This is a genomic window from Hoeflea sp., from assembly GCF_039975035.1.
GTDB lineage: Bacteria > Pseudomonadota > Alphaproteobacteria > Rhizobiales > Rhizobiaceae > Hoeflea.
On record NZ_JBDWHW010000188.1, the window covers coordinates 1 to 48,034 of the forward strand.

46 protein-coding genes and 1 pseudogene are annotated in these 48,034 nt (G+C 60.5%); 18 read left to right on the forward strand and 29 right to left on the reverse strand.

The features are described 5' to 3' along the window. The 9 genes from hflX to dusB form a co-directional block, all read right to left on the reverse strand. Positions 1 to 920, reverse strand: a 920-nt coding sequence (gene hflX, locus ABJN75_RS16695) for a GTPase HflX (RefSeq protein ID WP_348440710.1), incomplete at its 3' end; no start/stop codon positions are given. Further along, complete coding sequence (gene hfq / locus ABJN75_RS16700; protein WP_348440711.1) at positions 895 to 1,143, reverse strand: RNA chaperone Hfq; 249 nt, start codon at positions 1,141 to 1,143, stop codon at positions 895 to 897. The genes hflX and hfq, both read right to left, overlap by 26 nt. 284 nt (positions 1,144 to 1,427) lie before the next feature. After that, on the reverse strand, positions 1,428 to 2,897 hold the full coding sequence (locus ABJN75_RS16705) for a hypothetical protein (RefSeq protein WP_348440712.1): 1,470 nt from the start codon (positions 2,895 to 2,897) through the stop codon (positions 1,428 to 1,430). A 4-nt stretch (positions 2,898 to 2,901) separates the two neighbouring features. Next, complete coding sequence (gene trkA / locus ABJN75_RS16710) at positions 2,902 to 4,278, reverse strand: Trk system potassium transporter TrkA (RefSeq protein ID WP_348440713.1); 1,377 nt, start codon at positions 4,276 to 4,278, stop codon at positions 2,902 to 2,904. Between the two features lie 66 nt (positions 4,279 to 4,344). After that, the gene (locus ABJN75_RS16715) at positions 4,345 to 5,709 is read right to left on the reverse strand and encodes a sigma-54 dependent transcriptional regulator (RefSeq protein WP_348440714.1); all 1,365 of its coding nucleotides are present in this window, start codon (positions 5,707 to 5,709) and stop codon (positions 4,345 to 4,347) included. Further along, a complete protein-coding gene (locus tag ABJN75_RS16720) occupies positions 5,699 to 7,936 on the reverse strand; it encodes a PAS domain-containing sensor histidine kinase (protein WP_348440752.1) in 2,238 nt (745 codons plus the stop codon). Before ABJN75_RS16720 ends, ABJN75_RS16715 begins: the two co-directional genes overlap by 11 nt. Positions 7,937 to 8,230: 294 nt before the next feature. Next, positions 8,231 to 9,682, reverse strand: coding sequence for a nitrogen regulation protein NR(I) (gene ntrC / locus ABJN75_RS16725; RefSeq protein WP_348440753.1), 1,452 nt, complete (start codon positions 9,680 to 9,682; stop codon positions 8,231 to 8,233). Between the two features lie 4 nt (positions 9,683 to 9,686). Beyond that, entirely contained in the window at positions 9,687 to 10,796 is a 1,110-nt protein-coding gene (locus ABJN75_RS16730; protein WP_348440754.1) for a nitrogen regulation protein NR(II), read from the reverse strand. Between the two features lie 50 nt (positions 10,797 to 10,846). Beyond that, positions 10,847 to 11,863, reverse strand: coding sequence for a tRNA dihydrouridine synthase DusB (dusB, locus tag ABJN75_RS16735; protein ID WP_348440715.1), 1,017 nt, complete (start codon positions 11,861 to 11,863; stop codon positions 10,847 to 10,849). Between the two features lie 161 nt (positions 11,864 to 12,024). Between dusB and ABJN75_RS16740 the strand changes: the two genes are divergently transcribed. Both ABJN75_RS16740 and ABJN75_RS16745 read left to right on the forward strand, forming a co-directional pair. After that, positions 12,025 to 13,227: a bifunctional 2-C-methyl-D-erythritol 4-phosphate cytidylyltransferase/2-C-methyl-D-erythritol 2,4-cyclodiphosphate synthase gene (locus ABJN75_RS16740; RefSeq protein WP_348440716.1), complete on the forward strand. Its 1,203-nt coding sequence runs from the start codon at positions 12,025 to 12,027 to the stop codon at positions 13,225 to 13,227. Continuing rightward, complete coding sequence (locus ABJN75_RS16745; RefSeq protein ID WP_348440717.1) at positions 13,224 to 13,748, forward strand: CinA family protein; 525 nt, start codon at positions 13,224 to 13,226, stop codon at positions 13,746 to 13,748. Before ABJN75_RS16740 ends, ABJN75_RS16745 begins: the two co-directional genes overlap by 4 nt. Positions 13,749 to 13,757: 9 nt before the next feature. Here the strand turns inward: ABJN75_RS16745 and ABJN75_RS16750 are convergent, their stop codons facing one another. Next, positions 13,758 to 14,219, reverse strand: coding sequence for a type II toxin-antitoxin system RatA family toxin (locus tag ABJN75_RS16750; RefSeq protein WP_348440718.1), 462 nt, complete (start codon positions 14,217 to 14,219; stop codon positions 13,758 to 13,760). 289 nt (positions 14,220 to 14,508) lie between these two features. Here ABJN75_RS16750 and ABJN75_RS16755 point away from each other — a divergent pair, with 289 nt between their 5' ends. Further along, entirely contained in the window at positions 14,509 to 14,868 is a 360-nt protein-coding gene (locus ABJN75_RS16755; RefSeq protein WP_348440720.1) for a hypothetical protein, read from the forward strand. A 30-nt stretch (positions 14,869 to 14,898) separates the two neighbouring features. Here the strand turns inward: ABJN75_RS16755 and ABJN75_RS16760 are convergent, their stop codons facing one another. Continuing rightward, positions 14,899 to 15,693: a creatininase family protein gene (locus tag ABJN75_RS16760; RefSeq protein ID WP_348440721.1), complete on the reverse strand. Its 795-nt coding sequence runs from the start codon at positions 15,691 to 15,693 to the stop codon at positions 14,899 to 14,901. Continuing rightward, positions 15,668 to 16,117, reverse strand: coding sequence for a RidA family protein (locus tag ABJN75_RS16765; RefSeq protein WP_348440722.1), 450 nt, complete (start codon positions 16,115 to 16,117; stop codon positions 15,668 to 15,670). The genes ABJN75_RS16760 and ABJN75_RS16765 overlap by 26 nt, the downstream gene beginning before the upstream one ends. 267 nt (positions 16,118 to 16,384) lie before the next feature. Here ABJN75_RS16765 and ABJN75_RS16770 point away from each other — a divergent pair, with 267 nt between their 5' ends. From ABJN75_RS16770 to ABJN75_RS16800, 7 genes are all read left to right on the forward strand, one after another. Continuing rightward, positions 16,385 to 17,395, forward strand: a complete 1,011-nt coding sequence (locus tag ABJN75_RS16770; protein WP_348440723.1) for an ABC transporter substrate-binding protein — start codon at positions 16,385 to 16,387, stop codon at positions 17,393 to 17,395. Positions 17,396 to 17,465: 70 nt separating this feature from the next. Next, positions 17,466 to 18,251, forward strand: coding sequence for an ABC transporter ATP-binding protein (locus tag ABJN75_RS16775; protein ID WP_348440724.1), 786 nt, complete (start codon positions 17,466 to 17,468; stop codon positions 18,249 to 18,251). Further along, complete coding sequence (locus tag ABJN75_RS16780) at positions 18,238 to 19,089, forward strand: ABC transporter permease (RefSeq protein WP_348440725.1); 852 nt, start codon at positions 18,238 to 18,240, stop codon at positions 19,087 to 19,089. The genes ABJN75_RS16775 and ABJN75_RS16780 overlap by 14 nt, the downstream gene beginning before the upstream one ends. Before the next feature lie 3 nt (positions 19,090 to 19,092). After that, a complete protein-coding gene (locus ABJN75_RS16785) occupies positions 19,093 to 20,412 on the forward strand; it encodes a cytosine deaminase (RefSeq protein WP_348440726.1) in 1,320 nt (439 codons plus the stop codon). Positions 20,413 to 20,415: 3 nt separating this feature from the next. Continuing rightward, the gene (locus tag ABJN75_RS16790) at positions 20,416 to 21,813 is read left to right on the forward strand and encodes an FAD-binding oxidoreductase (RefSeq protein ID WP_348440727.1); all 1,398 of its coding nucleotides are present in this window, start codon (positions 20,416 to 20,418) and stop codon (positions 21,811 to 21,813) included. A 10-nt stretch (positions 21,814 to 21,823) separates the two neighbouring features. Further along, on the forward strand, positions 21,824 to 22,405 hold the full coding sequence (locus ABJN75_RS16795) for an NAD(P)H-dependent oxidoreductase (RefSeq protein ID WP_348440728.1): 582 nt from the start codon (positions 21,824 to 21,826) through the stop codon (positions 22,403 to 22,405). Further along, positions 22,405 to 22,992, forward strand: coding sequence for an NAD(P)H-dependent oxidoreductase (locus ABJN75_RS16800; RefSeq protein ID WP_348440729.1), 588 nt, complete (start codon positions 22,405 to 22,407; stop codon positions 22,990 to 22,992). The genes ABJN75_RS16795 and ABJN75_RS16800 overlap by 1 nt, the downstream gene beginning before the upstream one ends. Positions 22,993 to 22,998: 6 nt before the next feature. Here ABJN75_RS16800 and maiA read toward each other — a convergent pair whose 3' ends face one another. The 4 genes and pseudogenes from maiA to ABJN75_RS16820 all read right to left on the reverse strand — a co-directional run. Next, a complete protein-coding gene (gene maiA, locus ABJN75_RS16805; RefSeq protein ID WP_348440730.1) occupies positions 22,999 to 23,634 on the reverse strand; it encodes a maleylacetoacetate isomerase in 636 nt (211 codons plus the stop codon). A gap of 9 nt (positions 23,635 to 23,643) precedes the next feature. After that, the gene (locus tag ABJN75_RS16810; RefSeq protein ID WP_348440731.1) at positions 23,644 to 24,654 is read right to left on the reverse strand and encodes a fumarylacetoacetate hydrolase family protein; all 1,011 of its coding nucleotides are present in this window, start codon (positions 24,652 to 24,654) and stop codon (positions 23,644 to 23,646) included. Next, positions 24,651 to 25,535, reverse strand: coding sequence for an MBL fold metallo-hydrolase (locus ABJN75_RS16815; RefSeq protein ID WP_348440732.1), 885 nt, complete (start codon positions 25,533 to 25,535; stop codon positions 24,651 to 24,653). Before ABJN75_RS16815 ends, ABJN75_RS16810 begins: the two co-directional genes overlap by 4 nt. A 25-nt stretch (positions 25,536 to 25,560) precedes the next feature. Further along, positions 25,561 to 25,866, reverse strand: a pseudogene (locus tag ABJN75_RS16820) (homogentisate 1,2-dioxygenase domain-containing protein); the annotation flags it as partial. Between the two features lie 456 nt (positions 25,867 to 26,322). On the opposite strand from ABJN75_RS16820, the gene ABJN75_RS16825 reads away from it, so the two are divergent. Next, positions 26,323 to 28,638 carry a methyl-accepting chemotaxis protein gene (locus ABJN75_RS16825; protein ID WP_348440733.1) on the forward strand — a complete coding sequence of 772 codons (2,316 nt, stop codon included), beginning with the start codon at positions 26,323 to 26,325 and terminating at the stop codon, positions 28,636 to 28,638. A 72-nt stretch (positions 28,639 to 28,710) separates the two neighbouring features. Here the strand turns inward: ABJN75_RS16825 and mmsB are convergent, their stop codons facing one another. The 7 genes from mmsB to ABJN75_RS16860 all read right to left on the reverse strand — a co-directional run bounded on the left by mmsB (position 28,711) and on the right by ABJN75_RS16860 (position 36,085). After that, positions 28,711 to 29,565, reverse strand: a complete 855-nt coding sequence (gene mmsB, locus ABJN75_RS16830) for a 3-hydroxyisobutyrate dehydrogenase (protein WP_348440734.1) — start codon at positions 29,563 to 29,565, stop codon at positions 28,711 to 28,713. Between the two features lie 45 nt (positions 29,566 to 29,610). Beyond that, positions 29,611 to 30,633, reverse strand: coding sequence for an enoyl-CoA hydratase/isomerase family protein (locus ABJN75_RS16835; RefSeq protein ID WP_348440735.1), 1,023 nt, complete (start codon positions 30,631 to 30,633; stop codon positions 29,611 to 29,613). Further along, a complete protein-coding gene (locus ABJN75_RS16840) occupies positions 30,630 to 31,778 on the reverse strand; it encodes an acyl-CoA dehydrogenase family protein (protein ID WP_348440736.1) in 1,149 nt (382 codons plus the stop codon). The genes ABJN75_RS16835 and ABJN75_RS16840 overlap by 4 nt, the downstream gene beginning before the upstream one ends. A 62-nt stretch (positions 31,779 to 31,840) precedes the next feature. Then, positions 31,841 to 33,340 carry a CoA-acylating methylmalonate-semialdehyde dehydrogenase gene (locus tag ABJN75_RS16845; RefSeq protein WP_348440737.1) on the reverse strand — a complete coding sequence of 500 codons (1,500 nt, stop codon included), beginning with the start codon at positions 33,338 to 33,340 and terminating at the stop codon, positions 31,841 to 31,843. Between the two features lie 104 nt (positions 33,341 to 33,444). Then, the gene (locus ABJN75_RS16850; RefSeq protein WP_348440738.1) at positions 33,445 to 34,221 is read right to left on the reverse strand and encodes an SDR family NAD(P)-dependent oxidoreductase; all 777 of its coding nucleotides are present in this window, start codon (positions 34,219 to 34,221) and stop codon (positions 33,445 to 33,447) included. A 3-nt stretch (positions 34,222 to 34,224) separates the two neighbouring features. Beyond that, a complete protein-coding gene (locus ABJN75_RS16855; protein WP_348440739.1) occupies positions 34,225 to 35,250 on the reverse strand; it encodes a phosphotransferase in 1,026 nt (341 codons plus the stop codon). A gap of 1 nt (position 35,251) precedes the next feature. Next, positions 35,252 to 36,085: an SDR family oxidoreductase gene (locus ABJN75_RS16860; protein WP_348440740.1), complete on the reverse strand. Its 834-nt coding sequence runs from the start codon at positions 36,083 to 36,085 to the stop codon at positions 35,252 to 35,254. Positions 36,086 to 36,369: 284 nt separating this feature from the next. On the opposite strand from ABJN75_RS16860, the gene ABJN75_RS16865 reads away from it, so the two are divergent. From ABJN75_RS16865 to greA, 6 genes are all read left to right on the forward strand, one after another. Continuing rightward, on the forward strand, positions 36,370 to 37,056 hold the full coding sequence (locus tag ABJN75_RS16865) for a TetR/AcrR family transcriptional regulator (protein WP_348440741.1): 687 nt from the start codon (positions 36,370 to 36,372) through the stop codon (positions 37,054 to 37,056). Positions 37,057 to 37,070: 14 nt separating this feature from the next. Next, the gene (locus ABJN75_RS16870) at positions 37,071 to 38,297 is read left to right on the forward strand and encodes an acyl-CoA dehydrogenase family protein (RefSeq protein WP_348440755.1); all 1,227 of its coding nucleotides are present in this window, start codon (positions 37,071 to 37,073) and stop codon (positions 38,295 to 38,297) included. Between the two features lie 5 nt (positions 38,298 to 38,302). Next, positions 38,303 to 39,268 (forward strand): NADPH:quinone oxidoreductase family protein, encoded by a 966-nt coding sequence (locus tag ABJN75_RS16875; protein WP_348440756.1) that lies wholly within the window; start codon positions 38,303 to 38,305, stop codon positions 39,266 to 39,268. Between the two features lie 66 nt (positions 39,269 to 39,334). Next, positions 39,335 to 40,372 carry a zinc-binding dehydrogenase gene (locus ABJN75_RS16880; protein WP_348440742.1) on the forward strand — a complete coding sequence of 346 codons (1,038 nt, stop codon included), beginning with the start codon at positions 39,335 to 39,337 and terminating at the stop codon, positions 40,370 to 40,372. Positions 40,373 to 40,541: 169 nt separating this feature from the next. Beyond that, positions 40,542 to 40,973 (forward strand): DUF4864 domain-containing protein, encoded by a 432-nt coding sequence (locus ABJN75_RS16885; RefSeq protein ID WP_348440743.1) that lies wholly within the window; start codon positions 40,542 to 40,544, stop codon positions 40,971 to 40,973. 205 nt (positions 40,974 to 41,178) lie between these two features. Next, entirely contained in the window at positions 41,179 to 41,661 is a 483-nt protein-coding gene (greA, locus tag ABJN75_RS16890) for a transcription elongation factor GreA (RefSeq protein ID WP_348440744.1), read from the forward strand. Between the two features lie 787 nt (positions 41,662 to 42,448). Here greA and ABJN75_RS16895 read toward each other — a convergent pair. Together ABJN75_RS16895 and ABJN75_RS16900 are read right to left on the reverse strand one after the other, a co-directional pair. Then, on the reverse strand, positions 42,449 to 42,640 hold the full coding sequence (locus tag ABJN75_RS16895) for a hypothetical protein (RefSeq protein WP_348440745.1): 192 nt from the start codon (positions 42,638 to 42,640) through the stop codon (positions 42,449 to 42,451). Between the two features lie 209 nt (positions 42,641 to 42,849). Then, positions 42,850 to 43,641 (reverse strand): hypothetical protein, encoded by a 792-nt coding sequence (locus ABJN75_RS16900; RefSeq protein ID WP_348440746.1) that lies wholly within the window; start codon positions 43,639 to 43,641, stop codon positions 42,850 to 42,852. 513 nt (positions 43,642 to 44,154) lie between these two features. Here ABJN75_RS16900 and ABJN75_RS16905 point away from each other — a divergent pair. Beyond that, the gene (locus ABJN75_RS16905) at positions 44,155 to 44,496 is read left to right on the forward strand and encodes a hypothetical protein (protein ID WP_348440747.1); all 342 of its coding nucleotides are present in this window, start codon (positions 44,155 to 44,157) and stop codon (positions 44,494 to 44,496) included. 15 nt (positions 44,497 to 44,511) lie between these two features. On the opposite strand, the gene tgt is transcribed toward ABJN75_RS16905, so the two are convergent. From tgt to ABJN75_RS16925, 4 genes are all read right to left on the reverse strand, one after another. After that, entirely contained in the window at positions 44,512 to 45,645 is a 1,134-nt protein-coding gene (gene tgt / locus ABJN75_RS16910; protein ID WP_348440748.1) for a tRNA guanosine(34) transglycosylase Tgt, read from the reverse strand. Then, a complete protein-coding gene (locus tag ABJN75_RS16915; RefSeq protein WP_348440749.1) occupies positions 45,642 to 46,241 on the reverse strand; it encodes a histidine phosphatase family protein in 600 nt (199 codons plus the stop codon). Before ABJN75_RS16915 ends, tgt begins: the two co-directional genes overlap by 4 nt. Beyond that, complete coding sequence (gene queA, locus ABJN75_RS16920) at positions 46,238 to 47,320, reverse strand: tRNA preQ1(34) S-adenosylmethionine ribosyltransferase-isomerase QueA (RefSeq protein ID WP_348440750.1); 1,083 nt, start codon at positions 47,318 to 47,320, stop codon at positions 46,238 to 46,240. The genes ABJN75_RS16915 and queA overlap by 4 nt, the downstream gene beginning before the upstream one ends. Positions 47,321 to 47,392: 72 nt before the next feature. Next, a complete protein-coding gene (locus ABJN75_RS16925; RefSeq protein WP_348440751.1) occupies positions 47,393 to 47,908 on the reverse strand; it encodes a peptidylprolyl isomerase in 516 nt (171 codons plus the stop codon). Between the last annotated feature and the right edge of the window lie 126 nt (positions 47,909 to 48,034).

A 48,034-nucleotide genomic window follows, 5' to 3' on the forward strand; every position in this document is an offset into this window, starting at 1 on the left:
GCGGCGACCAGATGGGTCGGCAGATCGGAAATGAATCCCACCGTATCCGACAGGATCACGGTGCTGCCATGCGGCAGCTTCATGCGCCGCAATGTCGGGTCCAGGGTGGCAAACAGCATGTCTTCGGCCAGCACCTCGGCACCGGTGACCCGGTTGAACAGCGTCGATTTTCCGGCATTGGTGTAGCCCACAAGTGCCACAATCGGATGCGGTACCTTCTTGCGCTTGGCGCGATGCAGCTGCCGGGTGCGGCGCACCTGGTCGAGTTCGCGCTCAAGCTTGATGATGCGGTCCTGCAGCAGCCGCCGGTCGGCCTCTATCTGGGTTTCACCGGGGCCGCCCATGAAGCCGCCACCACCGCGCTGACGTTCAAGGTGGGTCCAGCTGCGAACCAGCCGTCCCTTCTGGTAATTGAGATGCGCCAGTTCGACCTGCAGCACGCCTTCCTTGGTGGAAGCGCGGCGGCCGAATATTTCCAGGATCAGGCCGGTGCGGTCGATCACCTTGACCTTCCACTCCGTTTCCAGATTGCGCTGCTGTACCGGCGTGAGCGGATGGTCAACAATGACCAGTTCCGAGCCAGACGAGTCGATCAGCGCCTTGATCTCGAGCATCTTGCCCTTGCCGAACAGGGTCGAAGGCCTCGGAGCGGAGATCGGGATGATCAGCGCTTCGGCGACCTGGAGCTCAATGGCGCCTGCCAGGCCGATGGCTTCTTCCATGCGGTGGGTATCGGGGCGCTTGGCCACGTGACCGCCTTCGGGGCCGCTGCCGGGCGCCGGATTACGGGTCCGCAATGCCGGGATGAGCACGATTGCGCGCGTGACTCCGGACTTGCCGTCCGGGTCGATGAAATTTCCAGTATTATCAACTGTTTCGATGTGAGTTGTCCTGTCAGGCGCCGTCGCCGGCGTCCTCATTCTCGAACATCTGGACCGGCTGGCTCGGCATAATGGTGGATATCGCGTGCTTGTAGACAAGCTGCGAATGACCATCACGTCTTAGCAGAACACAGAAATTATCGAAAGATGTCACCACGCCGGTCAGTTTCACTCCGTTGATCAAAAAGATCGTCAGGGAGATTTTCTGCTTCCGAACCGTGTTGAGAAAAAGATCCTGCAGGTTTTGTGAACGCTCCGCCATTGCGCCTATTTATCCGTCTTTTTCTTGCCCGCGCAGCCGCAGGTCGTTATCGCAATCGTTCGGTTCCCAACAAAAATTGCCTTTTCAAGGCAATCCGGTATGTGCCTCGCGGCCTTCCGTAACGTCAAGTTCCCAACACTTTTGTTCCCTCTGACAGACAGATTTTGTTGGCTTGCCGCTGACAGAATTTCGCTCGTCCGAACGTAAAGCAGAAGATCATTGTTATGAGCGTTTGTAAACACTTGATTTTGATGTGCGGGCAAGGTTTTGCCGGGCATCGAACGCTAACGATTGATCCAGTACCGTAGGTTCAGAACGGCAAAAACCACCATCACTTCAAGGCGTCCCAAAGTCATCACCGCGATCGCCGCAAGCTTTGCCGATGCCGGCATCGCGGCCAGTTGCGGCCAGGCCTGGTTCACCGGGACGGTCGCATATGAAGGCGGAATCAAGGCCTCGTAAACCGGCCCGGCATTGGCGAAAAACGCGATGGTCATGGTGATTCCACCCTCGAAATTCGTGGCGCTCAAGGTGAACCCGATCGCCGCAAAAGCTATAATCAACAGCGACAGCACGAAATAGGTCCAGATCGCGCGCATGCTCTCCTCGTCGATCGTCGTCTTGCCGAACCGAAGGCTGGTCACGCTGCTGGGATAGATCAGAAGGTTGAGTTCGCGGGCGGAATGAATTGCCATCGCCGCGATCCGGTAGACCTTGACCCCGCCGGTCGTCGAATAGATACCACCGCCGATGAGAACAATCACCAGAACAATGATATCCGGCCAGAGCGCGATGACGCCTGGCCGGCTCTCTATGCCGCTGGTGGCAATCAGCGAAGAAGACGTCAGCAGGCTTTCCGCCAGAATCGGTCCCAGATCCGCACCTCCCGAAACAGTTGAAATCCGAACAGCAAACAGCAGTGCGACCAGCAGGATGGCCATGGTGATGATGGCAGTTTCCGGATTGACCCTGAAAAAGTGTTTGGGCGAGCGCAACAATCGCCGGCGCCAGAACACGCTGACGGTCCCCAGTGCCAGGCCCGCCGCCAACACCAGTTGCGCCAGAGGGCCGGCATGATTTTCAAGCGCCCCGTCGAAGGGAAGAAACCCACCGGTTGCGATCGCCATCATCGCCATCATCGCGGCAAATGGTCCATCGACGCCAGTCAGCATCAGTCCGACGAACACGATGAATGTCATCAGGATATATTGACCCAGCACCTCGCGGAATTCGGCAAGATCGACCGTCATGTCGCTGGCATAGCCGGTAATGATGCGGCGATCCCCGGCGGGAAGACCGCCAAAACCGCCTGGCGCCAGAACATGGATGATCGACACAAGCGTCAGGAAGCCGCCATACCATTCGATCGATGAGCGCCAGAACAGGATCGCCTGGGGCGCGGTTTCACGGGTCAGCAAGGACGATCCTGATGTGGTAAGTGCCGCAACTGCCTCAAACCATGAATCAATCCAACTCAACCCGGCAAGCGTCTTGAACGACACCGCCGCGAAAACCGGCAGCAGAACCCAAACCGCCACAAGCGCCAGATAGCCGGATGCCCGTCCCAGTCTGCGTTCAAATCCGGAAATGGCCGCGAGCACCATCAGGGCCGCGAACACGCCGAGCGCGCCGACCAGCAGCATGGAGAGCGCCAGATCCCGCATGCCATCTGCGATGGCGAACAAAACCGCCGGCACCACCAGTGCACAAAGCCCTGCGGATGCAACTGCCAGTACGTGCAGGACACCTAGCATGAGATCAGAAGAACTCTAGGCTTACGCGGAACATCTGCTCGACATGGCGCACGGATTCCAGAGCCGCAAACATCACCACCCGATCCTTGGCCTTGATCTTGAGCGAACCGTCGGGCCGCAGCACCTGCTTGTCGCGGTAGATCGCGCCGATCCGCACGCCGTCAGGCAAGTCAAGGCTTCGCAATGGTTTTCCAACCAGCGGAGAAGTCTCCAGCGCTTCGGCCTCGATCACTTCCGCCGCCCCCTTCTGCACCGAATACACCGCGCGGATACGTCCCCGTCTGACATGCTGGAGAATTCGCGAAATGGTCACCGCGCGCGGGTTGATATGGGCATCGATTCCCATGGTCTTGGTGAAAGACTGGTAGGACGGATTGTTGATCAGGGCGAGATTGGCCTTGCAACCCAGCCGTTTGGCCATCACCGAGGCTAGTATGTTGACCTGATCGTCATTGGTCAGCGCAACCATCAGGTCGGCATTCTGGATGTCGGCCTCCACCAGAATGTCCTGATCCAGCGAAGACCCGTTGAGCACTACGGTGCGCGACAGCGAATCCGCGATCGACACGGCGCGGCTGCGGTCGGCCTCGATAATCTTGACCCTGGTTTTGGGCTGCCGCTCCTCGATCGCCGCGGCGACGTAATAGCCGATATTGCCGCCGCCGGCGATGACGATACGCCCGGCTTCCTGCTCCTCGTGGCCGAACAGGCCCAGCGTGCGGCGCACATGATCGCGGTCGCAGACGACATATGCCAGGTCTCCGGTTTCGAGTTGGTCGCTCGAATGCGGCACGAAGAGTTTCTCGTTACGCCAGACCCCGACCACGGTGGCAAGCAGGTCGGGAAACAATTCGCTCAACTGCACCAGCGGCGTGTTGACCACCGGACAATCCTCAAGGCACTCGATGGCCACCATCGCCACCTTGTCATCGGCGAACCTGACTGCATCGGTGGCGCCCGGCAGCGCGATCCGGCGCAGCACCATCTGGCCGACCTCGACTTCCGGCGAGATAATCACATCAATCGGCATGTGGTCGCGCGAAAACAGATCCGCCCAATGCGATTTGAGATAGGATTGGGCCCGGATACGGGCAATCTTGGTCGGCACATTGAACAGTGAATGCGCCACCTGACAGGCGACCATGTTGATCTCGTCATACAGCGTGACGGCAATGATCATGTCGGCCTGGTCTGCGCCTGCCTGGGCAAGTACATCGGGGTGCGCGCCGTGACCGACATAGCTGCGCACATCGAGCGTGTCGCGAATCGCCTGGACAAGTGTGGCTGACGTGTCGATCACCGAGACGTCATTGTCCTCGGCGGCCAGGCGTTCGGCGATGCCGTACCCTACCCGTCCCGCACCGCAAATGATGACTTTCATTGCGCTCCCCTTGCCTGCGTTGTCAGGCGGAATTGAAATGTGGCGACCGTGGCCGCTTCGCGCTGCTTATACGCCAAGCGATTTCAATTTGCGATGCAGTGCGGACCGCTCCATCCCGACAAATTCGGCGGTTCTGGAAATATTGCCGCCGAACCGGTTGATCTGGGCGATCAGGTAATCACGTTCGAACAGTTCGCGCGCCTCGCGCAGCGGCAGCGTCATGATGTGGTTTGAACCCGCCGCTGACGTCTTGGGCAGCATGTCGGAGACATCATCGGGCAGCATGTCGGCGCTGATCACCGTGTCCGGACCGTCGGATCGGGCCAAGATCATCAGCCGTTCCATATAATTGCGCAATTGCCTGATATTGCCTGGCCAGGTGTGGGCCTGGATCACGGCCAGCGCATCCTCGCCGATGCGGCGGTTCCTGATGCCGGCCTGTTCGGATACCTGCCGCATGAACATGTCGACCAGAAAGGGAATGTCCTCGCGCCGCTCGCTGAGCGAGGGCACCTTGATCGGAACCACGGCGAGGCGGTGGTAAAGATCTTCGCGAAACTCACCCGCGGCGATCAATTCCTCGAGATTGCGCGCCGTCGAGGAAATGATGCGCACATCCACCTTGACCCGCTTGGTACCGCCAACCCGCTCGAACTGCTGATCGACCAGCACCCGCAATATCTTGTTTTGGGTGCCGCGCGGCATATCAGCCACTTCATCGAGGTAAAGAATGCCGCCATGCGCCTCCTCCAGCGCGCCGACCTTGCGTTCATGGCTGGCCGCGCTCTCGGTGCCGAACAGCGCCACTTCCATGCGCTCGGGCGTAATGGCTGCTGCATTGAGAACGACAAAGGGTCCGCCCGCGCGGGAGGATTTCCGGTGAATAAGACGCGCCACCAGTTCCTTGCCGGTCCCCGAAGAGCCCAGAATCATCACACGGCTGTTGGTCGGTGCGATCTTGTCGATGCTTTGCTTGAGTTGCGAAACTGCAACCGATGTTCCGATCAGTTCAACCGGATCTCCGGAGCGTTTCTTGAGTTCGGAAACCTCGCGCTTGAGTTTCGAGGTTTCAATCGCCCGGGAGGCCACCAGCACCAGCCGGTCAGCCTTGAATGGCTTTTCAATGAAATCATAGGCGCCGCGCTTGATCGCCGACACCGCGGTTTCGATATTGCCGTGACCCGAGATCATCACAACCGGAAGGTCGGGATATCGGGCCTTGATTTCATCGAGCAAGGCCAGTCCGTCCAGACGGCTTCCCTGCAGCCAGATATCGAGAAAAATCAATCGCGGCACCCGGTCGGAAATCGCTGCAAGCGCCGAATCGCTGTCGGCCGCCATCCGGGTTTCGTGCCCCTCGTCGTCCAGAATACCCGATACGATCTCGCGAATATCCGCCTCGTCATCAACGACCAGAATGTCAGACGCCATCTGCCGGTTCCTTTGCATGTTCGTCTTCTTCGGCGGGCGCAGGCGCATCCACCGGAAGGCGGACTGAAATCATTGCGCCCTTGCCTCCGTCGACCTCCGCCGGCGCGTCGCGCAACTGGATCTCGCCACCGTGGTCATCTATGATTTTCTTGACAATAGCTAGGCCAAGACCCGTGCCCTTGTCGCGCATCGTCGTATAGGGTTCGAGCAGCCGGTGCCTGTTTTCACCCGGCAGACCGCGGCCACTGTCGATGATATCGACAATGTATTCGCGCCCATCGGCAGAACGTTCGGCCCGCACGATGATGGTCTTGCCGGTGCGTTCATCATCTGGCGGAACCGCATCGATTGCCTCGGTGGCGTTCTTTATCAGGTTGCCGAAAGCCTGGCCAAGCATCCGCGGATCAAATTCGCCCTCAAGCGGTTCCTCAGGGATTTCTCTGATGAATTCAATGTCATTCCGGCTGACTTCACGCAGGAATACCGCATCCTTGAGGATGTCGCGCAGATCTGCCCGGGCCTTTGAGGGTTTGGGCATGCGCGCAAAGGAGGAAAACTCATCGACCATCCGGCCAATGTCCTCGACCTGGCGCACGATCGTGTCGGTGCATTGATCAAAGATGGCCCGGTCATCATCGGGAATTTGCTTTCCGTAGCGGCGGCGGATGCGTTCGGCGGAAAGCTGTATCGGCGTCAGCGGGTTCTTGATTTCGTGGGCGATGCGGCGGGCAACATCGGCCCAGGCGGTCGAGCGCTGCGCGATCACCAGGTCGGTGATATCATCCAGGGTAACGACGAAGGATTCGAGCTGATCGTGGGTTTCTTCCCGGGTGACCTTGACGTTGAGCGTACGTTCCTTGCCGCCGCGGTGCAACGTTATCTGAGCCCGGGCATCGGCTCTCGGCCGCATCGCTGCCTCTGCCATTACGGTCTCGAATTCCGGTGCGACTTCGGTAAACCTGTTGCCGATCACTTCGGTGCCGTTGCTGCCCAGGATATCGCGCGCCGACCGGTTGGCGATGGTTATCGCGCCCTGGTGATCGACGCCCACCACACCGGCGGAAACGCCCGACAGCACGGCTTCGGTAAAGCGGCGGCGATCGTCGATCTGGTCTTTCGCCGACAGAATCTGGTCACGCTGGGTGCGGATCTGAACGATCATGTTGTTGAAAGTCTGCGCGAGCGAACCGACATCGCCATCTGAAGCATGCACCGGCACCGAAATGTCGAGATTGCCATTTGCCACATCGTCGGACGCGCCGATCAGGATCCTGATCGGACGAACCAGCCGGTCGGCGACGGCAATCGCGGTCCAGATTGCCGACAGCAGCACGATCAACGCAAATCCGAGATACAGGATGCCAAAGGCCAGTTGCAACGATGTCCGGCCCTGCTCGAGCGTCTGATATTCCTGGGTGGCCTCTTCCATCAGGCGCATGGAGCGCATGACTTCCGGATCCACCACACGGACCGTATACAACAGCGTGTTGTCGATCTGCTGAAGCGGTATCAATGCACCGACCAGATTGGTCACCCCTGGCGGGATCAGGGTCGGCTGGCCCTTGACCGCGTCCTTGAGCGCCTCTTGCGGCACCGCGGGAAGCGGGCGTTCGGTCTCGATGTCGGCTTGCGAAATGACACTGCCATCCTGACGCACCAGGAACGCACCCAGAAGCCCGCGGCCGACCGCCTGACGCGTCATGAATTGCTCGAATCCGACGCGGTCAAGCGTGTAAAGCGAACGCGCATTGTCGAGATCGTTCGCCATCGAGACTGTCTGTCCCTGCAGAAACCGCGCATTCTCGAGCACATAGGCTTGCGCCACGGAGAGCGACGAATTGACGATCGACTTGGTTCTGAGCGAAAACCAACGGTCTAATCCGACATCCAGCGTGATCGAAGCGACGATGGCGACCATAATCGCGGGAAGAATCGCCACGATGGAAAACAGCCCCACAATGCGAATGTGAAGCCGCGCCGCAGCCTTGCCCCGTCGCCGCGCCTTGAGCAGCGTCCGGATCTCCAGCAAGACCAGCGTAACCAGCCCGATGACGAAGATCAGGTTGATCACCAGCGCAGCGAGCACAACCTGGTCGACCGGTTCAATCGGTGTCAGTCCGAGCAGGATCGAGAAGGAGATCAAGGCGCTCAGGAAGGCCGAACCGACCAGTGCAATACCGGGAAGGGTAAACAGGTTCCGGCGCTGCCGGGCTTCCTGTCCGGCAATCGCCGTTTCAGTGAAAGCCGGTTCAGTTTCCGCTGGGTCCGGAGCTGTATCGATCGCCGTCAATTCCTTGCTGCTCCAATTTCGCCAGGATTGCATCGTTGCGAACAAGCAACACAATGTGGCGAAAATGCAACTTTCTCGCAAAGCCTGTCAAGCCGGACCAGGCTTTACGTGAACCACATTGATGTCAAATGCATGTCGTTTTCACGCGGTCCGCGTTTGGTCGACCACGTACAGACGAAAATCCACGGTGTCGGGGTTCCTCGCGCAACTTGCCGGAGCCAGCGCTGCAGGTCAGGCAAGCCGCGGCGAACGGTAGACCGTGACCCCGAGTTCGCGGATCTTCTTGCGCAAGGTGTTGCGGTTCAGCCCCAGCAGATCCGCCGCCTTGATCTGATTTCCCCGTGTCGCCGTCAGGGCCGCCAGTATCAGCGGATACTCGACCTCCTCAAGCACCCGTTGATACAGTCCTGAAGGCGGCAACCCCTCGCCGAATCCGGCGAAATAACGCCGCATGTTTTCCTCCACCGATTGGGCAATGGTTGTCGGCCCGATCGAGGAAGATCCCTGCGGCGATGCAGGTTCGGGGGATTCGATCCTGAGTTCATTGTCGATGATTTCGCGGGTGATGACATCCTGGGGATAAAGCGCCATGACCCGGCGCACCACGTTTTCCAGTTCCCGCACATTGCCCGGCCAGGCATAGGTCTTGAGCAATTCAAGCGCTTCGCCGTCAAACCGCTTGGCGTCGAGCCCCTCGCCAACGGCCTGGCGAACAAAATGGCGCACCAGGTCCGGCACATCCTCGGCCCGGTCCCTCAGAGATGGCAAACGCAGCGGCACCACGTTAAGACGGTAAAACAGATCCTCGCGAAACAGGCCCTGATTGATCAGGATCTTGAGATCCTTGTTGGTCGCAGCGACGATCCGGACATCGGTCCTGATCGGGGTGCGGCCGCCCACGGTGGTGTACTCGCCCTGCTGCAACACCCTGAGCAGCCGGGTCTGCGCCTCCATCGGCATGTCACCGATTTCATCAAGAAACAGGGTTCCGCCCTCGGCCTGCTCAAACCGGCCGGTGGATTTGTTCTGCGCGCCGGTAAAGGCGCCCTTTTCGTGGCCGAAAAGCTCTGATTCGATCAGGTCACGCGGAATCGCGGCCATGTTGATGGCGACAAACGGACCGTTTCGGCGCTTGCCGTAATCATGCAGCGCGCGGGCCACGAGCTCCTTGCCGGTTCCCGATTCGCCGGTGATCATCAGCGTCAGATCGGTTTGCATCAGGCGGGCCAGAACCCGGTAGATCTCCTGCATCGCGGTGGAACGTCCCACCAGCGGCATGCCCTCGCTGGATTCCTCGGGCTGGGCTGCAAGCTTGCGCGGCTCGGACAGCGCGCGTCCGATGGTGCCGATCATCTCGGTGAGATCGAAGGGCTTGGGCAGATAGTCATAGGCGCCGCACTCGGACGCCTTGATAGCGGTCATGAAGGTATTTTGCGCACTCATCACCAGCACCGGCAGATCCGGGCGCGCCCGGCGGATTCGCGGCAGCAGATCAAAGGCGTTCTCATCGGGCATCACCACATCGGTGATCACCAGATCGCCGTCCCCGGCCGAAACCCAGCGCCACAGTGTGGCGGCGTTCGAGGTGATGCGGACTTCATAGCCGGCGCGGCTGAGCGCCTGATTGAGGACCGTGCGGATCGCTGCGTCATCGTCGGCGACAAGTATGGTTGCTTTGCCCATCATATCAGTCCTTTTGGCCGGTTGCCTTGCTCTTGGAAGACGGCAACTGCTCGATTGGCCGGCCGTCGGGCGAGACCGGCATGAGAATGCGGAATGTGGTTTTGCGGCTCTGGCTATCGCATTCGACGATCCCGCCATGGCCGCCGACGATCTTGGCGACGAGCGCCAGTCCCAGCCCCGAGCCGTTGGTCTTGGTGGTGATGAACGGATCAAACAGATGCTGGATCAGATCCGCCGGTACGCCGGGCCCATTGTCCTGGACGCAAAATTCGAGCGGCAACGAGACCTTTTCGCGGGTTCCCGCAACAGAGAGCCGAATGCCCGGACGATAGGCTGTGGTCAGCACGATCTCTCCATCGGGATCGTCGCCAATCGCTTCCGCCGCGTTCTTGACCAGGTTGAGGAACACCTGCACCAGCTGATCGCGATTGGCGTTTACGGCCGGAAGCGAGGGATCGTAAAGCTCGACGAACTTGATCCGGCGCGCAAATCCCGCCTTGGCCACGGCCTTCACATGATCGAGTACCGAGTGAATGTTGACCGGCACCCGGTCCACCGGACGTTCGTCGGAAAAGATCTCCATCCGGTCGACCAGCGAAACAATGCGGTCGGTTTCATCGCGGATCAACCGGGCAAGTACGCGATCTTCATCACCCACCGACGTTTCCAGCAGTTGCGCGGCGCCACGGATGCCCGACAGCGGATTCTTGATTTCGTGCGCCAGCATCGAGGCCAGTCCGGTAACCGAACGGGCAGCCGCGCGATGGGTCAGTTGCCGGTCGATCTTGTCGGCCATCGAGCGTTCCTGAAACACCACGACGACATTGCCGGGCAGGCCAGCCACCGGCGCGACATAGAGATCGACCAGCTTGTCATTGCCAAGGCGGGGCGAACTGAGATCCACACGGTATTCGTTCACGGCGGCGCGGCGGTCCCGCACCTGTTCGATGAGTTCGAGCAAAGGACTTCCGAACGGAATGAAGGCATCGAGCTTGTGGCGGCCGAGATGGCTGGCGCTGGCGGCGAAAAACGACTCCGCTTCCCAATTGGCGAAACACACCAAGCTCTCGCCATCCACCATGATCACGGGATGCTGGATGGCGTTGAGCACCATGCCGGCGGTTTGCGCATCGGCGGCGGCAATCTGATCGTCGAGTTTTTCGGTCACGCAGCACCCTCCATCAACGAGGCGGACACAGTGTCGCCGCCAAGCGCCTCGGCGAACATGGTCAGCACTTCGTCGGGATTGCGCGACGTCATCATCGCCCCTTTCAGCGCGATCGGAGCCAACGGCGCAAGCGTGTCCAGATACCAGCCGATATGCTTGCGGGCATGGCGTACGCCGACATCCTCGCCGTAATGGTCAATCATCATCCGGTAATGCGCGAGCGCCACCTCCGCGCGCTCGGCACCGGCTGCGGGTACGCTGCCAGAACCGGCCAGTTCTCCGCAAATCCACGGCTGACCGCGAGAGGCCCGCCCGACCATGACAGCATCGGCGCCCGAACGGCGCAGGCACTCGGCGATGGCGGAGAGCGAATCCACATCGCCATTGGCGATCAACGGCACGGTGACGGCATCCCGGACACGGGCGATGGCGTCCCAATTGGCCACGCCCTCGTAAAACTGCATGCGGGTGCGGCCGTGGACCGTGATCATCTGAACGCCGGCGGCTTCCGCCCGCGCCGCAATCAGGGCCGCATTGTGACTGTCATCGTCCCAGCCAAGCCGCATCTTCAGCGTTACCGGTACGCAAACCGCCTTGATTGTCGCCTCGATCAGCCCCAGCGCATGATCGGGGTCGCGCATCAGCGCCGAGCCGGAATATCCGCCTGTCACCTTCTTGGCCGGGCACCCCATATTGATGTCGATCATCGACGCGCCTTCGGCCTCGGCAATGCGGGCCGCCTCGCCCATCCACCAGGCTTCACGGCCAGCAAGCTGCACCACATGCGGATCGATGCCGTCGCCACGCAAACGGACCTGCGATTCGCGCCGCTCCGTGACCAGTTCCCGGCTTGCCACCATCTCGGTGAAAACCAGCCCCGCGCCATGTTTCCACGCCAATTGCCGGAACGGCAGGTCGGAGATGCCAGACAGCGGCGCCAGGAACACCCGGTTCCGCGCCCTGACAGATCCGATCTGAAGCGGCTGACCTAAAATGGTGCTGATATTTTGCATACGTATCGCGCAACTTTCTTCGTTGCCCTTTTTTTAGACAATTACTGGGGTGTTGCCAAGCTGTAATCGGCCGGTTGCCGAGAAAAAAGCGAAAGAGCTTTTTTCCGCGCGACACAAGCTCTAAACACCTGCGGAGTTAGGGTCGCGGGATCTGGATGTAAATGAACAATGCACAAAAATTCGGCCTGGTAATTGTTGCCGCAGGCCGCGGTGAGCGCGCCGGTTCGCCGGAAAACGGGCCGAAACAGTACCGTCGGATTGGCGGACGCCCGGTGATTGCCCGAACACTTTCGGCCTTCCTGTCGCATCCCGATTGCGCCGAAGTCGTGGTCGTCATTCATGCCGATGATCAAGCCCTTTATGCCGCGGCCACCGCTGGGCTTTCCGGCATGGCCAGCGTCCGCACGGTTTTCGGCGGCGCCGACCGGCAGGCCTCGGTTCGCGCAGGCCTTCAGGCGCTGTCAGCATCTCCGCCACGCCATGTGTTGATTCACGACGCGGTTCGACCGTTCGTGACCCATGAGATTATTGATGGCGTGCTTGAGGCGCTGAACGCCGGCTCCATGGCCGCCCTGCCCGCTGTCGCAGTGGCCGACACGCTCAAGCGCTGCGACGCCAATGGCCAGGTTGCAGGCACCGTTTCGCGCTCAGGCCTGTTCGCCGCCCAGACACCGCAGGGCTTTGATTTCAAGATGATTTCCACTGCCCACGCCAACGCCGCGGCTGAGACTGCTATCGGGTTCACCGATGATTGCGCAATTGCGGAATGGGCAGGACTGGGCGTACGTTTGACGCCGGCGCATCCTTCCAACATCAAGCTCACCACCGCCGAGGATATTGCCATGGCCGACGAGGCTCTTTCGCCATCACGGTTGCCCGATGTTCGCACCGGAAACGGTTATGATGTGCACCAATTGGTGCCGGGCGACTTTGTTACACTGTGCGGGGTGGAAATACCGCATGATCAGCGGCTTGACGGACATTCCGACGCCGATGTCGGCCTGCATGCGCTGACGGACGCGCTGCTGGCCACCTGTGCCGCCGGTGATATCGGCGATCATTTTCCGCCATCCGACCCGCAATGGCGCGGCGCCGCATCGGACATCTTTCTCGCTCACGCCGCCCGGATAGTCCGGGACGCCGGCGGCGTGATCATGAACGCCGATGTTTCGCTGATCGCCGAGGCGCCGAAGATCGGACCGCACAGGCAGGCGATGCGCGCCGAACTGGCCCGGATCCTCGACATTTCGATCGACCGCTGTTCGGTCAAGGCTACAACCAATGAAAAACTTGGCTTTGCCGGTCGCCGCGAAGGCATCGCCGCCATCGCCACAGCCACGGTTGTGTTTGGACACCAGCAATGACCGAGGCTGACATGCTCGCCGAAATCCGTGCCGACAGTCGCCTGCTGGCGCAGGAAATCCTTGAGACATTTTCTGAAATCGGCGCGATGGTGGCGACGGCTGAATCCTGCACCGGCGGGCTGATCGCCGGCGCCATCACCGATATCGCCGGGTCCTCAGTGGTGTTCGACCGCGGTTTCGTCACCTACACAAACCAGGCCAAGCAGGACATGCTGGGGGTTCGCGCCTCGACGCTCGAGAGCTTCGGTGCGGTCTCGGCTCAGGTCGCCACGGAAATGGCGCTCGGCGCACGGCGACGCTCACAGGCGGGGTTTACCGTATCGGTGACCGGCGTCGCCGGCCCCGGCGGCGGTACAGAGCTCAAGCCGGTTGGTCTGGTCTGGATGGGGCTGTCCGGTCCTGATGATCTGACCAGCGCCGTCGAGTTGCGCTGGGATCCGTCCTGGAGTCGCGACATGATCCGCGCGGCGACTGTGCGCGCAGCACTGGAAGCCCTGATCAACCGCGCGAAATCGGCGTAACTGATTGTATCAGGAGACGCCGGGGGCGCCGTAAATGGCTCCGGCACGTTTCTCGAAGGCTTCGGCGAACATCCGGAAGGCGCGGTCGAACATCGTGCCCATCAGCATGCCCAGCATCCTGCTCTTGAACTCGTAATCAATGAAGAACCTGATCTCGCATCCGGCCTCATCGTGCGGCTCAAAATTCCATTTGTTGTCGAGATACTTGAATGGACCATCAAGATATTTGACGTCGATGGCAAGTTCATCGGGCTTCAGCAGCACCTGGCTGGTGAAGGTCTCGCGGATCGCCTTGTAGCCCACCGTCATATCTGCAATCAGCAGCGTCTTGCCATCGCGTTGCTTTCGCGAGCGAACGTTCAGCGCCTCGCACAGCGGCAGGAATTCCGGATATCGCTCGACATCGCCAACCAGATCAAACATCTGGCGCGGAGAATGCGGAACAAGGCGGGTGGTCTCGAAACTGGGCATGAGTCACAAACTGAAGATAGTGGGCGTCAAACTCAAGCCCGCGCTGCGCCGGCAAGCCGTATTTCATAATTAAAGCGTTGATAAACAGCCCTATTCGGTCGGGCTCGCCCTGCAAGTTGAACCTGTGCAAACGGAGGAACCATCGATTGGCCCGCCCGCACGGGTCCGGTGTGCACTCAAACCGGATCACGGTTGACCTGTCATAATTCGACCAATCCGTAAACAATTCATTAGCTTCGGCATGCCAGTCTCAAGCCAAGTATTCTGCGGCTATGTGAGGACGAAAACCATGGAGCCGAAAAATCATGCGCTGACCCGCCTGGGCAATCTGAAGGACCGAGAGGCGGTCTATTTGCGCCGCGACGCCAATTGTCCGGTGATAACCCACGTCCGAAGACGTGACGGCGACGAGCACATCGCCGTACCGTCCTGGCTGGTCAATCTTAGTGAGGATGGCTGCCTCATCACCTCTGACTATTTTCCGAAAAAGGCCGAGGATGTGTACATCATCATTCCCGGCCTGGGGTCCAAGGTGCATGGCAAAGCCAGAAGCCAGGGCAATTACACCCTCAATATCAAGTTCACGACACTTTTGACGTCCGAGATTGTCGGCAAAATTGCCCGCATCAAGACCATTCCGAAGTCCTGACGCTGCGCCGCAATCAGCGCCGTGGCGCCTTCACGCCAGCCAATCGTCGAGTTTGGCGGCACGGACATCCTTCATCAGATCGAGAAAGCCTTTTGCCTGATGAAGTGCCGTCGCTTCACCCTTGGTTGGCGTCGCCAGGGCCGCCTCGCCGACCGCGCCGGATGCATTCAGGTCGCTGGCAATCCAGGCGAATGCATGCGGACCGGTATGCCGCAGCAGGCTGAACTCCTTTTCGGCCAGCGTCACCGAAGAGACAAAATTCTCCGCCTTGTCCATTGTCACAAGCTCAGGCCGGAAATGCAGCATCAGCGATGTTTCGACATCGCCGCCGTGAATGCCGTAGGACGTTTCTGACTTGCTGAACATTCCGTCCGGCAAGCCAAACCGCATCCAGGACGTCTTCACCGCCAGCATTCTGGCGCGCACCCTGAGTTCTCGGGCCACGATGCCCATTACCTCTTCATTGCCGCCATGCGAATTGACCAGCACCACCTTGCGGATCCCCGCGCGGGCGATCGAATGGCCAAGCTCGACCCAATGATCAATCAGCGTGGCGGCGGGAATGGTCAGGGTTCCCCGTGCGTGCTGATGCTCGTTGGACTTGCCCACGCACTGCACCGGCAGGATGCGGATATCCAGATCGTCCGGCGCATGCGCGATGACAGTCTCCAGCATGCCCTTCATGATGGAACTGTCGGTGGAAACAGGAAGATGCGGCCCGTGCTGCTCGATTGCCGCGATTGGAAGCACGGCAATTGTCCTGTCCGGATCGAGGTCATCGAATTCGCGCGTGGTGAAATCACCCCACCAGATTTTCCGTATCATCTTCATTCTCCTTCATACCCCAGTCCTGTTCCGGCGCGGCGGCAATGACTTCGATCTCGACCTTGAAAGCCTCACGCGCGAAACCAGAGACGATCATCAGTGTCGAGGCCGGCGCCGGATCCGCAAACAGCCGGTCACGCACTTTCATGTAACCGGGCAAATGAGCCCGATCCGTGACATAGGCATTTATCCTGACGATATTGGCCAATTCCAATCCGGCCGAGTTCAGCACAGCCGCGATATTGTCAAAGCAAAGCTCGGTCTGCGCTTCCGCCGATTCCGGAATATGATCATCCACGGTAATCGACAACTGCCCTGAACAAAACACAAGGCGGTGTCCTGGCGGCACTTCCACGGCGTGGCTGTACCGGGCGAATGGAGCGCGGATCGAGGGTGGAGTGTGGTGTTTCATCTCGCCAGTCATGTGCAAGGACTCCGTCAAGTCTTGAAAGGTTTTCTTAGTCTATCCCATGCCGGCTTGGAATGGGCGAGCTTCTCGGCGTAACGCCAATTGCAGATGAAAAATTAGGCGGTATGCTTACGTAAGACGCGATCAGACAAAACACCTGGGCAGTTTGGGGTATGCGATCTCGACAGACCCGTGTTCACAGCTCATGGCATGCGGTTTGCTAGATACCCGTGTAGTCCGAAATACGGAATTCGATATGGAATTCCGTTCATATGAAAAGGGATGGTGTACATGACGCTTCTTCTTCGTTCCTCGGCCGCACTGGCGGTCACCCTGGCTTTGAGCGCGCAGGCGTCTGCCGCTGAAAATGTCACTTTTGGCACAAACTGGCTGGCGCAGCCGGAACATGGCGGTTTCTATCAGTCTGTCGCCGATGGCACTTACGCGGCCTGCGGACTTGATGTCACCATCGCGCAGGGCGGGCCCCAGGTGAACAACCGCGCCCTTTTGCTGGCAGGCAAGATCGAGTTCCACATGGGCGGCAACATGCTGGAAGCTTTCTCCGCGGTGGAACAGAATATCCCGGTCAAGGTTGTCGCCGCCACTTTTCAGAAGGAACCGCAGGTTATCATGACCCATCCCGGTCAGGGCCTTGATACCTGGGAAGAGCTGAAAAACGCCGAACAGTTCATTTTGGGCGATGCTGGTTTCCAGAGCTATTATCAATACATGATCACCGAGTTTGGCTTCGACGCCTCCAAACGTGTGCCCTACACCTTCAACCCGGCGCCTTTCATCGCCAACCCGAAATCCGCGCAGCAGGGCTACATCACTTCCGAGCCTTTCGCGGTCGAGCGCGAAGGCGGCTTCAAACCCAATCTGTTCCTCGTTGCCGATTACGGCTTCGACACCTATTCGACCACGATCGAAGTCATGCAGAACACGATTGATACGAAGCCGGAAGTGGTCAAATGCTTCGTCGATGGCTCGATCAAGGGCTGGTACAATTATCTCTACGGCGACAATGCCGCCGCCAACGCCATGATCCAGAAAGACAATCCGGACATGACGGACGAGCAGATCGCCTTCTCGATCGACAAGCTCAAGGAATATGGCATCGTTGATTCCGGCGACACAGAAACCATGGGTATCGGCGCCATGACCGATGCGCGCATGGAGAGCTTCTATGCCAAGATGGTCAAGGCCGGCGTGGTCAAGGACGATATCGACATCAAGGCGTCCTACACGCTCGATTACGTCGGCAATGGTGTCGGCCTCGATTTGAAGAAGTAACGGATCGGCCCGCCCGGATAACATCATCCGGGCGGGCTTTGCCTTCCGCAAGCCCACATTCTGGACACCTATGCCCGACCGGACACATCCTTTCCTGATCCTGCAATCCATCGGCAAGACATTCGCTTCCGGCGTCACCGCGCTCGACAAGGTCAACCTGACCGTCAACGACGGTGACTTCATGAGCCTGCTCGGGCCCTCGGGCTGCGGCAAGTCGACCGCGCTGAGGATCATTGCCGGATTGTCTGCGCCAACCCAGGGCGTCGTCGACTGGCGCGGACCGCCGCTCGATCAGAACGACATCGGATTTGTCTTTCAGGAACCGACATTGCTGCCGTGGGCCAGCGTCTATGACAATGTCTGGCTGCCCCTGCGCCTGCGCGGCATGTCCCGCAACCAGGCCGAACCACAGATCAAGGAGGTCCTCGAAAGGGTGCATCTGACCGGATTTGAAAATGCCGTGCCCAGGGAACTGTCCGGTGGCATGAAAATGCGCGTTTCCATCGCCCGCGGTCTGGTGACCAAGCCGCGCATATTGCTGATGGACGAACCCTTCGCGGCACTGGACGAGATCACCCGCTTCAAGCTCAACAATGATCTGCTGGAGTTGTGGCAGGAGCGACGGTTTACCGTCATTTTCGTCACCCACTCGGTGTTCGAGAGCGTTTTTCTGTCCAACCGCATTACCGTCATGGCCGCCGATCCGGGCCGGGTGTTTGAAGAACTCGTTGTCGAGGTGCCTTACCCGCGCGATGCGCAGTTCAGAACCTCCACGCACTATGCCGAATTGTGCCGCAATGCATCCGACGCCCTGTCGCGCGCCATGGGCAAGGAGGCTGCCGATGCCGTCCATTGAGAATGCAGCAGTCGTCATTGACGCCGAAGAAGCCCGCCGCGAACGTAACCGCCGCATGGAACGCACCGGACGCTGGCTGTTGCCGCTGATCATCATGGCCGCTGCCGTGTATTTCTGGGACCGCATCTGTGTCTGGAACGAGATTCCGCAATACATCCTGCCGCGCCCCGGCGTGGTGCTCAACACTCTGATCGAAGACGCCGGATTGTTGTTTTCCTCGCTTCTGGTGACGCTGCGCATCACCGTTTTGTCACTGGCGCTCGCTGTCTTCGGCGGGGTCGGACTATCGGTTCTGTTCACCCAGTCGCGCTGGATCGAGATGAGCCTGTTTCCATTTGCCATTGTTTTGCAGGTGACTCCGATCGTGGCGATCTTCCCGCTGATCAACATCTATATCGACGATCAGACGACAAAATTGCTGCTTTGCGCCTGGATCGTTGCGTTCTTCCCGATCCTGTCCAACACCACGCTTGGCCTCAATTCGGTCGACCGCAACCTGATTGACTACTTCAAGCTCAACGGCGCCACCCGCTGGCAGACGCTGTGGCACCTCCGGTTGCCCGCCGCCATGCCCTATTTCCTCGGCGGATTGAAAATCGCCGGCGGACTGGCGCTGATCGGGGCTGTGGTTGCCGAATTTGTCGCCGGAACCGCCGGTCAGTCCTCGGGCCTTGCCTCGCGCATCATCGAAGCCGGTTACCGGCTCAACGCACCACGGCTGTTTGCCGCCCTCATCCTGATTTCCCTGACCGGGATCGTGATCTTTCTCACCCTGTCATGGATTTCCCATCTCGTGCTGCATCGCTGGCACGAGAGCGCGCTCAAGCAGGAGCAGTAAGCGATGACGTCCACCGTCACCCTGCCCGCGTCCGGGGTCTTCACACTGACCAATCTGCGGCTGCACCGGTCCCACGTCTCAGGCGTCGAAGGGCTGGTGTTTGATGCCGATGGGTTCGCCCTGAGCAGGATCGATGTCGCCGGCGGAAACATCATCGCCATTGGCGACGGCAATGCACAATCAGGGGATGGCAGCGGCATTGATTGCCGGGGAGCCATTGCCTTTCCCGCCCTTGTCGATTGCCACACCCACATCGACAAGGGCCACATCTGGGCTCGCAAACCCAATCCGGACGGCAGTTTTGCCGGTGCGCTGACGGCTGTCGCCGAAGATCGCGCAGCCCGCTGGACAGCCGAGGACGTCGAGCGGCGCATGGAGTTTTCGCTGGCCTGCGCCTATGCCCATGGCACCAAGGCGCTGCGCACCCATCTCGATTCCGTGCCGCCGCAGGAAGATATCTCCTGGCCCGTCTTCGAGACCGTTCGCGAGCGCTGGAAAGGCCGGATCGAGCTTCAGGCAGCCTGCCTTTTCGGTATTGATACCGCCCGCGACGAGGCCTGGTTCAACCGGCTGGCCGATATCGTCGCGCGCCATCGCGGCGTCCTCGGCGCCGTCACCTATATGGTTCCTGATCTCGATGTTTTGCTCGATCGCATGTTCCGCAAAGCCATCGATCTCGGACTTGATCTCGATTTTCATGCCGATGAGACCGACGATGTCGAGGCCGTCTCGCTCGACCGCATTGCCGACGCCGCTTTGCGCCATGGTTTTGAGGGCAAGATCCTGGTCGGCCATTGCTGCTCGCTCGCCCGCCAACCCGATGCCAGGATCAGTGCGACGCTCGACAAGGTCGCCCGCGCAGACCTGTCCGTCGTCTCGCTGCCTATGTGCAACATGTATCTGCAGGATCGCCGCGCGAATGCCACCACGCCGCGCTGGCGCGGGGTGACGCTGCTGCACGAGATGGCCGCGCGCGGCATCAATGTCTGCATCGCTTCCGACAACACCCGCGATCCGTTTTACGCCTATGGCGATCTCGATGTGCTGGAAGTCTACCGCGAAGCCACACGGATCCTGCATTTCGACCACCCTGTCGGCAACTGGCCGGCGACGATTGGCGCCAATCCGGCCCGTGCCATGGGTCTTGCCGATGCAGGAGCCCTCAGGCCGGGCGCCGGAGCAGATCTCGTTCTGTTTCGCGGGCGAAGCCTGACTGAACTACTCTCCCGACCCGAAAGCCGCCGAACACTTATCCGAGAAGGTAAGCTCATTGACGCGACTGTCCCCGACTACCAGGACCTTGACGACTTGATGGAGCTTTGAGCCATGGACATGACCGCACTGATTGCCGACCTTGACGGCATTCGAATCGAGCACAACGACAAGATCGTTCAGCAGAAAAGCCGTGATTTCTACTGGTATTCCCCGGTTCTCAAGCGTCAGCTCGACCATGTCACCGGTGATATCGTGGTTTCGCCCGGCAACGAGGAGGAGCTGATCCGCGTTCTCAAGGCCTGTTACCGTCATGAGGTTCCGGTGACTCCGCGCGGCACCGGCACCGGCAATTACGGCCAGGCCATGCCGTTGTCCGGCGGTGTGGTGTTGAGCCTTGCAGACCTCAACGACATCCGCGACATCAGACCCGGCAGCGTGGTCTGCGGACCGGGGGTGGTTTGCTCCGACCTCGACAAGGCGGTTCGCGAAGCCTCCGGGCAGGAGTTGCGCATGCATCCCTCCACCGCGCACACTGCGACCATCGGCGGTTTCATCGCCGGCGGCTCCGGCGGCGTCGGCTCCATCTCCTGGGGCGGGTTGCGCGATTTCGGCAACATCATCCGCCTGCGTGTCGTCACCATGGAACAACAGCCGCGTGTGCTCAACCTCACCGGCGAGGATCTGCACAAGGTCACCCACGCCTACGGCACCAACGGCATCATCACCGAAATCGAAATGCCGCTGGCGCCTGCCTATGACTGGGTCGATGCCATTGTCGGTTTTGACAGCTTCGATGCAGCGGCGATTTACGCCAACGCGCTGGCCCGTCAGGACGGCATTCTCACCAAACTGATTTCAGTTGTCGCAGCACCCTGCCCGTTTGACTATTTCAAGCGCCATCAGAAATTCCTCACCCAAGGCCAGAGCGTGGTTCTGGTGATGGTGGCGCCGCAGAGCCACGACGCCTTCAAGGCGTTCACGGCGAGAAACTCCGGCGAGATCGTGTTCGACGCCACCACCGCGGGCGATCTCAAAGGGTTGCCGCCGGTGTTCGAACTGGCCTGGAATCACACCACCTTGCGCGCACTGCGTGTCGATCCGGCCTGGACCTATCTGCAGACGCTTTATCCCTTCCCCAACCAGCTCGATCTTGCCGCGAAGATGGACCGGATGTTCCCGGGCGAGATGATTTCTCACCTCGAATTCGTCCGTTTCGATGGCGACATCACCTGTTTCGGATTGCCGCTCATTCGTTTCACCACCGAAGAGCGGCTCGACGAGATCGTCGATCTGCACAACGCCAGCGGCTGCCCGGTGTTCAATCCGCATCGCTTCACGCTTGAGGAAGGCGGGATGAAGCAGACCGACGAGATCCAGCTCGACTTCAAGCGGCAGGCCGATCCCAAGGGCCTGCTCAATCCGGGCAAGATGATTGCCTGGGATGATCCGGATTATGATTTCGGTTCCGGAGAGGTCTGGTTGTTCAAAGGCTTGAAACAGGCGAGTTGAGGCAATCGAGATGCGAGTTCTTCTGGTCCATGCCCACCCGGTGGCATCAAGCTTCAATGCCGGCCTGTTCCGCCTGACCGCCGACCGGCTGTTGCAGAACGGTCACGAGGTCGATGTCATCGACCTGTACAAGGACGGCTTCAATCCGGTCATGAGCGAGGCCGAGCGGCTGGACTATCATGACCTGACCAAAAACCGGAAACCGGTCGAATCCCATGTCGACCGGTTGCTCGCCGCCCAGGCCCTCGTGCTGGTGTATCCGGTGTGGAATTACGGCTTTCCGGCCATCCTCAAGGGCTGGTTCGACCGGGTGTTTCTTCCCGGCGTGTCGTTTGGTCTGGTCAACGGCAAGGTTCAGCCGACCCTGCACAACATCGAAAAGATCCTGGTCGTGACCTCCTATGGCGGCTCGCGATTCCGCTCATGGCTGATGGGCGACCCGCCGCGCAAGATCGCCAACCGCATGCTGCGCGCCACGGTCAGGCCCGGCGCCCCTGTCACCTATCTCGCCCATTACGAAATGAACCTTTCCACCGACAAGACCCGCCAGGCCTTCATGACGCGCGTGGGAAGCGCCGTGGACAAAATCTGATGCGCATTCTCCTCGTCTATTGCCATCCGGTTCCTGAAAGCTTTTGCGCTTCAGTCCGCGATGCCGCCATCCGCGGACTTGAAAAAGCCGGGCACGACGTCGACCTGCTCGATCTTTATGCCGAAGGCTTCGATCCGGTAATGCCCGCCGATGAGCGCCGCCGATACAATGACATGAAACTGGCCGATCACCCGTTTCCCGATCACGCCCGCCGGCTCAAGGCTGCCGAAGCGCTGATATTTGTCTATCCGACCTGGTGGTACGGCCTGCCCGCGATGCTCAAGGGTTGGCTCGACCGGGTCTGGACGTCGGATCTGACATTTGCAATTCCTGATGGCCCCGGCCCGATCAAGCCGCTGATGACCCATGTCCGCCTCTTGGGCGTGATCACCACCTGCGGCGCGCCGCGCTGGTGGTCCTATGCGGTTGGCCATCCCGGCAAGCGCACCATCCTGCGCGGCATGCGGGCCTTGTGCGCCAAGACCTGCCGCCGGGTGTTCATGGCACACTACATGATGGACAAATCGACACAGGAAAGCCGCGCAAAATATCTTGCAGCAGTTGAAAAGCGCCTTGCAAGCCTATGAATTCGGCTAATTATTTGCCCTGTCCGGGTGCGCATTGATGAAGGCCGGCAACTGATCGCAGACCGCCCGGATCGCCTGGATGCGCTTCAGCCCGGAAATATCCGCGCCCCAACGTTCGGCATTGTAGATCTGCGGGATCAGGCAGAGATCGGCAAGTCCCGGCGTTTCACCATGGCAGAACTTTCCGGTCGCCGGATGATCGAGAAGCACCTCGAAGGCGCCCAGCCCCTGACCGATGAAGCGCTGCATCCAGGCCACCCGCATGGCGTCGTCGCCTCCGGCCAGTTCGAGCACGTGTGCGACGACCGACGTGTTGCAGACCGGATGGATATCCATGGCGATCGCGTCGGCCAGCGCCCTGATCCGCGCCCGGCCGGCCGCATCATCCGGCAACAGCGGAACGCCGCGGGTTTCGATGATATACTCGATCATTGCCAGCGACTGGGTCAGCATCAGTCCGTCGATTTCGAGCGCCGGCACCAGCCCCTGCGGATTTCGCGCTAGATGGGCAGACGCCTTGTGCGCCTGCCCCAGCAGATCGACCACCTCTGTCTTGTACGCGATGCCCGCCAGATTGAGCGCGATGCGGACGCGGTAGCTCGCCGACGAGCGCCAGTAGTCATACAGGATCGGCATGTCCATGGATTGCCCCTAAGATTTCTCGACCGTTTGCTCGATAGCACCGAAGATCGACTGGCCATCTCCATCCTTCATTTCGATGCGGACGGTATCGCCGAACCGCATGAACGGGGTTTTGGGTGCGCCCGACGTAATGGTCTCGATCATCCGGATCTCGGCGATGCAGGAATAGCCGGCGCCGCCCTCGCTCACCGGCTTGCCCGGATCGCCCTCCGGCCCCTTGTTGGAAACGGTTCCCGAGCCGATGACCGTGCCAGCGCACAAGTCCCGCGTCTTCGCCGCATGGGCGATCAATTTCGGGAAGTCGAATGTCATGTCGACGCCGGCATTGGCGCGCCCGAAAGCCTCTCCGTTGAGATCAACCTCAAGCGGCAGATGCAGCTTGCCGCCATCCCAGGCTTCTCCCAACGCTTCCGGCGTCACCGCAACCGGCGAGAACGCCGAGGATGGCTTGGACTGGAAGAACCCGAACCCGTTTGCAAGTTCCGCAGGGATCAATCCGCGAAGGCTGACATCATTGACCAGCATGACCAGCTTGATCGCCTCACGGCAGGTGTCGATGTCCGCGCCCATCGGCACATCGCCGACAATCACCGCCACTTCGCCCTCGCAATCGATGCCCCAGGCTTCATCCGCCATCCGGATCGCTCCGCGCGGCGCCAGAAAGCTGTCTGACCCGCCCTGGTACATCAGCGGAACGTCCCAGAAGCTCGCCGGCATTTCCGCGCCGCGCGCCTTGCGCACCAGTTCGACATGGTTGACGTAAGCCGAGCCATCGGCCCACTGGTAGGCTCGCGGCAAGGGCGACAGCGCATCGCGCTCGTGAAACCGTTCGGTCGGCTCCGCGCCGGATTCCAGCATCTCGGCCACATCCTTGAGCCGCGGCGCCACATGTTTCCAGTCATCCAGCGCTGCCTGGAGCGTGCGCGCGATATGCGGCACGCCGGACGCGCGGGTCAGATCACGCGAGACGACAACCAGACGGCCATCACGGCTTCCGTCACGGAGTGTGGCAAGTTTCATGCGGATTTCCTTTGTTGTTGATTTGAGTTGGGCAACGGCAATTCCAGCCCATCGTGACTGATGGTCAGCTGCCCGTCCCATGTCGTGCGGACCTGCTCGGTCCAGTGGATTTCGGCAATGGCCGGATCATCTGCAGGCACCAAATGATTGAGCACCAGTTGGCCCACACCCGCATCCGTGGCTATACGTCCGACATCGGCCGCCATGGTGTGGCTGGCGAGCAGATGGGCTTTCAGCCGCTCGCCGTTTCCGGTTCGCGCCACCAGCCTGTCGACGCCATCGGGATGCATGGCCTCATGCACCAGAATATCGGCGTCGCGGGCAAATCCGGACAGGGGCTGAAAATAGGCGGTATCAGCAGAGAACACGACGACGCGGCCCTGGTGGCTGACCCTGAGCGCGTAGCACTCGGTGACCGGCGGGTGCTCGACCCGCAACGCCTCGATCTTAAGCCCGCCTTCCTTGATCACCACGCCCTCGCCGATTTCCGAGATCGTCACAAGGTCGCGGATGTCGGGTCGCCCCTCGTCGTCGATCCTGAGATCGATGTCATAGCTCAGTGAAGCAACAAATCCGTCCCAGACCGCTTTCGTGCCAACCGGACCGAACACCACAACCGGTGCATTCAGGCCGGAAGTCCATGCCGTATGCAGCAGCGGCCCCAGTTCAAGCACATGATCGGAATGCAGGTGCGTGATCAGAATTATGTCGAGCTGGTTCAGCGCCATTCCGGCCTCGACCAGCCCGCGCGAGACCCCCAGGCCGCAATCGATCACAATCCGGCGTCCGCCGATCTCGATCAGCGACGATGTCGGCGATGGACCACCCGGACGGATCGCCGGACCACCCTTTGACCCCAGAATAACCAGCCGTTCGCTCATCTCGCTCTCCCATGGCGGCAGCTTCCGGCGTGCCGTCAAATTTCCGCTCAAGTCCTTCCCGGCAATTCACGCAGCTCGCCTGCAGCATATCAAGCTCAGCGGCATAGCGGGTGACCATCCGCGGGAATCGGGTTCCAAACTTAAACGTCCTCCTATCCGACAGCTTGACCGGTTTCAGCTCCACCGTCGAGGCCTTTTCAAAGGCACCATGATCAGGCCCGTGTGGCATCACCATATTGTGCAGACCCAGGCCGCCGGGCAGAAGTCCTTCTTCCTTGGCGTCATCGGGGCGCTCCGAATGCTGTTGGAATCAGATGCCCATAAAATCAGTTGTAAACGCAACCATCAACCTTCCTGTTAAGCCGTGATGCCACCGGTTTTCAGCCGCTGTTGTCTGCGTCGTTGTCGGTTGCCGGGTGATGGAATTCAGGAAACCAAACATGTGAACCGCAGCTTCACAAAGCGCTTGTCTACCAGAATCACAGACCGGGACTGCACTAAACAATCCCTGGCAGCCTGCATCGAAACCGTGCCGCCCTCGATAGGCGGGCCACAAAAATCCCATAAATATAATGGGGTTGCATGCGGCAAATTCACCTATCGTAGCGACGTGGAGTGCGGATTCACAATTCAGAAACCAACAGCCCCACATAAGAATTTTCGAGGCCAAAAAAGGTGCGGAATGTAATCGCGACCGGGCCCGCGGCGACCATGATGGTTCCTCCCCCTTTTTCTCCGTCCTGCACGCTGCTTTTGGCAGGTGCTCATTATTCAAGGAATAAGTCGCATGCTCGGCTTCTTAAAAAAATCACTCGCCACAAAGCTCATTGTAGTGGCAGGTGCCACTGTCGCTTCTGTGCTTGTCATCTCCAATTTTGTCCTTATCTCCAACACCCGCGAGCGCGTTGAAGCGCTGGTGTTTGAACAAGCCCAGGTCGAAGCCAAAGCCATCTCCGCCGACATTGCCGGCGAGATCGGTGGCTTGACCACGGCCACCGCAACAGTTGCCGCCATTACCGGCCGCGCTCACGCAGAAGGCGACCTCGACCGCAAGGGCATCATGAACATGCTCAAGGCCACAATGCAGACCCACGATCTGGCTTTCGGCAGTTGGTTCGCAGAAGCTGAAAACGCATTTGACGGTCGTCAGGCAGACTACATCGACAACAAGGAAATGGCAGGCAATTCGAAGGGTACGTTCAGCCCTTACTGGTCAAAGACCAGCAGCGGCGATATTCACTTCTCCACCTTCGAAATCAGTCCGGCCGATTCCTGGTATGCACTATCCGCCAACAGCGGCAAAGGCGCCATCACTCCGCCTTACATGGCGCAGGAATCTGAAGTTCCCACCACATTGACCTCGATCACCTTCCCGGTAAATTCCGGTGGCAAGCTGATCGGTGTTTCAGGCATCGATGTTTCACTCGCCTCGCTATCAGACAAACTGTCGAAAATGCGGCCGTTTGAAACCGGTCGGGTCATGTTGGTCTCGCAAGACAGCAAATGGCTGGTCGGTCCGACGCCGGAAGCCATGATGACTGACTTCGACGCCGACGGACAATCTGAAGTCCAGGCGGCCCTTGGCCGTGGCGCATCAAGCACGGTGCGTGATCTTGCCGGTCAAGACGGATCTGTTGTCCATCGCCTTGTCTATCCTTTTGAGCTTCCAGGCGTGAATGCAAGCTGGGTCGTTCTTGTCGATGTCCCCGATGCGGCCATTTCCGGACCGGTCATGCAGCAGACCCTCATGATGGTCATTGGCGGCCTGATCGTTCTCGGCGCTGTGCTGATCGGCATTTTTGTCGCGAGCCATCGTCTGGTCAAGCGGCCACTCGACAGCCTGGTCGCAGATGTTCAGACTCTCAGCAACGGGCAGTATGACAAACCGATCAGCGGCCAGAGCAGCTCGGACGAAACCGGAGCTGTCGCGCGCGCGCTTGAAGGATTCCGCCACCGCCTGGCAGAGTCCGACCAACTCGAATCCCAGGCTTCGCGGGATCGCAAGAGTGCCGAGAGCGCACGCGAAACCACCGAAACCGAACGGGCCAACGCCGCGGCGCTGCAAAAACAGATCGTCACCCGCCTGGGGGCTGGCCTGTCCCGGCTCTCCGCCGGCGACATGACGCATCGTATCACCGAGGAATTCCCCGGCGAATACGCCCAGCTCCGCAATGATTTCAACTCGGCCATGCAGAGCCTTGAGCAGACCATCACGACAGTCAACGCTTCTGTTTCCAATATCACCGCCGGTACCGGCGAGATGAGTTCCGCCACCAACGACCTGTCGATGCGCACCGAAAAGCAGGCGGCAAGTCTTGAAGAAACCGCGGCGGCTTTGGAACAGCTGACCTCTCAGGTCAACGCCAGCGCGGAAAATGCAAAGACTGCCGCTCATACGGTGGAAAACACCAATAGGAGCACCAGCGAGTCAGGCGAAATCGTTGAAAAGGCCGTCGATGCCATGACCGGGATCGAACAATCTTCCCGCGAAGTCAGCCGCATCATTGGCGTGATTGACGAAATCGCCTTCCAGACCAATCTGCTGGCCCTGAATGCGGGTGTTGAAGCAGCGCGTGCCGGTGAAGCCGGCCGCGGTTTTGCCGTCGTTGCCCAGGAAGTCCGCGAACTTGCCCAGAGGTCGGCGTCTGCGGCCAAGGAGATTGCCACTCTGATCAAGGTGTCAGCCGGTCACGTTGACCAGGGCGTCGAATATGTCGGCCAGACCGGCACGGCACTCAAGGATATTTCCGCCCAGGTGGACAGGATCAACAGCCTGATCCGTGAAATCTCCCAATCGGCATCCGAGCAGGCTGTCGGCATCAAAGAGATCAACCAGGCTATCAACCAGATGGATCAGGTCACCCAGCAAAACGCTGCCATGGTGGAGGAAACCACTGCCGCCAGCCTGACGCTCAACAATGAAGCGCAGGTGCTCGGCAAACTGGTCGCCAATTTTCAGGTTACAAAAAACGCCTCGTCACAGGAACTCGGAGCCATGGCTACAAGGATGCGGAGCAAGCAGCCTCATCCCACTCAGGCGCCGGCCAATACCCGGCCCAGGGGCAATGCCGCAGTGGTAGGCGCAGACTGGAGCGAGTTCTGAGCAACATCGCTTCAACCAGGTAAACTCAAGCAGCAAAAAGGGGCCCAACGGCCCCTTTTTCTCGTTCATGTTTCACTTCAGCTTTTCGATCATCGCCGAGAAATCCATGCCCTTGCCCTCACCTGCAACAAACGCGTCATAGAGTTCCGTGGCGCGCGCTCCCATCGGCGTTTGCGCGGATACACTTGAGGCTGCCTGTTGCGACAATTTGAGATCCTTGAGCATCAATTCGGCCGCGAAGCCGGGCTTGTAGCCATTGTCCGCCGGGCTTTTCGGGCCGACGCCAGGCACCGGGCAATAGGTGTTGACCGACCAGCACGAACCCGACGAGGTCGAGACCACATCGAACAAGCTCTGCGCCGAAAGCCCCAGCTTTTCAGCCAGAGCGAAGGCCTCGCAGGTCCCGATCATCGAGATGCCGAGCAGCATGTTGTTGCAGATCTTGGCCGATTGCCCGGCGCCGGCTTCGCCGCAATGCACCGCCTTCTGGCCCATGATCTCAAACAACGGTGCGGCGCGGCCAAAGGCCTCGTCGCTGCCGCCGGCCATGAAGGTCAGCGTGCCTCCGGCAGCACCACCGACGCCACCGGAAACCGGCGCATCCACTGAAAGCAAACCATTCGCTGATGCCAGTTCATGCGCAGCCTTGGCGCTGTCGACGTCAACCGTCGAGCAATCTATGAAGGCCGAGCCCTTGGCGCCCGCCGGGACAATCTCGGCATAGACCGACCGCAGGATGTCGCCATTGGGCAGCATGGTGATCACCGCGTCCTGGCCCGATGCCGCATCCGCGGCCGATTTCGCCGTGGCCACTCCCTCAACGGTGACACCCGCCACGTCAAATCCGGTGACCTGATGTCCGGCCTTGACCAGATTGGCCGCCATCGGTGCGCCCATGTTGCCCAGTCCGATAAATCCGATTTTCATGCCATCCTCCCAACAAACCCTTCGAAAGCGGCGACCATCGCCGCGCTAAAGCTCGATATCGCCGCCCGGCGCTTGCGACAGCATGGCTGTCACCATTTGAGCCGTCACATCCTCCACCCGGCCGTGACGCCAGTGCGGATTTCTGTCCTTGTCGATAATCGCGGCACGAATGCCCTCGACGAAATCGCCTTCCGACGCGCTGCGCGAAGTGAAGCGGTATTCCTGTTGAAGCGCCGAACGGATATCGTTGCTTTCACGCGCCCGACGTACAAGTTCAATGGTGCAATTTGTCGACAGAGGCGAGCCGGCGCGAATGGATTTGGCTGTCGCCGCACCCCAGTCATCATCAGGCAAGGACGCGAGGATTTCGGCAAGCGTATCCTCGCCGAAATGCGCATCGACCTGCTCCCTCAAGGCAAGCAAAGGACCATCTTCGGGGTCGCGCGCCAGCGCTGCAACCGCCGACCAGTCACCGGTCTCGATCAGTGCTTCGGTCAGGCCGGACCATTCTGTCTCGGGAATGAAATAGTCGGCAAAGCCGGCCAGGATCGCGTCAGACGCGTTCATGCGGTAGCCGGTCACGCCGAGATACTCACCCAGCCGCCCAGGCGCCCGCGCCAGCAACAATGTTCCGCCAACATCGGGAACCAACCCCACCGCGCATTCAGGCATGGCAATCTTCGATGTTTCGCCCACCACCCGGTGCGAGCCGTGCAGCGACACGCCAACGCCGCCGCCCATGGTAAATCCCTGGCACAGCGCAATGTAGGGCTTGGGGTAAGCGGCGATCTTGGCATTGAGCCGGTATTCGTCGCGCCAGAATGTCCGGCCGGCCTCGAAATCGCCGTTGGAGGCGGTGTCATGCATGAATTGAAGATCGCCGCCGGCGGAGAATGCCTTGTGCCCTTCCGCATCGATCAGCACGCAGGCCACGCGCTCATCGTCGCGCCAGCCGTCAAGGGCTGATTCAATGGCCAGCACCATCTCGTAGGTCACGGCATTGAGCGCTTCGGGCCGCTGCAGCGTAATCTGGCCGATGCGGCCGATCTTGCGGATGCGGATGCTCATGCGGCGCGCTCCGAAAGCAACGCGCGTGAAATGATCACCCGCATGATCTCGTTGGTGCCCTCAAGGATCTGGTGCACCCGCAGATCGCGAACGATCTTCTCAACGCCATAATCCGCAAGGTAGCCATAACCGCCGTGCAGCTGCAGCGCGTCATTGGCAACATTGAAGGCGATGTCGGTGACAAACCGCTTGGCCATGGCGCAGTATTTGGTGGCGTCCGGCGTCTTGCGGTCGAGCTTGCTGGCTGCCTGGCGCAGGAAAATTCGCGCCGCCTGCATTTCCGTTTCCATGTCGGCGAGCCGGAACTGCAGCGCCTGGAACTGGTCAATGGATTTGCCGAAGGCTTGCCGCTCGCCCATATAGGCAAGCGTCTTGTCGGGCGCCGATTGCGCGCCGCCCAGCGCGGACGCCGCGATATTGAGCCGTCCGCCATCAAGCCCGCTCATGGCATAGCGGAAACCAGCGCCTTCCTCTCCGAGCAGGTTGTCCGCCGGGATGACGCAATCATCAAACTGCACTTCAGACGTCGGCTGCGAGCGCCAGCCCATCTTGTCTTCCGGCGCGCCGAAGGAAAGGCCCTTGGTCCCGTCCTCGACCACAACGGCGGAGATGCCTTTCGGGCCGTCAACGCCAGTGCGGGTCATCACCAGATAGAGGTCGGAAAATCCGCCGCCGGAAATGAACGCCTTGGTGCCATTGAGCTTGAAGCCCTCATTGGTCCGCTCCGCGCGGGTTCTCAGCGCCGAGGCGTCAGATCCCGATCCCGGTTCGGTCAGGCAGTAGGAGGCAATCTTGTTCATGGTGACAAGGTCGGGCAGCAATCGCGCCTTCATCTCGTCTGATCCATATGTCGAAATCATCCACGTGCACATGTTGTGGATCGAGATAAACGAGGCAACCGAGGGACAGGCCATCGACAACGCCTCGAACACCAGCGTCGCGTCGAGTCGGCTCAGGCCCGAGCCGCCGTCGGCTTCGGGCACGTAGATTGCTGCCAGCCCGAGCGAGGCTGCTTCTTCAAGCACCTCGCGCGGGATGGCTTCCTGCTTTTCCCACTTGGCGGCGAAAGGGGCGATCTTCTCGGCGCCAAACTCGCGCGCCATGTCGAAAATCGCCTGTTGTTCCTCGTTCAGTTCAAAGTCCATGGCTGTTAACCTCCCCGTCTCTGAATTGATGTCGCCGCCCGTGTTTTAAGCCCGCCGTGTCTTCATCCCATTGTCGGGATGTTGAAGTCGGCACCGTCCTTGATACCCGAAGGCCAGCGCGCGGTCACCGTCTTGGTGCGGGTGTAGAAGCGGAATGAATCCGGGCCGTGCTGGTTAAGGTCGCCGAAGCCGGATTTCTTCCAGCCGCCGAAGGTGTGGTAAGCCAGCGGCACCGGGATCGGCACGTTGATGCCGACCATGCCGATATTGATCCGGCTGGCAAAATCACGCGCCGCATCGCCATCGCGGGTGTAGATCGCGGTGCCGTTGCCATATTCATGTTCCATCGGATAACGCAGCGCTTCCTCATAATTCGGCGCACGCACCACCGAGAGCACCGGCCCGAAGATTTCCTGGGTGTAGATGTCCATGTCGCGGGTGACGTTGTCGAACAGGCAGCCGCCCATGAAGTTGCCGTTCTCGTAGCCCTGCAGCTTGAAGTCGCGGCCGTCGACCACCAGCTTGGCGCCCTGCTCCACGCCGGAATTGACCAGGCCGAGGACCCGGTCGCGGGCTTCGCGGGTGACCAGCGGTCCGAAATCGACATCATTGCCGGCAGTGTAAGGCCCGATCTTCAGGGATTCGACGCGCGGCGTCAGCTTTTCGATCAACCGGTTTGCCGTCTCTTCACCGACTGGCACAGCGACAGAAATCGCCATGCAGCGTTCACCGGCAGCGCCGTACCCCGCACCGATCAGCGCGTCCACGGCCTGATCCATATCGGCATCGGGCATGATAATCATGTGGTTCTTGGCGCCACCAAAACACTGGACGCGCTTGCCGTTGGCGCAACCACGCGCATAGATATACTGCGCAATCGGCGTCGAGCCGACGAAACCGATGGCCATGATGTCCGGATGATCGAGGATCGCATCGACCGCTTCCTTGTCGCCGTTGACGACATTGAGGATGCCGTCCGGCAAGCCCGCTTCGCTCATCAGTTCGGCCAGCATGATCGGCACCGACGGATCGCGCTCGGATGGCTTGAGAATGAAGGCGTTGCCTGCGGCAATCGCCGGGCAGAATTTCCACATCGGGATCATCGCCGGGAAGTTGAACGGCGTGATGCCGGCGACCACGCCGAGTGGCTGGCGGATCGAGTACATGTCGATGCCGGGACCGGCGCCCTCGGTAAATTCGCCCTTGAGCAGATGCGGCGCGCCAAACGAGAACTCAGCCACTTCAAGGCCGCGCATCACGTCACCCTTGGCGTCGGGAATGGTCTTGCCGTGTTCGCGTGACAGCGCTTCGGCGAGTTTGTCCATGTCGCGATGCAGCAGTTCGACGAACTTCATCATCACCCGGGCGCGCTTTTGCGGATTGGTCGCCGCCCAGCCGATTTGCGCCCTGGCAGCGACAGCCACAGCTTCCGCCAGTTCCTCGTTCGAAGCCAACGGCACTCTGGCCTGAACTTCTCCCGTCGCCGGGTTCATCACGTCGGCAAAGCGGCCTGATGTGCCCTTGACGTGCTTGCCGCCGATAAAGTGAGTGAGTTCGTGCATGATCGTGCCTCCCGAAAGTGAATGTGTGAACCCACTGTGCACTGACCGGTCTTGATGTACAACGCGCGCGATTGTGCAACCGTTGTGCGTATTTTAAAGCCCGGTCACGCCGCCGACAGGCCTCCGTCGATTTGCAGGGTCTGACCGGTGACAAAACTCGAAGCCGGATCCGCCAGAAAAACCAGCCCGGCAATCACCTCATCGACCTCCGCCAGCCGGCGCATCGGAATTGCCTGCACCAGCGCCGCTTCCGCTGCATCCCGGTCCTTGTCGGCTTTTTCGAGAAACTCGGTGGCCATCGGCGTGCGTGCGAAAGATGGACACAGCGCGTTCACCCGCACGCCCCGGCGCGCATATTCGATTGCGGCCGATTTGGTCAGTCCCACCACGCCGTGCTTGGCAGCGGCATAGACCGAAAGCATCGGCGCACCCACGACCCCTGCCACGGAAGCGACATTGACGATCGCAGCGGTCTCGCCGGTGTCGCGAAAGCGCTGCTCCATAGCTGGCAGCTGCGCCCGCATCGCGTAAAACACACCCAGCAGGTCGACATCGATGATTTGCCGCGCGACCTTGACCGGTGTCTCGGGCAACCGCGCCAAGTCATGGACGATGCCGGCATTGTTGACGGCAATGTCCAGACGGCCGAATCCGGACATCGCGGCCTCGACCAGCCGTTCCGACAATTCCGGCTCGCTGATATCTCCGGCGATTGCCCTGGCCTTGCCGCCAAGCTCCTCCGCCAACTCTCCCAGCGGATCCGGATGAAGATCGCTGAGCACCAGGCTGGCGCCGGCGTTTGAGAAATATCGCGCCGCAGCCCGCCCGAAGCCGCCCGTTGCACCGGTCAGGATCACCGTCCGGCCTGAAAAATCCGCCATCGCTCAGGCCTTTCCCGTCATGACTTCGTTGGCCATCGCTGCCAGAAGCGGCACCGCCTTGCCGATTTCTCTCGCGCGCTCCGGATTGGAGGCGTTGCCATCGAGTGACCGCTTGTAAACGCCCTGCAGAATGGCTGCGAGCCGGAAGAAGGAGAACGCCAGGCAGAACGGCCAGTTGGCGACCTCGATACCGCTGCGTTCCGAATAGAGCGCCACATATTCCGGTTCGCTCGGGATTCCGAGGTCCGCCCGGTCAAGCCCACCCAACCCCCTAAACCCGCTGGCATGCGGCAACCGCCATTGCATGCACTGATAGGAAAGATCGGCGAGTGGATGCCCGAGCGTCGACAATTCCCAGTCGATCAGCGCCAACACCTCTTCGCCATGCGCTGAGAATATCATGTTGTCGAGACGGAAATCACCGTGAACCACCCTGACCAGCCCATCGTCATCGGGCAGGTTTTCCCACAGCCAGTCCATCAACCGGTCCATGTCGGGCAGTTCATCGGTCTTGCTGGCCAGGTACTGCTCGCTCCAGCGCCGTATCTGCCGGGCGAAATAATTGCCCGAGCGCCCGAAATCGGCCAGTCCCGCGGCTTCGGGATCGACCCGGTGCAACCGCGCCAGAACGTCGTTCATGCCATTATAGACGGCTGAACGCTCCGGCACGCTCATTTCCGGCAGCGCCGGATCCCAGAAGATCCGCCCCTCGACCATTTCCATGACGAAATACATCCGGCCGATCGCGCTGTGCTCACCCGACAGGGCGTAGACCTTGGGCACCGGCACGTTGTTTTGGCTAAGCGCCTTCATCACCCGGTATTCACGATCCACCTGGTGGGCGGATTTGAGCAGGGTCCCCGGAGGCTTGGCGCGCAACACATAGCGCCCGCTGTCGGCCTCCACCCGGTAGGTGGGGTTTGATTGACCGGTGTTGAATTTCTCGATGGCGTGCAGGCCGGAAAAGCCCGGAACCAGTTCATGCAACTCATCCGCCAGGGCTTCCAGGTCAAAAGGCTCGGTGTCCATCTCAGGCATCCTTGAACAGGCGTATGTCGTGCTGGACCGACAATCCGCCATCAATGGGAAGAATTGCGCCGGTGATATAGGACCCGGCGCGGCTGCAAAGATAGATCGCGGCGCCCGCCACATCGTCGGGACCGCCTATGCGGCCCAGCGGAACACCGGCCCCGACTTTCTCGACCTGCTCATCGTGTGAGGTCGCGAAGGCGGTCATCCGGCTCTGGAACGGCCCCGGTGCGAAGGCGTTGACCGTGATGTGGCTGGCGGCAAGCTCTTCAGCCAGGATTCTGGTCAGATGATGCACTGCCGCTTTCGAGGCGGAATAGGAATAAGCTCCATCGGCGGCGGGTTGGGTTCCCATCACCGAGCCGAGATTGATGACACGTGCGGGATCGGCGTCAGTGGCGGAGTTGATCAGCAACGGCGTGAGATCGCGCGTCAGCGTAAACAGTCCGGCGACGTTGACCGACATCACTTTGGCCCAGGCCGCATGCGGAAAATCTGCATAGGGCGCGCCCCAGGTCACGCCCGCGTTGTTGACAAGAATGTTGAGCCGCCCGGTCCGGCTGCGGACTTCGCCCGCCAGTGCCGCCACGCCTGCCTCGGTTCCGACATCGCCGGCGAACCCCTCCGCCGAGCCGGACGCGCCCAGGCCATTGATCTCTTCGGCTACCTGGATGCAGTCCTCGCCCTTGCGCGAGGCAATCAGCACGCAGGCGCCGGCCTGAACCAGCCCGGTCGCGATCATCCGGCCAATTCCCGTGGCGCCGCCGGTGACCAGCGCGGTTTTTCCGCTGACGCCAAAAAGCTCGCCAAGGTAACCGTCACACGCTTCACTCATCGATTATCTCCCCCGCATTTACCCGGCATCCGTATCGCAATTCCTGTTTCGATATGCCAGCGCCACACATCCGGTTGATGCACAAAGATCGCTGCAACACTATGAGGTCGTGCACGGATGTTATCGTTTAACTGAATCAATTTGAAGGCGATCAGAGCTGTCTCGCCGATTGACAACATACTCTGCAGTATGTTGATATCCTGCCGAACTGCAAGACGGCTCGACGAATTTCTTTGCACCTCCCGGCGCAAGAGCCGACTGACCGGACATGGGCAGACCCACGCATGACAACCGCCGCCCGATCCAACCGATACCGGCGCCAGAGCGACAATGACCTGTCCCGCATGGAGATCATGGAAGGGGCTGCGCTTTGCTTCGAGGCGCACGGGTTTTCGGCCACCAGCATCGATGAAGTGGCGGCACGGATCGGTTCGACCAAGGGCCGCATTTATCACCATTACGCCTCCAAGGCCGAATTGTTCCTTGATGTCTATCGCACCGGCATGACCATGAACTTCCAGGCCATCGAGCCGTTTCTTGGCGCGGACCTGCCGGCGATTGCCAAACTCAGGGCAGTGCTCAAAGCCCATATCCTGTGCGTCATTCGAACCAAACCGTTTCAAAACGTGGTCAGCCAAGGGGTCGATATGCTCCGCCAGGGGACCATGCCGGCCAAGGAACACGCCGAACTTTTGCAACTGGCGCAGATGCGCGACGCCTATTCCGAGCACTTCCGCAAGGTGTTCGAGGACGCCAGAGCGGACGGCGAAATCGACTACATGAACATCAAGATCGCGCTCAACTCGGTCTTCATGTGCATCAATGGACCGATTGTCTGGTTCACGCCGCGGCCAAACCAGACCGAGGCAGAAATTGAAGCCCTCGCCGATGAATGTGTGCTCTATGCAGTCCGGCTTCTGGGCTACACGGGCAACCGCCCCGGCCAAACAGTTGAAGGAGCAATCACATGACCCTTGCAAAGCCCATGGATCTGGGCATTACCGCGCATCTTGAGCCGATCCTGGAAGCGGTTCGCGACATGGTGCGCAATGAGATCATTCCGCTCGACGAGGAATTTCTCGCCGAAGTCGGCTCCCGCGGCGACCGCTGGAGCTACACCGCCCGCCAGACCGAGATCCTCGAAGGGCTCAAGGCCAAGGCCAGGCAACGCGGATTGTGGAACCTGTGGCGGACCCAGGCTGAAGACGGCCTGACGACTGTCGAATACGCCTATCTTGCCGAGGAAATGGGCAAGGCCCACCTGGGTGCGGAAACCTTCAACTGCTCGGCACCCGACACCGGCAACATGGAGGTGCTCGACCGTTACGGAACGCCCGAGCACAAGAAGAAATGGCTCGAGCCACTGCTCAACGGTGAAATCCGCTCCGCCTATTTGATGACCGAACCCGATGTCGCCTCGTCGGATGCGACCAATATTGCGATGTCGTGTGTACGCGACGGTGATCAGTATGTGCTCAACGGCGAGAAATGGTGGGCCTCGGGTGCGGGCGACCCGCGCTGCACGCTCTATATCGTCATGGTCAACACCGGAGACGAGGAGACGCCCAAACATGCGCGGCACTCGATGATCCTGGTGTCGTCCGATACGCCCGGCATCGAGAAACTCCGTCCGATGCAGGTCTATGGCCAGGATGATGCTCCGCATGGCCACTTCCATCTCCGTTTCACCGATGTCCGGGTTCCCGCCGGCAATCTGCTGGTTGGCGAAGGCAAGGGTTTCGAAATCGCCCAGGGCCGGCTCGGGCCGGGCCGCATTCACCATTGCATGCGCGCCATCGGCCAGGCGGAAATGGCACTCGAACTGATGTGCAAGCGGGCGCTGGAGCGCGAAGCCTTCGGCAAGAAACTTGCGCAGCTCGGCGCAAATTACGACATTATCGCCGAGAGCCGGATGGAGATCGAAATGGCGCGGCTGCTGTGCCTCAAGGCTGCCTGGATGATGGATCAGGGCAACGCCGTCGCGGCAGCTCCCTGGATCAGCCAGATCAAGGTTGTCGCCCCGCGTGTGGCACTCAAGGTGACCGATGAAGCCGCGCAGATGTTCGGCGGACAAGGCATGTCCCAGGATACGCCGCTGGCGCGGATGTGGACGCACCTGCGCACTTTGCGGCTTGCCGACGGTCCCGACGCAGTGCATCGCCGCCAGGTAGCGCGCACCGAACTCAAACGCTACACCCAGCAAAAGGTCTGATGAACATGAAGGCGATTGTCTGCCAACAATACGGTCCTGTCTCGGGCCTCGACTACCGTGACCTGCCCGACCCGCACCCCGGTCCCGACGAGGTGTTGATCCGGGCCGAAGCCATCGGCGTGAACTTTCCCGATGGTCTGCTGATCCAGGGTCTCTACCAGATGAAGCCCGAAACGCCGTTCGTGCCGGGCATGGAGGCGGCCGGCGTGGTCGAGGCGGTTGGCGACAATGTCATCCACGTCAGGCCGGGCGACCGCGTGGTGAGCCTGCTCCAGCTTGGTGGCTATGCCGAGAAGGTGGTGGCGCCGGATGCGGGCGTGTTTGCCCTGCCCGACAGCATGAGTTTTGAAGACGCTTGCGCGCTGATGTGCGCCTGGGGCACTTCACACCATGCTCTCAGGCAACGCGCTCACCTCAAGTCTGGCGAGACCTTGCTGGTGCTCGGCGGCGCCGGATCGACCGGACTGGCGGCGATCTCCATCGGCAAGGCGATCGGCGCCCATGTCATTGCCGTCGCCTCGACGCCCGAGAAACAACAGGCCTGCATGGAGGCCGGCGCCGACCTGGCCCTGCCCTATGACGGGCTTCGCGAGCAACTCAAGGCACATGCGGGCCGCGGCGTCGATGTCGTCTTCGATCCGGTCGGTGGACCTGCCTTCGATATCGCCTCGCGCGCCATGGCCCGCAACGGCAGGCTGCTGGTGGTGGGCTTCGCCTCGGGCGAAATTCCCAAGCTTCCGGTCAATCTTGTGCTACTCAAGGAATATGCGCTGATCGGCGTATTCTGGGGTGCATTTACCGCCAAGGAGCCGGAAGCCTATGCGGCCAATAACCGCGAACTGTTTGACTGGCATAGCCAGGGCCTGATCAAGCCGCGCATCGATGAACGCCAGCCGCTGTCCCAGGCCGCCTCCGCACTGCAACGCATTCTCGACCGCGGTGCGATCGGCAAGACCATCCTGATCCCGTAAGGCTTGATTCCCGAGCCTGATCCGATAGGTCCGAAACCGTATGACCACCCACGCAAGGACCAAACCATGACCCTGCCTGCTACCATGAATGCCCTGATCCTCAAGCAGGACGGCTTTGCCCCCCGACGCGAAGGAGCCGCCATCGACACGCTTGAACCCTATCTGGATTACGGCTCCATGCCGGTGCCGAAACCCGGACCGGGCCAGGTGCTGGTCAAGGTGCGGATGGCCTCGGTCAATCCCTCTGATCTCTACTTTATCAAGGGCGAATACGGTCAGCCCCGGGTCAGGGGCGCCGCCGCCGGCTTCGAGGGGGTTGGCGATGTGGTTGGCGGCCAGGGGCTTTACGCGCACTGGCTCAAGGGCAAGCGCGTGGCCTTCGTCGGCGGCGTCAGCGGATCGGGCGCGTGGGCCGAGTACATCGTTGTTCCCGCCGCGATGTGCGTGGTGATCAGGAAGGCCATGCGCGACGAGGACGCCGCGGGGCATGTGGTCAACCCGGTGACCGCCTGGACCATGTTCGATATCGTCAAGCAATCGGGCGCCAAGAGTTTCATTTTCACTGCGGCCTTCTCGCAACTGGGCAAGCTGATGGCAGGCATCGCCCGTGACAATGGTTATGCGATGATCGCCATCATCCGCAAGCAGAGCCAGGAGGCTCATCTGCGGGAGCTAGGCGCGGCCCATGTGCTGATCCAGTCGGATCCGGAGTTCGAAGCCAAGCTCGCCGCGCTGTGCAAATCAGACAAGCCGCGCATCCTGCTCGACGCCGTCGCCAACCAGCAGGCGGCCGACATCTTCATGGCGATGCCCGCCCGCGCCCGCTGGATCATCTACGGCAAGCTCGACACCGAGATCCCCTCGATCCGCGAAACCGGACAGCTGATTTTCATGGACAAGAAAATCGAGGGATTCTGGCTGACAAAATGGTTCAAGCACGCCTCGATTCTGGAAAAATTGCGCACGTTGCGCGCCGTGCAGAACCGCTTCATTTCCGGCGCCTGGAAGACCGAGGTGGTGGCAATAGTCAAGCTCGCGGATGCGATTCAACAACTGCCCGGGGCGCTCAAACGCGGCGACGGCAAGGTGATGCTCGTGCCCTAACGCCGGATTCTCATTGATTCATTTTCCGAGAAATGATTCCTATACCATTGTTTAAAAAGCATATTCCTGCATTCTTCACGTTGTGCATGAATCTTGCGAAAGTTCATACAGCTGCGAAACTTTCCTTCCGCATGCTTCGTCCTATGTTGATGAAGACGGAGGTACGATCATGACAAACCTGTTTCATCCCGCGTCAACGGTAGCGGCGGCCATGGCGCTGATGCTCACGCTCGCCCCTGCCCGCGCCGACGATGCGACCGACGCTCGCGGCGTCATTGAAAGCCAGATCGAGGCGTTTCTGGCCGACGACATGGCGGCGGCCTATTCCTTCGCCGCGCCCTCGATCCAGCAGTTGTATCCGGATCAGACCCGGTTTTTCGACATGGTCAAACGCAGCTACCAGCCGGTCTACCGTCCCGGAAACTATGCCTTCGGCCGCTTCAAGCCCGCAGCCGGCGGCACCGGACTGGTTCAGGAAGTGCTGATTCAGGGCCCCGACGGCGAGGACTGGACCGCGCTCTATTCGCTCGAACGCCAGCCCGACGGAAGCTTCAAGATCAACGGTGTGCAGATGATCAAGGCAGCGGCGCCACAGACCTGATCACACCGTGGCGCGACCACAGACCAGCGCACCGGACACGCCTGCTGCTGGGATAGGGCCGGCATCCCCCGGAACCAAGCCGCCGTCACTGCGTTGAGCGTCCGAGGCCAGACATTGCCAGCCGCTCCGGCTTCCATCTATGCTGGACGTTTCGCGCGTGGTTGAGACGCCGTGCGCGCCGCATCCAGCCGAACGGAGAATTGCTGTGAGTGTCGCCTTCACCAAGGAAGAAAGTTCCGAAACCGCAGCCGAAACGCTGCTGCCCGACCGGCCGATTTCCAGTCATCCCAATCTGGTGACGCTGAGCGGACTGAAACAATTGCAAGCCGAGCTCGATATCGCGCGCGCCGCCTATGATGCCGCCAACCCAATCGAGGATGTCAACGAGCGCCGCCGCCAGCAGGCAGCCCCGTTGCGCGATGCGCGCTATTTCGCCGAGCGGGTCCGCAGCGCCCAAGTGATGCCCGATCCGGAGAGCCACGACACGGTCGCCTTTGGCAGCACCGTCACCTATGCCCGCGACCAGCGCCCGCCGCAAACCTATCGCATCGTCGGCGAGGACGAAGCCGACCCGAAGACAGGCACAATCTCGTTTGCCTCCCCCGTCGCCCGCGCGCTGATGGGCAAGACAGTGGGCGATGTGGTCGAGGTGGGCGAGCAGGATCTGGAGCTGATTTCGATCGCATAGGCCGGCACGCCACGCAAAGGCGTTCCCGCGCGACAAGACCGCCGGGGCGTGATCTCAATGAGGCATTCCGGAGGGCCGCGCGCAGGCTGTGCCTTACGGAAGTCTATGAAAATGGGTGGCGCAACGCGCGCGCGGCCCGATTATCGCCGGATGATGTCCGCATCCGACAGGCAGTGTCCACTCCGCTTGACCCGCTTGAGGGTTGTTCACCCGACGCGGGATTTGCCGGGTCGCCCCGGGCCGCCAGCCCCGGACGGGGAGCGGCGGCGGAAGTGTTCGGCGTGGTTTCCGGCACGGACTTGATCCCCGGCAAAGGGAGCCAAACCCGCCACAGGCCCGGTCCGATATCCCAGATCCCGCTGCCTGCATGAGCAGGCATGGACCCCGAAGTCGGTCCGGTGGCCGGCTGAACCCGGTCTTTCGCAAGAAAGAGCAGATCCGCCGACGGAGCCACACTGGTCACCGCCTCCTCCCGGGACCTTGCCGCACGTTACCGCAAGTCCCGAAAGGTCTTCCTTCCGCCTGGCCCGGCACGTTCGCGGGTCATCCGACAGCGGAAGTGCAGGCAGTATGACACGGGGTGGGAAAGCGGGGATGAAATGGGGGTGGAATCGGCGCATTCGTTCCGCGTGCCGCCTTCTCCCCACTGGTGGGGAAGAGAGTAAAATCATCACCTTGGCTTCAGTCAAGCCTTGGATTTTGTCACAGAGGGGGCCGATTTCAGCGTCGCGAATTTCCCCCTCTCCTGAAAAAATCCGGGACCTGGTGCTGCGTCCATCAACCGGTCCTACGACCTGGCGAAATAATACAGGATGGCCGCAACCGGCAGCAGGATGAACGAGGCAATGCCGGCAAACAACGGGATGATGCCGGCCATTTCATCGAAATGACGACGCCCGGCGACTGTCTCGAGGCCCCACCAGCCAAAGACCATCCCGGCCAGGCTCAGCAGCGCCAGAACAATGGCAAACAGCTTCATCGCATTTTAGCCTCTATCGCCAGCACCTTCCGGGGCACCGGACGAGCAGGCACAGCATGTGAGGAATCCGTCACGGATCCTGATAGCCCGGGATTGTGTGCCCTCGTCCGCACCATAGTCGCAGAGTGCACGGATGCACATCACCGAGTAAGCGATGGCTGCGGACAACCGCTCACTCACCCTCGCCTGCCCGAACCATGGATTTGATGTCAGATTGAATAGTCGTTCCGCTGCCGCATTTGACGCCGGTAGGCCTGTGATGCGGGAAATGCGGATTCAGGACGGATTCTGGCGTCTGCCATACCCGGCCAGGCCCAGGTGTACATTTCCTGGCCGTTATATGTCTTGTGGGTCGATCGGGTCAGCGACGCCAATTCCGGCGCACTGGCTCCCAAATTCGTCAGCAGATCCTTCAGCAATTGGTCCGCCGCCCCGCGATTGGACCCAGTCGTTTCAAACCGGTCAAGCACGGTAGCAACATTGTCGAGTGTCAGACGCCCGCTCAACTCCCCGTCTTGGCGGGCCAGGCCTGCGGACGCAACCAACTCTCGTGCCGCGTCAGCGCGCGCGCCATTCGCCAGAGACGGCGCCACGTCATTGTCACCCGGCGCCGGGACCAACCGCTCTGCCACCGGCGCCAGATTGTTTTTGGTCAGCGTCCTGAACATCTCCATGTCGGCTTGGTCATAGACCGGATTGCCGGCGGACTTTGTCATGCTGGCAGAGGTGCCGGACGCAACAGTCCTTTCAGAATGTTGTTGCCTGCGCGAGGATGCATCTTCCGGTTGGTGAAACGAATAGGTTCCATCCTCGTCAAGATCGATGCCTTCCTGCATGCTTTCGAATTTCGGGCCGCCCTGCAACGCTTGCGCGCCCAGCGAACTCAGGGCACGAGTGAGGGGTTTGGACAAAGGCGAAGCTTCGGCCACCGCCTCCCTGGCTGGAGTGCGCAGAAAGCTGGAATTGCGCTCACGGGTGCTCGTGCCGGAATATGCGGCCAAGGAATAATATGAATCTGACGAAATCAAAATGAGCACCTCAATGCGAAGAGATGTAGGAATTTGTTTACCTTTTAACCTCAGGCTTGCGCCAAGCTTGCGTAAATCAGTCCGGAAATCCAAAAAATCAGTCTATCCTATTGAAATAATGGATATTTTGACAAATCCCGCGAAATGCCATTTTTAGGCGATTGAGTAACAAAACATTAACTTGCAGGAAAAGTGCATCCCGAAAAACCGGATATCCGGGCTGAAATTCCCCTAAAAGGAATCACAGCCGGATAGAAAACCTTCAAGAATTCCCAACGTGCGGATGGCCAGGGTCGCAGGTCACGGACCGGCCCGTCGACCTCTGACCATATTTGGAAAACTCACCAACGATCCCCGGCAGTAGGCAATTCGGAAGACAAGTCATAACTTCCACGGCAGCAATCAAACGATTTTCCATCGGCGCGGAATCCGTTATGACGGTTCGCGGCGCAAGTCACCGCATCTGATCAAAGGATAGACAGGGAAATGACGACCATAAAATTCCGGCTTGCAAGCCTGGCAATTGCTGCCGGCACTCTCGCGGCCTGCACCACCGCAACGATCGCATCAAACCCGCTGCAGGCGCGCTGGAACGGCAAGTCGGCCGGCGCCTTTTTCGCGGCCTATGGACCTCCAGTTTCAGACAGGCCGGCTTCGGGCGGTGCGACGATTTACAACTGGCGCGGCGGTTTTAGCGGGGGCAGGCCCTGCACCGTCGAACTGACGGTCAGCAAGGGTTACACAATCACCACAATTCGCGCCGTCTCCGACCGGATTGATCCCAAGGGCGGCCCGACCCATTGCGAGAAAACGCTCGACGCCGGCTGAGTGAACCTGTTCCCCTCACCCCAGCGGCGCGATATCACCTTTGGCCCAGGCGGCTTGGGTCTCGGCTGAGAAATCCTCAAAGCGCTGCGCCTCGATTGAGGCGCGGATGCCGGCCATCAGGTCCTGATAGTAGGACAAATTGTTCCAGGTGATCAGCATCATGCCCAGAATCTCGTTGGAGCGAACCAGGTGGTGCAGATAGGCCCGGGAATAATCGCGTGCCGCCGGGCATGAGCTTTGCTCATCAAGCGGGCGGTGATCCTCGGCGTGGCGGGCGTTTTTCAGATTGATCTTTCCGTGGCGGGTAAACGCCAGCCCATGACGGCCGGCCCGCGTCGGCATGACACAGTCGAACATGTCGATGCCGCGGCCGACGGATCTGAGCATGTCGTCGGGCGTGCCGACGCCCATCAGGTAGCGCGGCTTTTCATGCGGCAGCAGCGGACAGGTGACATCGAGCATGTCGAGCATCACCTCCTGCGGCTCGCCCACAGCAAGGCCGCCGACAGCGTAACCCTTGAGATCGAGCCCTGAGAGCGCCTGCGCCGAGCGCTCCCGCAGTTTCGGAATATCGCCGCCCTGGACGATGCCGAACATTGCCTTGCCGGGCTGATCGCCAAAGGCTGACTTGCAGCGATCCGCCCAGCGCAGCGACATTTCCATGGCGCGCTCGATTTCGGTCTCGCTGGCCGGCAGCCGGACGCACTCGTCGAGTTGCATCTGGATGTTGGAGCCGAGCAGGCCCTGGATCTCGATCGAGCGCTCGGGGCTCATTTCGTGGCGCGAACCGTCGATGTGGGATTGAAAGGTGACGCCCTGCTCGCTCACCTTGCGCAGGCCCGACAGCGACATCACCTGAAACCCGCCGGAATCGGTCAGTATCGGGTGCGGCCAGCGGGCAAACTCATGCAGTCCGCCCAGCCGCGCCATGCGCTCGGCGCCGGGCCTGAGCATCAGGTGATAGGTATTGCCAAGGATGATGTCGGCGCCGGTGTCGCGGACCTGATCCATATACATCGCCTTGACCGTGCCGCCAGTGCCCACCGGCATGAAGGCCGGCGTGCGGATGGTACCGCGCGGCATCGAAATCTCGCCGCGCCGGGCCTTGCCGTCAGTGGCCGTGAGCTTGAACTGGAAGGTTTCTGTCATTGCGGGCCCGCCTCGTGGGGATCTTTCAGTGTTTCCATCGGCTGCCAGCCATGGTGCAGTTTTAGCGTCTGCCGCTCGAAGGCAAAGACATTGCCGCCGCCGCCCGGCTGGTCGTGCCGCCGGTCGATCGGCCAGCCGGCAACATGGCACATCAGCAGCGTGCCGACCGCCCCATGACCGACCAGCAGCACGTCGCCTTCTGGCGCATTTTCAAACGTCGCCAAAGTCTCGGCCACGATGCGGGCTTGGGCATCCACCGCCCGCTCCCAGCCGCGTACGCTCTGATCGGCGTTGGCAAAGAACTGATCGGCCACAAGCTCGAATTCCTCGGGCGGCAGATAGCCGGTGGCTGTGCGGTCGTTCTCGTGCATGCCATGACGGATGACCAGCTCGAAGCCAAGCGCCGCGGCAATCGGCTGCGCGGTCTCGATTGCCTTGGTCTCGTTGCTGGATATGACAGAGGTCGTGCCGCGCAGTGCGGCAGCCGCGGTAATCGCCTCGACGCGGCGGCGGCCGGTTTCGTTGAGCCCCCAGCGCTCCACCGGCATCATCGGATCAATCATGACCTGCGGGTGGGTCAGATAGCGGACGATCATGGTGCGCTGTCCCGGCGAAACAACAGGCTGGAATCGCCATAGGAATAGAAACGGTAATTGTTATCAATGGCATGGCGGTAGGCGGCGTGCATGGTGTCAAAGCCGGAAAACGCCGAGACCAGCATGAACAGCGTCGAACGCGGCAGATGGAAATTGGTCATCAGGATGTCGACGGCGCGAAAGCTGTAACCCGGCGTGATGAAGATGTCTGTTGGTCCGGACCACGCCTTGATGGTTCCGGCTTCATCCGTGGCGCTTTCCAAAAGCCTCAGCGATGTGGTGCCGACGGAAACGACCCGACCGCCGCGCGCGTGCACCGCATTGAGCGCTTCGGCTGTTTCGGCGCTGACATGGCCGATTTCCGAATGCATCAGATGCTCGGTGGTGTCGTCGACCTTGACCGGCAAAAACGTGCCGGCGCCGACATGCAGGGTGACGAAGTGGCGCGAGATGCCGCGCGCATCGAGTTTGGCAAACAGCGCCTCGGTGAAATGCAGTCCTGCGGTGGGGGCCGCCACCGCGCCATCCTCGCGGGCGTAAATTGTCTGGTAGTCGAGCCGGTCCTGGTCGTCCTCGCCGCGTTTGGAGGCTATATAGGGCGGCAGCGGAATGTGGCCGGTTGCCATGATCGCCTCGTCGAGCGCCGGACCGGAAAGATCGAAGATCAGTTCGATCTCGCCGCCCTCGCCACGTGTCCCCGCGGTGGCGTCTAGCACGCCGGCAAGGCAGACAGCACCATCGCCGCCAAAATGCAGCCGGTCGCCCTGTTTGATGCGCTTTCCGGGACGCACAAAGGCTTTCCAGCGGTCGGGACCTGAGCGCATGTGCAGCGTGGCGGAAATGCGTTGCCGGTTTTCGTCGCGGATGCGAAAGCCTTCAAGCTGCGCCGGAATGACCCTGGTGTCGTTGAACACCAGCGCGTCGCCAGGCTCCAAGAGGTCGGCCAGATCACCGACGCTGAGATCCGCGAGCGTGCCATCGGCACCCACGCGCAGCAGCCGGGCGCAGTCGCGCGGATTGGCCGGGCGCAGCGCAATGCGCTCGTCGGGAAGATCAAAATCGAAAAGCTCTACCCGCACCGGCGCGCTCCAGAAAAGAACGCGCGGAATTCAACAGGCGGGGAGCCACCGAATTCCGCGCGGTTCAAATGCTCAGGCCGTGGCGTCTGCCGCGACCTTCATCGAGACAATCTTGTCGGGATCGGTAACCGGCTCGCCGCGCTTGATCTTGTCGACATTGTCCATGCCGGACGTGACCTGGCCCCAGACCGTGTACTGACGGTTGAGGAAGCCCGCATCGTCAAAGCAGATGAAGAACTGCGAGTTGGCCGAATGCGGGTCCTGCGACCGCGCCATCGAGCAGGTGCCGCGGGCGTGGTTCATGTTGGAAAATTCGGACTTGAGGTTCGGCTTGTCCGAACCGCCCATGCCGGCGCGGCCAGGGTTGAAATCCTTGCCGTCCGACTTGCCGAACTTGACGTCGCCGGTCTGGGCCATGAAGCCGTCGATGACGCGGTGAAACACCACGCCGTCATAGGCGCCTTCGCGCGCCAGTTCCTTGATCCGCGCGACGTGATCGGGCGCCAGATCGGGAAGCAGTTCGATGGTCACCTGGCCCTTGGTGGTTTCCATGATGAGCGTGTTTTCGGGATCCTTGATCTCCGCCATAGGGTCTCTCCTGTTTGAAATTTTTGTGTGCGTCTGGTTAGCCGCCGGTGCGGACGGTGATCATGCGGTCGGGATTGTCGACCGAGCCGTTGTTGTTGGTGTCGCCGCGCTTGATCTTGTCGACAA

Excerpts from the sequence above, each read along its gene's own strand:
- hfq (WP_348440711.1), bottom strand. The coding sequence starts at position 1,143 with ATGGCGGAGCGTTCACAAAACCTGCAGGATCTTTTTCTCAACACGGTT.
- ABJN75_RS16705 (WP_348440712.1), bottom strand. The coding sequence starts at position 2,897 with ATGCTAGGTGTCCTGCACGTACTGGCAGTTGCATCCGCAGGGCTTTGT.
- trkA (WP_348440713.1), bottom strand. The coding sequence starts at position 4,278 with ATGAAAGTCATCATTTGCGGTGCGGGACGGGTAGGGTACGGCATCGCC.
- ABJN75_RS16715 (WP_348440714.1), bottom strand. The coding sequence starts at position 5,709 with ATGGCGTCTGACATTCTGGTCGTTGATGACGAGGCGGATATTCGCGAG.
- ntrC (WP_348440753.1), bottom strand. The coding sequence starts at position 9,682 with ATGGGCAAAGCAACCATACTTGTCGCCGACGATGACGCAGCGATCCGC.
- ABJN75_RS16730 (WP_348440754.1), bottom strand. The coding sequence starts at position 10,796 with ATGGTGCTCAACGCCATCCAGCATCCCGTGATCATGGTGGATGGCGAG.
- dusB (WP_348440715.1), bottom strand. The coding sequence starts at position 11,863 with ATGCAAAATATCAGCACCATTTTAGGTCAGCCGCTTCAGATCGGATCT.
- ABJN75_RS16740 (WP_348440716.1), top strand. The coding sequence starts at position 12,025 with ATGAACAATGCACAAAAATTCGGCCTGGTAATTGTTGCCGCAGGCCGC.
- ABJN75_RS16745 (WP_348440717.1), top strand. The coding sequence starts at position 13,224 with ATGACCGAGGCTGACATGCTCGCCGAAATCCGTGCCGACAGTCGCCTG.
- ABJN75_RS16750 (WP_348440718.1), bottom strand. The coding sequence starts at position 14,219 with ATGCCCAGTTTCGAGACCACCCGCCTTGTTCCGCATTCTCCGCGCCAG.
- ABJN75_RS16755 (WP_348440720.1), top strand. The coding sequence starts at position 14,509 with ATGGAGCCGAAAAATCATGCGCTGACCCGCCTGGGCAATCTGAAGGAC.
- ABJN75_RS16760 (WP_348440721.1), bottom strand. The coding sequence starts at position 15,693 with ATGATACGGAAAATCTGGTGGGGTGATTTCACCACGCGCGAATTCGAT.
- ABJN75_RS16765 (WP_348440722.1), bottom strand. The coding sequence starts at position 16,117 with ATGACTGGCGAGATGAAACACCACACTCCACCCTCGATCCGCGCTCCA.
- ABJN75_RS16770 (WP_348440723.1), top strand. The coding sequence starts at position 16,385 with ATGGTGTACATGACGCTTCTTCTTCGTTCCTCGGCCGCACTGGCGGTC.
- ABJN75_RS16775 (WP_348440724.1), top strand. The coding sequence starts at position 17,466 with ATGCCCGACCGGACACATCCTTTCCTGATCCTGCAATCCATCGGCAAG.
- ABJN75_RS16780 (WP_348440725.1), top strand. The coding sequence starts at position 18,238 with ATGCCGTCCATTGAGAATGCAGCAGTCGTCATTGACGCCGAAGAAGCC.
- ABJN75_RS16785 (WP_348440726.1), top strand. The coding sequence starts at position 19,093 with ATGACGTCCACCGTCACCCTGCCCGCGTCCGGGGTCTTCACACTGACC.
- ABJN75_RS16790 (WP_348440727.1), top strand. The coding sequence starts at position 20,416 with ATGGACATGACCGCACTGATTGCCGACCTTGACGGCATTCGAATCGAG.
- ABJN75_RS16795 (WP_348440728.1), top strand. The coding sequence starts at position 21,824 with ATGCGAGTTCTTCTGGTCCATGCCCACCCGGTGGCATCAAGCTTCAAT.
- ABJN75_RS16800 (WP_348440729.1), top strand. The coding sequence starts at position 22,405 with ATGCGCATTCTCCTCGTCTATTGCCATCCGGTTCCTGAAAGCTTTTGC.
- maiA (WP_348440730.1), bottom strand. The coding sequence starts at position 23,634 with ATGGACATGCCGATCCTGTATGACTACTGGCGCTCGTCGGCGAGCTAC.
- ABJN75_RS16810 (WP_348440731.1), bottom strand. The coding sequence starts at position 24,654 with ATGAAACTTGCCACACTCCGTGACGGAAGCCGTGATGGCCGTCTGGTT.
- ABJN75_RS16815 (WP_348440732.1), bottom strand. The coding sequence starts at position 25,535 with ATGAGCGAACGGCTGGTTATTCTGGGGTCAAAGGGTGGTCCGGCGATC.
- ABJN75_RS16825 (WP_348440733.1), top strand. The coding sequence starts at position 26,323 with ATGCTCGGCTTCTTAAAAAAATCACTCGCCACAAAGCTCATTGTAGTG.
- mmsB (WP_348440734.1), bottom strand. The coding sequence starts at position 29,565 with ATGAAAATCGGATTTATCGGACTGGGCAACATGGGCGCACCGATGGCG.
- ABJN75_RS16835 (WP_348440735.1), bottom strand. The coding sequence starts at position 30,633 with ATGAGCATCCGCATCCGCAAGATCGGCCGCATCGGCCAGATTACGCTG.
- ABJN75_RS16840 (WP_348440736.1), bottom strand. The coding sequence starts at position 31,778 with ATGGACTTTGAACTGAACGAGGAACAACAGGCGATTTTCGACATGGCG.
- ABJN75_RS16845 (WP_348440737.1), bottom strand. The coding sequence starts at position 33,340 with ATGCACGAACTCACTCACTTTATCGGCGGCAAGCACGTCAAGGGCACA.
- ABJN75_RS16850 (WP_348440738.1), bottom strand. The coding sequence starts at position 34,221 with ATGGCGGATTTTTCAGGCCGGACGGTGATCCTGACCGGTGCAACGGGC.
- ABJN75_RS16855 (WP_348440739.1), bottom strand. The coding sequence starts at position 35,250 with ATGGACACCGAGCCTTTTGACCTGGAAGCCCTGGCGGATGAGTTGCAT.
- ABJN75_RS16860 (WP_348440740.1), bottom strand. The coding sequence starts at position 36,085 with ATGAGTGAAGCGTGTGACGGTTACCTTGGCGAGCTTTTTGGCGTCAGC.
- ABJN75_RS16865 (WP_348440741.1), top strand. The coding sequence starts at position 36,370 with ATGACAACCGCCGCCCGATCCAACCGATACCGGCGCCAGAGCGACAAT.
- ABJN75_RS16870 (WP_348440755.1), top strand. The coding sequence starts at position 37,071 with ATGGATCTGGGCATTACCGCGCATCTTGAGCCGATCCTGGAAGCGGTT.
- ABJN75_RS16875 (WP_348440756.1), top strand. The coding sequence starts at position 38,303 with ATGAAGGCGATTGTCTGCCAACAATACGGTCCTGTCTCGGGCCTCGAC.
- ABJN75_RS16880 (WP_348440742.1), top strand. The coding sequence starts at position 39,335 with ATGACCCTGCCTGCTACCATGAATGCCCTGATCCTCAAGCAGGACGGC.
- ABJN75_RS16885 (WP_348440743.1), top strand. The coding sequence starts at position 40,542 with ATGACAAACCTGTTTCATCCCGCGTCAACGGTAGCGGCGGCCATGGCG.
- ABJN75_RS16895 (WP_348440745.1), bottom strand. The coding sequence starts at position 42,640 with ATGAAGCTGTTTGCCATTGTTCTGGCGCTGCTGAGCCTGGCCGGGATG.
- ABJN75_RS16905 (WP_348440747.1), top strand. The coding sequence starts at position 44,155 with ATGACGACCATAAAATTCCGGCTTGCAAGCCTGGCAATTGCTGCCGGC.
- tgt (WP_348440748.1), bottom strand. The coding sequence starts at position 45,645 with ATGACAGAAACCTTCCAGTTCAAGCTCACGGCCACTGACGGCAAGGCC.
- ABJN75_RS16915 (WP_348440749.1), bottom strand. The coding sequence starts at position 46,241 with ATGATCGTCCGCTATCTGACCCACCCGCAGGTCATGATTGATCCGATG.
- ABJN75_RS16925 (WP_348440751.1), bottom strand. The coding sequence starts at position 47,908 with ATGGCGGAGATCAAGGATCCCGAAAACACGCTCATCATGGAAACCACC.